This window comes from Nitrosomonas supralitoralis (assembly GCF_003011925.2).
GTDB classification, from domain to species: domain Bacteria; phylum Pseudomonadota; class Gammaproteobacteria; order Burkholderiales; family Nitrosomonadaceae; genus Nitrosomonas; species Nitrosomonas supralitoralis.
The window spans coordinates 1-57,671 of sequence record NZ_PXXU01000015.1 but is presented as its reverse complement, the minus strand read 5'-3'; the positions used below and the strand labels follow the sequence as shown (position 1 = coordinate 57,671).

Here is a 57,671-nt window from a genome sequence, read left to right as displayed (position 1 = left end):
AGGCGCGTCGGACCAAATCCTCATGTCCGCGAGTTATTGGATCAAACGTACCGGGATAAATTGCTTTATCCATAGCGCACTAACTCCAGCAACTGATAACGAACAGTCCCCGCTTTTGCGCTGCGATGTATATTCCATTGTTTATCCAGATTCCATATGCTCCTGTTTTCAGAATAAACCAATCCGCCTTCCGCAAGATGAGATGGCAGCAATGGCATTAATTCAGGTAACAATTCAAGTCGATAAGGAGGATCAAGAAAAATAATATCAAATTTACGTGCATCGGATTTCATAAAATTCACTGCATTCATCATGAGCAGTTCAACCTGAATAGCATGCAACTTTTCTTTATTTTCTTTAAGTGCCCTATATATTCGTGCATCATTATCAATCATAACCACTTGTGCCGCGCCACGTGATGCAGCCTCGAAACCAAATGCACCGCTACCAGCAAACAAATCGAGACAGCGCAAACCGCTTAAATCCTGCTCTAGCCAATTAAAGACAGTTTCACGTATTCTATCGGAAGTAGGTCTTAAGTCGGGATGATCCGGGAAACCCAGCAAGCGACTACGCCATTGACCACCGATGATGCGAACTTTTCCCCGAATTAATGTCATAAGGCAAATTCTTTCACTCAACCGATCCGACAATTACGGCTACCATACCATCGGGTTGGATTCGTCGTTGGAATGCTTGTCGAATTTGCTCAGTAGTTACTGCTTCAACGGCTTCCAGATAATCCGTCAAATAAGTAAGTGGTAGTTGATAAAAACCGATTACGGATAGAAAGCTTAATATTTTGCTATTACTGTCGATGCGCAGCGGAAAACTGCCAATAATATTTTGTTTAGATGCGACCAGTTCCTTCTCCGTTGGGCCGTTCAAAACAAAGTCTCGAAGTACTTGTTGGGTTAATGAGAATGCTTCTTCTGATTGCTCTTTTTTGGTCTGCAAGCCAATTTGGAAGGGCCCTTGTTCTTTATATGGTGAAAAGAAACTATAAACACTATAAGCCAAGCCACGGTGTTGGCGCACTTCTTCCATCAGGCGTGAAACAAACCCTCCACCTCCTAGGATATGATTTCCAACCAACAAGGGAAAATAGTCAGGATCACTTCGGCGCAATCCCGGATAAGCCAGTTGAATGTGACTTTGTGCGGCGGGATGGGGCAATCTTTTTATTTCTGCTGAGGGAATGGCAACTGGCGGAACATCCTTTGTTTTTCCAGTCAAGGGTAAGTTTTCAGTTAATTTTTCTGCTATTGTTGCTGCTTCAAGTCGAGTTACATCGCCAATGATCGCTATCACAGCACCTTCCGCTACATAATGAGAGCGGTAAAAGGTAAGCAAATCCTCTCGTTGTAATTTATTGAGTGTATCAATTTCACCCAGTTCATTGAATCCATAAGGGTGATTGCCATATAGCATTTTCATCAATTCATGCTCGGCAATATAATCCGGTTTAGTGCTTGATTCTTTTATACTTGAAATAATTCTTGCCTTTTCCCTCAACAAAATGGCTTGTGGGAATTCTGGAGATTGAATAATCCGCGCAAATATATCCAGTGCCTGCTTGCGTTCCCGGTCACTACTCAGGGTACGTAATGCAATGCCGGCGCGATCTCGATCAAAATGACTTCTAGTTTGCGCCCCTACATCGGCTAATGCAGTGGCGACTTGATCCTCAGATAAGCCACCTGCACCCAGGCCGAGCATATGTTGCACCAGATTTGCACAACCTGATTGACTGGGAATATCCATGCTACTGCCAGCTGCAAATTCGATACTAACATCCAGTATTGGGAGATCATGATTTTCCACGAAATATACTCGTGCTCCAGAAGAAGTCTGCCAGTACTGAATTGGTAACGAGGCCAATGCCCATTGCGAGAAAAATCCAAACAGCATGAAAAAAAACAATTGCTTCATGAGTACCAAGCCTCCTACAGCGCGCTCATTAAGAGCAACCATGTTATAAAAAATTATTGCAATTAGCCACTATTGCGTAATCCTGCTGTGACACCATTGATGGTGAGATGGATAGAACGTTTAACTTCTTCACTATCTTCGCCGGATCGGTAGCGGCGAAGCAACTCCACTTGCAAATGATTGAGTGGGTCGATATAGGGGGTTCTATTGCGAATACTACGTGATAATGTTGGGTTATCTTGTAGTAACTCGACATGACCAGTAATCGCAAATAGCCATTTTTCGCTTCTCACCCGTTCTTCCTGGATACGTCCAAAAATTTGCTCACGCAGTGCAACATCATCGACCAATCCAGCATAGCGTGAGGCAATGCCCATGTCTGTCTTAGCTAGCACCATATCCATATTGGACAACAGCGTTTGCATAAAGGGCCATTTCTGATACATTTCCTGCAGTAGTGCCAATCCCTGCTCATTTTGATTATCCTGATTCACAAAGGCTTCCACCGCATGGCCGAAGCCATACCAACCAGGCAACATCATGCGACTCTGACTCCAGCTGAATACCCATGGAATCGCACGTAAATCTTCTATAGCATCGGAATTTCTGCGTGCGGGTGGTCGACTGCCTATGTGTAATCCTGCCATTTCGCGAATTGGTGTGGATTCCAGGAAAAATTGTTTAAATCCAGGCGTCTCGAACACTAAATTTCGATAAGCTGCAAATGAAACCGCAGCAAGTTTATTCATCGCTGGATAATATCGATCCGAATTTGTGCCGATTGAATCATGGCCTAGCAAAGTTGCTTCAATCGTCGCAGCCACTAAAGTTTCAAGATTGCGACGCCCAATCTCTGGTTCAGCGTATTTACTACTGATGACTTCACCTTGTTCGGTCACTCGTATCTGACCATTTACACTGCCGGGAGGTTGTGCCAAGATACTCTGATAACTTGGCCCACCGCCACGTCCAACAGTGCCACCACGCCCATGGAATAGACGCAGTCCAATCTGATGTTTAGCAAAAACCTTAGTCAGTGTAATTTCTGCCTTATAAATCTCCCAATTCGAAGCGATAAACCCGCCATCTTTATTACTATCGGAATATCCCAGCATGACTTCTTGCACACTGCCTACTGAGCTCAAAAGTTTGCGGTAGTATGGTATTGAAAATAATTGATCCATAATCTCACCGCAACTTTGCAAATCTGAGATTGTTTCAAACAATGGGATGATATTAAGCTGCAATTGGGGGGGGTCTCCAATTTGGAGCAAATCCACTTGACGTAATAAGTATGCAACTTCCAGTATATTGATTACACCCGTCGTCATGGAAATAATATAATTCGGCATTGTTGCACGTCCGAAACGCCGATGAATTTCAGCCGCACACTGCAAAATGTGCAATTCAGATTGCGCCGTTTCAGAAAATTCCGAAGGGATAGTTAATAATGGATGTAATCGATTAATTTCTAACAACAGCCAATCAATGCGTTCTGCCTCACTCAATTGCAAGTAATCATTACGACCGGTGTAATATTCAAATAACTCTACTACGACTTGTTCATGTATTTTGCTGTGTTGACGCATATCCAGGGGAGCAAGATGAAAACCAAACACATCTGCAGCTCGCCTCAAATTGCGTAATGCGCCGCGCGCTATCCAAGAAGATTTATGCTGTTTTAGGGATTGAATGATTGCATCAAGATCGTGTATAAATTCAGTACTATCAGCGTAAGGTTCTTTGGCTTCCTCCGTGCTAAGTTGCAAAACTTGGTGTCCAAATTTTTTTGCAGTGGCAACCAATCGAGCCCCTATACTCAGAAAAATCCGCCGATAAGGCTCATCAGATCGATTGGGAATATCTGGTGCAGTTGCAAGCAATTCTCTGACTTCATCACTGACTTCCACCAAGCGTTCGGTCAGGCTCATAGAACGACCTATTTTTTGCACGACATCGATATAGTAATCCAGTGCCACCGCTGATTGACGTTCAACAGCCCGCAACATGACTTCATGTGTGACAAAAGGGTTGCCATCGCGATCTCCGCCAATCCAGCTTCCAATCCGCAGGAATGAGGTCACCAATGGAATATCGCTAGCCAACCGACGCTCAAGCAGATCTTCTATTTTTGCGTAAATGTAAGGGATTTCACTTAAAAACGTATAACTGTAATAAGCCAAACCATTTTCAATCTCATCATAAACGGACAAGCGAGTCGGGCGTAACATGCGCGTTTGCCACAAAATTTGAATTGTAGCGCGCTGATTTTCCTCATTATGTCGTAACTCATTCGGAGTCAACTCAGTCCATGCTCGTTCTTTTAGCAAACGCTCGATGGCTAATTGACAATCCAATATGCTTCTACGCTGCACCTCGGTTGGATGTGCGGTCAGAACCGGAGAAATAATCGCTTTCTTGAAAAAATCAGTAAGAACTGTGCGTGCATCGCTACAGCTTTCCAGTACACGGTCAAGCGCTAATGTCACACTACCTGCCTGTGGCGCTGATCCGGCACGTAGATGGGCCCGCCGTCGTCGGTTATGATGCACGTCCTCTGCAATATTGGAAAGCAATGAGAAATAACTAAAGGCCCGAACTACTGACAATGAATCTTTATCGCTCAATTGCTTGAGTATCGCTTCTAATTCAGGCCTTGCAGTGAGATCTTGTTCTCGACGAAAACGAATCGCTATTTGGCGTATATTTTCCACCAACTCATAGGCGTTATCTCCTTCTTGCTCACGTACCGTGTCGCCCAGCATACGTCCAAGAAAACGAATGTCTTCGCGCAATGGCAAATCTTTATCATTTACTAACTTAGTACTAACATCATAATTCTCTGAATCAACATCGTTCATTACGTTTCACATCCACTATAAAAAATGAAACCAGCGCTCACTCGCAACACGCCAAGTCAGAGCTGGCCATGCTAAAATAATCACCAGTAAGAATTTTTTGTAATTTTTTCATTTTATATTATTAATGCCCAATTCACTTTTATTTCCCAAGAAAATCGTCATTGCTTCACGAGAAAGCTTACTTGCCATGTGGCAAGCCAAATTCATTCAAAAATGTTTAAGTGAATTATACCCGCAAACTGAAATCAGCATACTTGGCATGACAACACGCGGTGATCAAATACTGGATCAATCATTATCTAAGATTGGCGGAAAAGGCTTATTCATTAAAGAACTTGAACAGGCTCTGGAAGAGGGTCGTGCTGATATTGCAGTGCATTCTATGAAAGACATGCCTATGAACGTTCCAGAAGGGTTCCAACTCGCTGTCATAACTGAGCGAGAAGATCCACGCGATGCTTTTGTATCTAATCACTACGACAGTTTGAGCGCATTACCTGCTGGCAGTGTCGTCGGCACATCGAGCTTACGACGCGAAAGCCAATTGCGTGCACGTTTTCCGCATCTTCAAGTGCAACCATTACGCGGCAATGTTCAGACCCGCTTGCGCAAGCTTGATGAAGAGCAGTATGCAGCGATCATTCTGGCTGCTGCCGGTTTAAAACGACTTGAACTTTCCAGTCGCATTGCAGCATTGCTGCATCCTGAACAAAGCTTGCCCGCAGTTGGGCAAGGCGCTCTGGGAATCGAATGTAGATCTGATCGTATGGATCTGATAAAACTTTTGCAACCACTGCACCATCAGGAAACTGCTTATTGCGTTGAAGCTGAACGTTCAATGAGTCGTGTATTAGGCGGCAGTTGTCAGGTGCCACTTGGAGCTTTTGCTGAAATTAACAACAATAGACTACAGCTTCGTGGATTCGTTGCTCAACCTGATGGTAAACGGATCGTTAGCGGAACATTAGATGGTGAGCCTGAAACAGGTATTGCAATGGGACAGCAATTGGCACAAACGTTAATTAAGCAAGGCGCAGATGAGATTCTGGCTGCTTTGGTACCAGCAGAAGGTTGGAAATAGTATTGCCAGCCAGTAAACAGTTAACCGGGATAAATATACTGGTTACTCGTCCCATACATCAATCTACTTTTCTTGCAGAAGGAATTCATGCCATCGGTGGGAATCCGATTTTACTTCCTGTATTGGAGATTTCTGATACTCCGGATATTGCTCCATTAGTAAATTTGATCAATCACTTGGATGAATTCGACTGGGCAATATTTGTCAGCCCTAATGCTGTCACCAAAAGCATGGATTTAATAATTAAACAACGCGAACTACCTTCCCACTTAAAAATAGCCGCTGTAGGAAAAGGCACTGCAGATACATTAGGGCGCTATGGAGTCAACGAAGTTCTTATTCCAACTGAGTATTTTGATAGTGAAGCGCTACTTAAGCTGGAAGAGTTGCGAGAAATGGCCGGCAAGCGTGTAGTAATTTTTCGTGGCAATGGTGGGCGGGCATTATTGGGTGAAACACTCGTGCAGCGCGGTGCACTTGTCGAATATATCGAATGTTATCTACGCAGAAAACCAGATATTGATACCGCACCCTTGCTTGCCGCATGGTCTCAAGGGAAAATACATGCTGTAATCATTACAAGCAGTGAGGGATTGCATAATTTATTTGACATAATAGGCAAGCTTGGCCAACAATTACTGAAAACAACCCCAGTTTTTACAGCTCATGAGCGCATTGTGCAAGTAGCTAAGGAATTAGGGTTGGAAAAAATCGTAAAAGTACCATACGCTGGCGATGAAGGTTTATTGAAAAGTTTGCAAACATACTTTCAGGCAATAGAAAGTTAGTGTCGTTTTGAATGAGATATAAGAAAAGGAGTTCAAAAAAAGCTATAAATCTTGCACATTAATTTTGCTCGCCGCAAGTGGTGAGTTTGTATATACGTTCTTGATTTAAATTAATAATGATCGACTCTACTGCAATGAGGGGAATATATGAAACTGATACTCTGGCTAATAGCACTATTCACTGCTGCTGTAGCTGTTACACTTGCTGCAAAACATATCACCGGGCATGCCTCATTAGTAATGCCGCCCTATCAATTAGAGTTGCCGCTCGACCAGTTTATTATTGGAGTGATTGTAGCTTTTGTAGTTTTTTATTTCCTGGTTCGGCTTATGCTGGGGATATTTGGATTCAGCAAAAGGCATCGTCACAGGAAAACAGACGAGATGCTGCTGTCCGGGTTAAGAGCCTATTTCGAAGGGGATTTTACTACAGCTCAAAAAAATGCCGCCATTGCATTTAAGTTAACAGATTCAACTACTGTCAAATCAATTAGTGCTGTTATCGCGGCTCGCTCAGCACACAAACTCGATCAATTTGCTGCGCGAGATCAGTACCTAAATAGCGCTCTTAATCAAGCGCCGAATGAAAAATCCTTATATCTTTCCGCTAGAACTGAGTTCCAGTTAGATGACGGACAATATCAAGAGGCGCTTAAAACCTTACAGTCATTGTACTCAGATGGGGGATTACAATCAACCGCGATTCTGCAGCTGGAGCTGGAGGCTCAGCAGCAGAGTGGCAATTGGGATGCGGTGATTGAGCTGACTGAAATGCTGGCAAAACGCCAATCAACTAATAAAGCACATATAAAAAAATTAAAGCACGATGCGCAAATAGAGAATATTAGAAGCAAAGCAATCGATTTGCAGTCTTTAAATCAGTATTGGTTGCGCATACCACCAATTGAAAAGATGGATAGTAAACTTTGCGCAGCTGCAGTGCGTGCCTACATCTCTCTTGGAAACTGCGAAACAGCAAATCGGATTATTGAACAAAATATTCCGATTACATGGGATAACAATTTAATTGAACTTTATGCGGAATGCTTGGGCCATCATGTCAATAGACAGATTGAATGCGCTGAAGTTTGGTTGAAATCACAGCCCAACAACGCGCAATTGTTGCTGACGCTTGGTAAACTCTGCACACATTGTGAACTTTGGGGTAAAGCGCAAAATTATTTAGAAGCTAGCTTATCGGTTGAGCCAGGATATAAAGCACATTTTGCATTAGCACAATTAAACGAGAAACTGGGTAAACATGAATTAGCCATGAACCATTATAATAAAGGGCTGGAGTTATCACTAAAACAGTTAATTTAATAAGCCGTTGAGAAATGGTTTTAAGGAAGTTGACAACAAAAAACACAAAAAAGAGAAGCGGGTGAAAAAATGCGTGTAGCTATTTAGCCGCCCCTTGAATTCACCAGGTAATTTATCTTTCTTCGGGGGTTTATACCGCAGGGGTGAAATATCAGTTCAATTTGGGGAGAGTATTCAGCAGACGCATAGTGCCTGGATTGATGCAGTCGATGTATCTAAAACTTTCCCTAAAATGATTGTTTAAAAAAGTAATTTTATTTCCACATCACATTGCATTCTGCATCTGCTGCTGCACTAAGCAATTCGATTAAAGGTAGAGCTCTATTAGCAATACTCACCTTAGGCTCGTCCTTGTTTTCCTCGTCCTCATTTTCTTCCTCAACGGGTGTTGATGCCTTTTCCGCATTTATGGCTGATTCTAATCGGTCAAGCGCCGCAGGTACATCAGTTGCCAGAATAGCACCGGGCACTGTCTTGCTGTGCCCCATCATTTCAATCATGGTAAGTGCAACGTCGCTGAACATTGTTATGTCAGCATGAGCATCGGTTGAAAAAGTTACGAGCATTTAATCCTCCTCGAGTAAATAAAAATATCAGGCACACTTTTTTGGCGCGACTCAGAAGTTCTCAGCTACAGGTATTAGCCAATGCACTCAGTGTTACTGATTCATCTCTAGTATAACGTAATCTGTACTTATCTTTGATATGCTTCCAGCGCTTTCCATATTCACACCAAAAAGATTTTAACGGCGGCAACCATTCATGCGGGGCTTTATCTGACTTCGATCGATTAGCTGAATTGGATACAGTAAGCAGATTTTCAAAATCGTTTGCAAAAGTTCTGCGCTGTGCTTTGGTCCAATTTTCCGCACCATTTTTATGCGCATGAGCTAATGGAACAATATGATCAATATCTACATCTGTAGCCTTAGTATACGTTTTCCCGGTATATGCTCCATACCATTCACCATAGATAACAGTGCACTCTTTCGAATCTTTAAATTGTACCGGTTTCTTGCTGGTCGCTATCAGTAATTCTTGCCGCGTATTTTGGCAGTCACCATCAGCATCTATCCAGTGCGGCCAGTCTTTTCTGTTGTATGGAGTGGAAGGCGCAGCATGATCAGGATAACTGGTGACTGGTTGGCGTGTGACTGGAAAATCACGTTTTTCTAAGGCGCAACTTGATAATGTTATCAGTGCTGCAATAAGGAAAATAATTGAAATGGTTTTTTTATTGGTTTGTTTCATAAAGCATTTGGAATAATTCTGCCTCAATTTGTTTAACGTTATGCAGATAGCATAGGCTTACCCATCATAAAGAGAAAAAATGAAGTTGCTACTAAGAATAGATAGTTAATATCTTTTTGAATTTTGAAACACCCGCAAGCGGTACATCTATGGAAGTATCTTGCTTATCTCTGATAATCTGAGTTGACGATAAAAGCTTCTCAAAGCTATATAAAATGGCTCCACATTCGCTTTGTCCATATGCAGCAGATGTGGACTGCTTTACAATAATCTTAAAGTTTCCAGATATATTTACGTTATTCGGATGGGGGCTGAATTTGTTCTTTAATAGTTGTTTAATCTTTATTTGGGAGAACTTATGAAAAAAAATATAGCATGGAAAATATGTGCAGCATTTCTGTTTATGGCAGGAGTGCATTCGGCACTGGCTGAAAGTGTAGCTGTGCAGAGCAATACTATTTTCGTCCTTGATAACAGTGTAGCCGGTTCTCAGATAGTTGTAAAAAATCTTCCCGATGGTGCTGCGAATTCATGTCTTATTGATGCAGAATCTAATCTTCTTGGGTTAAGTACAGACACAATTGCAACTGACATCATAGTCAAGAATAGCACTGCTGTTATTACAACTTATAATAATGTCAGCTTGATGACTGATGTTAAGTTAGTGGATGTTTCAAGTTGTCCACTCACTGATATCGTTGATCTCAGTGAGTGTTATGCTTCTTTTCAAGATGGACAATTAACCATACCTTGTCTCAAACATAAGAATGATATAATTTCAGTCATACTTGGACAACGTGGCAATTCCATGAATTTTGAATTTGAGTCCTACAAACCTGGCAAAAGACATGATCATGGCAATGATGATTAATATTGCTAACTAAATCTGTTTAATAGTTTCAAGCCAATACCAAATTACTAACTGGTTTGGGCATTATCGAACTTATAGCCTTCGCAAAAAATAAAGTGTTGTAGATTCAGGTCTTATTTAATCCAGAACGGGAGCTCAAGCTCCCGTTTTGTTTCATGGGCGCTAGTGCTTTATGTTTGTATTACTTGCATTTTTATAAATTATTCAGCGTATTATTCAGGTCAATAACGTCCAACGTTAACTAATCCGCAAAAAATTACTAAAGTTTGTGTAAATGATGTCGTATTGCAAATACGATCGGCTGTAAAGTACGAATTATTTTTGGTATTAGCTTTTACTCCACCTTGCCACAAGTACGTTAGGTAGCTAAAAGCTAAGATTCCTAAGTGTTTTTAAAGTTATTACTGAACATGCCGATAATACAATTGCGCTTTGTGAGAGCGTGCACAACATCACCTTTATCAAAAAGTATCAGGGGGATTCACTAGAATCCTTCTGGTACTCCAAGTAAGTTTCAGCAAAAGTTAAATCGCTTCAGGATTAAATTACTCAAGTGTTTTTTTAATTTGCATTCATCTAAACACCATAGCGTAAAAACATTTGTGCTTTCAGAAAGTAACATTTAATAACTTGTGCGTGTGATTTTTATCACAGAATAAAGCAATATTGAAATGTTAATCTTAACAGGCGCGTATGTTTGTTACTGTATAAAAAATATCTGTTTGATTATCAGGAAGATTTATAAACAGGCATACCCAAGTGAATGCATGTTTTTTGAACTATTTCATAAAAAATCACAGAGAAAATGTTGTGCATAAGAAAATTTTAATTGCATGTACTTTGTTTGCTGTATTAACCAGTACTCATGCCGTCGTGGCTGAAACATTCTCAACAACAGGCTCTCACTTGTATGCAATATTTCCATCCAATAATTTGTTAAACCTTCTTAACCTGAATCTAAGTCCAACTATTACTAATACATCCAGCATCAACAATTTGCAGGCTGACATTTTTAATGCGACTTTCTCATCTATATCAGATCATAACATCACTTTCGTTTTCAAAAAGGATGTCGCGATTGATGGTATGTTGCTTCCTGTGGATTTCACTTTCGATGCATTAATGACCACGGTTTTTGACCGTTTAAACCTACAGCACAATGAGGTAATATATTTGGGTGGCGAAAGTTTCAAGTTGCTGGATGATACTACGGGGAGGTTCGATATTTTCCATCATGCCGATAATAACTTCGCAGTGAAAGTCGAAGTGAAGGTAGTGCCAAAGCCAGAAATTCACGCCATACTACTTATTGGATTGGGATTGCTTAGTTTCACAGCACGCCGCAGGAAACACATCCCTTAACTAGATTTATCTGCTTTTTAAACAGCCTTGTTCAAGAGGCGGAGAGTTGAACTACTTCCTTCCGGCTACTTCAAGCAAGTCTCAGCCAATTGATTCAAAGTAATATGCTTTTGTGGCTGTACCACAATCTGTACTTTTCCTTGAAAACGCTTTCCTTCCAATATTCATAGTAAAAGTATCGGCAGTAGCAATGCAATTGCGCTGAAAAAAAACACTAATTTTGCATTGTTGAGAACAAAAAACATAGATAGTATGGACATTCAAGAAAAACTGAAAGTTGCTCGATCTGGAATAAATATTTTTGAGCAAGAAAGACGAAAGAATTGAATAAATTTCCAAGCCCACGTCAGTTTGTCATTTTCCATAAAATGAAATGCTTCCCTATTGAAGCATCGGTCCTGCAATAATCGAATTAACTCTGCACCCACGGCAATCCAGCTACTTTCCAGCCGGACAGCTTGCCTCGCTGACCGTTTTCGTCTCGGTCGCCCTCAAAACCTTCGAGGACATTATAACAATCAGTAAAACCAGTCTGGCTGGCCATTATGGCGGCCTGATTCGAGCGTGAACCGCTGCGGCAGATGAAGAACACCGGTGCCGTTTTATTGATTTGGCTCGCGAGTCGATCGAGAAAATCCATATTGGGCTGCATACTTGGATAAGCACGCAATTCAATTTCTGCCGCACCGGGAATGCGTCCTACCAAGTCGAGTTCAGCGCGAGAGCGCACATCTACTAATTGTGCTTGAGCAGATTCTTGTAAAATTCGATAAGCTTCCATCGGGAGTAATGCACCTTTGTAGGGAAGCTCCATGTCCTCGGCGCGTTGATGCGCTTTTTCCAGTATAGCTGCGGTAGTTTCCATAAAACGCTCCTGATAATGTGATTAAAAATGATTGCTTGATTGCCTTTATAATAAGGACAACGCTAACCTTCCATTCATTTTTTTTACTACCAACATTATAACCTCTTTATGGAAAAAATCCGCTTATCCAAACTGATGTCAGAACAAGGCTTATGCTCGCGCCGTGAAGCGGATCGCTATATTGATCTGGGTTGGGTGTTTGTTGATGGGGAACAGATTTCCGAGTTGGGCACCAAAATTTATCCCACGCAAAAAATCAAATTGAACAAGGCGGCTCAATCGCAGCAAAGCAATTTGGTAACCATCTTGCTTAATAAACCTATCGGTTATGTATCTGGACAGCCTGAACCGGGCTATCAGCCTGCTGTTGTTCTGATCAAACCAGAAAAACAATTTATTTCCCATCAGTCAGCTAAACGTTTTCAGCCAGCGCACTTGAGAAATCTGGCACCGGCAGGCCGGCTTGATATCGATTCGCAGGGCTTGCTGGTGCTGACGCAGGATGGCCGTATTGCGAAACAATTGATTGGCGAGAATTCTCGCATTGATAAAGAATATCTGGTGCGGGTTGAAGGTGCTTTGCCTCCGGCCAAGCTGGCGTTGCTTAATCACGGCTTGAATCTTGACGGCCAAGCACTAAAACCGGCGCAAGTGAGCTGGCAAAATCGGGATCAATTGCGATTTATCTTGCACGAAGGAAAAAAGCGTCAGATCCGCCGTATGTGCGAGTTGGTGAATTTAAAAGTCACCGGCTTAAAGCGTGTGCGTATCGGCAAAGTCCAACTAAGCAATTTGCCGGAAGGGCAATGGCGCTATCTGGAGGATGGCGAGAAGTTTTGGTGATGATTTTTTGGAGATTAACGATGATCCTGCGCCTCTGCTTTCAATGCTTAAGCACGTGCGTTACACTCTTTCATTATCGTTTTAAGTATTCATACTTTTTCTTCCATTCAAATAAGATTATTTAACCTATGGCCCAATATGTAATGTCTATGCTCCGTGTGAGCAAAATGGTTCCACCCAAGCGTCAGATTATCAAAGATATTTCACTCAGCTTCTTCCCTGGTGCAAAAATCGGTTTGCTCGGATTGAACGGCTCTGGAAAGTCAACTGTGCTGCGTATCATGGCCGATGTAGATAAGGAATTTGAAGGTGAGGTACAGCGTCTGCCGGATATCCGCATAGGATATCTGCCGCAAGAACCTCAACTGAATCCTGAATATACCGTACGTCAAGAAGTTGAAGAAGCAATGGGCGAAGTGATGCAGGCGCAGAAGAAACTGGACGAAGTGTACGCAGCTTACGCCGAGGAAGGCGCCGATTTTGATGCACTGGCCACTGAGCAAGCTCGTCTGGAAGCGATTATTGCTATGGCTGGCAGCGATACCGAGCACCAGATGGAGATTGCCGCCGATGCGTTGCGCTTGCCGCCATGGGATGCGGTGGTTAAAAATTTGTCCGGTGGAGAAAAGCGTCGCGTGGCGTTATGCAAGCTGTTGTTGGAAAAGCCGGATATGCTGTTATTGGACGAACCGACCAACCATTTGGATGCGGAATCGGTCGAATGGCTGGAGCAGTTTCTGGTGCGTTTTCCCGGCACGGTCGTAGCGGTGACACACGATCGTTACTTCCTCGATAACGCTGCTGAGTGGATTCTTGAGCTCGACCGTGGTCACGGCATTCCGTGGAAAGGTAATTATTCCAATTGGCTGGAGCAGAAAGAGGCGCGTCTCGAGCAAGAGCAGAAGCAGGTCGATGCGCACATGAAATCGATGAAGAAAGAGCTGGAATGGGTGCGCCAAAACCCGAAAGGACGGCAGGCGAAATCCAAGGCGCGTATCGCCCGTTTTGAAGAACTCAATTCGCAGGAATACCAGAAGCGCAATGAAACCCAGGAGATTTTCATTCCCGTGGGCGAGCGTCTGGGTAATGAAGTCATTGAGTTTGACGGCGTATCGAAATCCTATGGTGACCGCTTACTGATCGACAATCTGAGTTTCATAGTACCGCCAGGCGCGATTGTCGGCATTATCGGGCCGAACGGCGCGGGTAAATCTACTTTGTTCAAGTTGATTACCGGCAAGGAACAACCGGATTCCGGCGCAGTGAAAATCGGCCACACGGTCCAAATTGCGCATGTCGATCAAGCCCGCGATTCATTGGAAAACGACAAAACCGTATTCGACGCCATTTCCGGCGGCAACGATTTGCTGGTGGTGGGCAAATACACGACGCCGGCGCGGGCCTACCTGGGACGTTTTAACTTTAAGGGTGGTGATCAGCAGAAAATGATCGGTCAACTCTCCGGCGGCGAACGTGGCCGCCTTCATCTGGCTCAAACATTGATTTCAGGTGGCAACGTGCTGCTGCTGGACGAGCCTTCCAATGATCTCGATGTGGAAACGCTGCGCGCACTGGAAGATGCGTTATTGGAATTCGCCGGTTGCGTACTGGTCATCTCGCATGACCGCTGGTTCCTCGATCGCATAGCCACGCATATCCTCGCCGCCGAAGGTGAATCGCAGTGGACCTTCTTCAACGGCAACTATCAGGAATATGAAGCCGATAAGAGAAGCCGTTTGGGCGAAGAAGGCGCGAAACCAAAGCGGATACGGTATAAGCCGATTAGTCGGTAATGGGTCAAATTTTTAATTGAAGTAAAAAAGAAACTCATGCCAGAACTTAACACCATTAGCATAAAAGGTTTCAAGAGTATTTCTTCCATTGAGGTAAAACTGGGAGCTATCAACGTGGTTATTGGTCCGAATGGCTCAGGGAAATCCAATTTCATTGGTGTATTTTCTTTTTTACATTCTATCAGAGAAGGGCATTTGCAAGATTATGTGATCAAGGCTGGCGGGGCCGACAAGGTATTGCATTTTGGTACCAAGATAACCAATAATTTGCAAATACATATTAAGTTTGAGGATGAGAGGAACCAGTACAGAATTAATCTTCAGCCTACCGATGCTGACGAGCTAGTTCCAGAATCCGAGTGGGTTTATTTTTGGGACAAGAGAAATTATTCGGAACCATACAAAGAAGGTATTGCGCGTATTGGCAAAGAGGCCAGTATCAGCGCGCCAAGCTCTAAAAAAGTCGCTAACTATGTGCGCGAGCATCTTGATCGATGGCGGCTTTACCATTTTCACGACACAAGTTCTAGCTCACCGATGAAGAAGACGATGGATATCAATGACAATCGCTATCTACGTCCGGATGGTTCAAACTTGGCTGCATTTCTCTACTTTTTGCGCGAAAAGCACAACACTTCTTATAGTCTTATTCGTCGTACCGTACAGCGAGTAGCACCATTCTTCGATGATTTTCAATTGGAGCCGCAACAATTGAATTCGGAAAAAATTAGATTGGAGTGGAAACACAAAGGCTCAGAGGCTTATTTTGATGCATCTGCACTTTCTGATGGAACGTTGCGCTTTATTGCTTTGGCTACTTTATTTCTTCAACCTATACATTATCAACCATCGGTGATTTTGGTTGATGAACCTGAACTCGGACTGCATCCTTATGCCATTACTTTGCTGACATCACTCATTAGGCAGGCTTCAGTTAATATACAAGTGATTATATCCACACAATCTTCGATCTTGTTGGATCACTTTCAACCAGAAGATGTATTAGTGGCAGATCGGGTGGATGGGGGAACTCAGTTCACTCGACTTGATCCAGTTAAACTGGACGGGTGGTTGCAAGATTACAGTCTGGGTCAGCTCTGGGAAAAAAATGAACTGGGTGGTCGCCCTGGAGCTGAGTGAATCCATGTCTAGATTGCTGATTCATGTTGAGGGTGAAACAGAGGAGACCTTTGTGAATGAGATATTGGCACCACACCTTTATAAATATGGGTATACGAAAGTGAGTGCACGGCTGGTTGGCAATGCACGCCAGCGTGATCGCCGAGGCGGTGTTCGAGCATGGAGCTCGGTACGTAAGGATATTCTAAGACATTTGAAAGAGGATACAGAATGTCTTTCTTCGACGATGATGGATTTTTATGCACTTCCTCAAACTGGCGAAAAGGCTTGGCCGAGACGGGCTGAGGCGGCTCAGCTGGCTTTTCCTGAAAAGGCAATTTCAGTCGAGCGCGCATTGTTAGCAGATATTTGCAACGAGATGGGTAATGGATTCGAGAGAAATCGTTTTTTACCTTACGTTATGATGTATGAATTTGAGGGACTATTATTCAGTGATACCGATAAACTTGGATCAGGTATTGGTAAGCCAGAGTTGTCATCAAAATTTCAGGCTATCCGTGACCAGTTTACAACCCCAGAAGAAATCAATGATTCTCCGCAAACAGCGCCGTCTAAACGAATTATAAGTTTGGTTCCAAACTATGAGAAACCGCTAATGGGAACCTTAGCTATCCTTGAAATTGGACTTGATGCAGTCCGTCAAGAATGCCCACTTTTTCGTAAGTGGTTAGAACGATTAGAACGCCGGTCAGCATAGCCTCTATGGATCCAATTAATTACATATTTGCTTCGCTTACCTGCAAATGCACGTTGGGTATTGGAATCTATCGCCGAATTAGAATCTGGAAAAGGTGTTGTACGCGGCAATTGACCGAATGAATCTGTTTTTTCTCTCCATGCTTGAGAGGATATCTTTATTGGCAAAAAACTGAGAAGCCTTTGGTAAAAAGAATTAATAGTCTGATAAAGGCTATTCAAAAAGCCCTTTCGAGGGGATTGGCAAACCAGGGCCACTGAAGCACAGTTTATCGGGTTATTGGTCAAGACGTATTAATGATGAACATTGAATCGTCTATAAAGTGATCAACAATGATTTGTTCATTGCCCAGCCTCGAAATCACTGATTATGATTTTCGGCTTGTATTGCGCGGAGAAAGAGCGTGTAAGAAGGGGCAGTTTTTATCTTGCCCCGTCCGTAATCAATAAGAGTCACAAATATGGCGCCCTTTAAGATCCTTTTCGCTGGTTGGATAATCCATTTTCGGCAGCATACCCATTGCCATCTCGCCGCATTCTTTGGCTATTCTGATATTTTCATCCTGAGACATGGAAAGCCCGAATTGGATGGCGGTGCTTTGTGCCTGGCTGCGTTTATTTGCTTGGCACAGGGATTTTATTTCTGCTTCCATGGCTTGCGATTTTTTTCCTAATGCTTCCATGGCTTTTTCATCGATCCCAGACATACATTCCTCCATTTGTTGTGCCTGTTGCATTAATTGCTGCATTTGCTCCGGAGTGAAATTCGGTTGTTGGGCATATCCTGGCAGAGATGCCAGCATAAAAATAATGAAAGCTGCGATTTGTTTTTGCATAGGTGGCCTCTCGTTGAATGGTATTTGTTCTATTATTTTACAGGGTTTTATATTTTTGCTTTGTATCGATTGTCTCGAATAAGCTGTTCTACGAATTGTGAATATTTAGTTTTTTGAATGCTGTACTTATAAATACCGCTCAATCGACTTCTACGACCCTGTATTGACGCAAAACAGGACAATTCTCCTACCTAATCGGTGACAACTTTCTCTATCATATCCAAAAAATTTTATGCACTATGTACTGCAATTCACGATTTTTAGATTGCGCTGATCGAATTAACAAGATAAGCATACTCTGATCGTTTATTTGCTTGTGCTGGATGGATAATGATGAATTCAAGAGTGAAAAGGGACATGATGATGACAGTTAGGGGTTTGTCGGTTGCCCAGCGAGGTCGGTACTTTATATTTTTTTGTCTTTTCAGCGTGGTTTTGCTGGCGTTGAGCTTCAGAGGCGCATCCATTGCTATGGCGGCCGGACCTGAAGCGCATATAAAGGGCGAATTCGGCCCCTTACATAACTGGCCGATTATTCCTATAGCCATGATGCTTATGCCGGATGGAAGGGTATTTGCTTACGGTACGAATCCCAGTGGCGTACAGGGTGCCAAGATGTATTTTGCGATTTGGGATCCGTCAATGGGGACAGGGATTGATGCATTTGATGTGTTACCCAATACTACCGAGACTGATATTTTTTGTGCAGGTCAGGCACATATACCTGGAACAGGCGAAGCGTTAATTATCGGAGGTGATGGGCGGGTTAATAATATCCGAAACTATGCGGTTAATGACGTCAATATTTTTGATCCAAGCACTGACACGCTAGTGCGTCAAACCCAGAGTATGGCATTTAAGCGGTGGTATGCAACTGCAGTAACACTTCCTAATGGAGAGCACATTGTGCTGGGTGGACGCAACGACAGGCTCTTTAAAGGATCAAAAACGGCTCCTGCGACGGAAGCCACTTATTCATCTACACCGGAAGTACGGGCAACTGATGGTAACTGGCGTACACTCACCTCAGCAACCAGCGATTATGCTTATGGAGCGCTGGGCGCTTCCTCTTGGTTCTATCCGAGGGCCTGGGTAAATCCTCAGGGGGATTTGTTTATTCTTGCGCATAATGGAAACATGTATAACTTGAACACATCAGGCGATGGCGTGCTTTCGAAATACACTAATAAGATTCAAGCAAGTAAAGCAAGCCTGTCAAGTGTAATGTTTGCACCTGGAAAGATCCTTACAATCCGTAAGGATCGTAAAGCTATTGTTGTTGATCTCAATAATCCTGTAAAACCTATTGTTTCTGGCGCTGGTTTCTTAGCAAAAGACCGCTTGTATGGCACAGCAACCGTGCTGGCGAATGGTCACGTTTGGGTCAATGGCGGTTCATCGACAGGTAACGATTTGGCGGGCGCAGCGCTGGATACGGAATTATGGAATCCTGTTACAAACACATGGAAAGCGACAGCAAGCGCAGCCACGGCGCGTTTGTATCACTCAGCTTCTCTTCTGCTTCCAGATGGAACAGTAATTACAGGTGGTGGCGGTGCGGCAGGTCCTCTAACACAACTCAACGGCGAAATTTATTACCCACCATACTTATTCAAGACGGATGGAAGTGGTGAGCTTGCTCCTCGCCCGGATATTAATGATGCACCCGCGACACCGATAAGCTGGGATCAGCAATTTTCAATCGAAGCAAGCGAAAGTATTGCAAGAGTTACATTGGTGCGCGTTGGTGCTGCTACGCATGCATTTAACCAAGAAACACGTTTCTTTGATTTGCCGTTTTTGGCGGAGGGTAATATAGTAACAGTGCAGTCACCGGCATCACCCAATTTAGCGCCTCCGGGGCATTATTTACTATTTGTCTGGAATGCATCGGGCGTTCCTTCCACAGCCAGATTTATCCAAATCGGTTGAGCTGTCGATTGACTTGTCACACGGCGATTTGTTATTTCAAATAGAATTCTTTTCATGTGAACGATATTAAAGAAATTATCCAGGCGCTCATTAAATTCCGTGATGAACGGGATTGGGCGCAATTTCATACTGCCAAAGATCTTGCGCTGGCATTAAATATCGAAGCCGGAGAGCTGCTCGAAGCCTTTCTATGGAAATCCTCTGAACAAGCGGATATCAATAAGGTGAAGGAAGAGCTTGCCGACGTTATCGCGTTTGCTTTGCTGCTGGCTGAAAAATACGATCTGGATGTGAAACAAATCGTATTGGAAAAAATCAAGCAAAACGCACAGAAATATCCGGCAGATAAATCCAGAGGCAGCGCCAAGAAATATACGGAGTTGTAAGGATAGGTTGAAGCACTATTCCGATTACTGGACTGCCAAGCGCCACAGTGAAGTAAGCTCCGCGGCACGAGCTTTGTGCAGTGGGTCGCTAGTATCCGAAACACGAGGATGGTGCGGTTTGATATCCGTTCGATCCAATACTTTCAAATCTGCCGCATCAATGGCAGCGAGTAATTCGTCGCGCGTGCGCAATCCCAAATGTTCGGCAAAGTCAGAAAGGATCAGCCAGCCCTCGCCGCCGGGTAGCAAATGCGCGCTGAGTCCATGTAGAAAGCCATGAAGCATGCGGCTTCCCGGGTCGAAGATTGCATGCTCCAGTGGTGAGCTGGGGCGTGCTGGAATCCACGGTGGATTGCATACGATCAGTGCCGCGCCGCCTTGCGGAAAAAGATCTGTTTGCACTAATTCAACCTGGTTTAGCAAATTCAGGCGTTTCAAATTGTCACGTGCACAGTTCATTGCGCGTGGATCCTGATCAGTCGCGATGATATGCCGAACACCACGTAACGCCAGAGTTGCGGCCAATACACCCGTTCCGGTACCAATGTCGAATGCAGTTGATTCTGTTGCTAGTAGTTTGGGAAGCGGCGCTTGTACAATCAATTGTACATACTCGTTGCGGATCGGTGCAAAAACTCCGTAATGTGGATGAATCACGAGATCCAATACCGGAATCTCAATTCCTTTTTTGCGCCATTCGTGTGCCCCGATTAATCCTTGCAGTCCACGCAGAGAGGCGATGTAGGGCTCAGTGCACGGCCCATATGCTTCCAAACAAGCCGCTCGCGTGTCGGGTGCGCGGCGCAACGGAATGCTGTGGTCGGCGTTAAAAGGAAGCAATAGTTTTTCCAGAGTACGGGCGCGTTGAGATTGCGTCAGACGATGTTGGTGGAATGCTTCGGCAGATGATAAGTCCGGCTGTTTTGGTTTCTTCGGTTTTATTTTATCCGTTCGGCGTGCCATTGCTTGCAGCAGTTGGCGCGCATTCTGGAAATCGCCGCGCCAGAGCAACGCAATGCCTTCGCATGCCAGCCGGTAAGCGGTATCGGCTGGCATGCGATCATCGATGACCTGTACTCGTTTGGGCGCTGGCAATCCTTTCTCTGAATGCCATCGAGCGGTTTTTTCTTCACCCGTTTCTTGCCAATGAATGGCGGAATCATCGCTCATGGCGATAGCGATGGCAAGATAAGCCAAGTAGTAAAATAACAATATAAAACCATGGAAAAATTAGAATTTAGTTGATGATTGTTGAGATTCTGTGACCAATTCATATTATACTCGCTACAAGATTTGGATTTATGGCAGTATCCTTCATCCCTTTACCTTGATAGTCATACCCAATCCGGGATGACAAACCGTTAACCCTCCTTGGAGTTTTATGTCTTTCGCTACTTTCGGCTTGTCCGATGAAATTATTCGTGCTGTTACTGAACGCGGATATACCGCACCTACACCCATTCAAGCACAAGCAATACCAGCTGTCCTGACGGGCGGCGATTTGCTGGCTGGAGCGCAAACCGGCACTGGCAAAACGGCCGGTTTTACTTTGCCGATTCTGCATCGTCTTTCTGACAAAAGCGTCAAAGGGCCGTCCAGCGGACGCCCACCGATACGTGCACTTATTTTGGTGCCGACGCGAGAACTTGCGGCGCAGGTGGAAGAAAGTGTGCGTGATTATGGTAAATATTTAAAGTTAAGTTCAATGATGATGATTGGCGGTGTGAATATTAATCCGCAAATTACCCGCTTGAAAAGCCGCGTGGACATTCTGGTTGCTACACCGGGACGCTTGCTGGATCATGTGCAGCAAAATACATTGAGCCTGTCTCAGATTGAGATTCTTGTGCTGGATGAAGCTGATCGCATGCTCGATATGGGCTTTATCCGGGATATCAAAAAAATACTCGCATTGTTGCCCAAGCAGCGACAGAATTTATTATTCTCGGCGACTTTTTCCGATGAAATCCGCGCGCTGGCAGATAACTTGCTCAATCAGCCAGCATTGATCGAAGCAGCGCGCCGTAATGCGATTGCGGATAAGGTTACGCATGTGGTGCATCCGGTAGATCGTGAACGCAAACGAGATCTCTTGGCACACCTGATCAAGCAACATCGCTGGTCGCAGGTGCTGGTATTTACCCGTACCAAACACGGAGCCAATAAACTGGCAGAATTTCTGACCGCGAGCGGTATTCCATCACTGGCAATCCATGGCAACAAAAGCCAGACGGCGCGCACGCAGGCTTTGGCCAAATTTAAGTCGGGTAACCTGCAAGTCTTGGTTGCAACCGATATAGCGGCACGCGGCATTGATATCAGTGAATTGCCTCACGTCGTAAACTTTGAATTGCCTCAGGTTCCTGAAGACTATGTTCACCGCATTGGCCGGACAGGGCGCGCTGGTGCAGAAGGGGATGCCGTATCGCTGGTGTGTGTTGATGAAACAAAGCTGCTCACGGCAATCGAAAAATTAATCAAGAACGAATTGCGCAGCCAGATGATTACCGGATTTGAGCCGGATCCTAGTATTAAGGCTGAGCCAATTAAAAATGGCCGTGGCGGAGAGCCACGTGGTGCAAAGCCTGCACGCAATCCGCAAAAAAATTCCGCAAGCAGGAAACCTGCGACTAAAAAACCTGTGAGCGCTGGTTTTGCACCATCAACCCGGCATCGTTTCGATGAACCTCGCCGTGCAGCTGGAGGGCGAGGACGTTAGCACGCTCTATTCGGTAGGACAGTAATCAAGGAGTTGCAGATACACTTACGGTACAGTTGCCGGAGGGAGTGGAATTCCGCGCAACTTGAAGCCAGGTTTCAGTCCACGCGCTTTGAACCAGCTTTGGTTCATTTCCAGCGCATAACGTACCGGCTTACTCGAACAGTGCGTGCGTTCGCTGCGCGGTTGCATGTCGCGCAGATTGATGATGGTGCCATCATCGCCGATAAACGCAATGGTGAGTGGTATTAGCGTATTACGCATCCAATAGCAGCGTATTTGTGGTGCTTCGTAAACGAATAGCATTCCTTCGTTACTCCCCATCTTCTGACGGTGCATTAAGCCAATGCTCTGCTGGTCGTGCGTGTGCGCAACTTCAGCTTGAATTACATGCATGCCGGCTGTCAATTCGACTGTCGGCAAGCGTGGCTGTGCGCTGTCTTGTGCAATCGCATGGCTGGCGAATAATAATCCGCAGACAAGCGCGAAACCATGCCGCGCTAAATTTCTAATCACTGTTTACCTTCATCGATTCCAGCTTGATCATCTTGCGGTGGCGCTATAGCAATTGCTTCTTGCGGCTCGATTGCATTCATTGGCGGTTGGCCACGATGCGTAAACTTGCCGATCATGACAAAAAACAGCGGCACGAAAAAGATCGCCAGGAACGTGGCTGCCAGCATACCACCGAATACGCCGGTGCCAATTGAATGACGGCTGGCTGCACCTGCGCCGGATGCGATAACCAGTGGCAGCACACCTAGAATGAATGCCATCGACGTCATGATGATAGGGCGAAAGCGAAGCCGTGCCGCTTCAAGTGCTGCTTCGGTCAATGACATCCCGCCTGCATGGCGTTGGTTAGCGAATTCAACAATTAAAATGGCATTTTTGGCAGCTAATCCGATCAATGTAACTAATCCGATCTGGAAATAAATGTCATTGGTCAGATCCCGTGTCCAGATTGCCAGAAGCGCACCCAGGATTCCAAAAGGGATGGCTAAAATAACAGCAAACGGAATAGACCAGCTTTCGTACAATGCGGCAAGCACCAGAAATACCATCAGCAAGGCAAAAGCGAACACGTAAGTCGATTGTCCGCTCGCCTTACGTTCTTGTAACGATATTCCACTCCAATCAATCGAATAGCCTTTGGGAGTCAAAATTTCATCGGCAACTTGTTGCAATGCTTCAAGCGCTTCCCCCGAGCTATAACCGGGTGCCGCACCGCCCAGTATGAGCGCAGAATTGAATCCATTGAAATGCGTCACGGGATCTGGGCCACTATTAAATTCAGTGGTTACCACCGAATCCAACGGAATCATCGTATGTGTATCTCCCGTCCGGGCGCGTACATAAATCTTGCTGATATCATCCGGGTTCGAGCGATATTCGGGCAATGCTTCAGTTTGTACCCGGTAGATGCGGCCAAATTTTACAAAATCATTGACATACAAATTACCAAAATAAGCCTGCATGGTATCGAATACTTCCGAAATCGGAACGCCCAATGCTTTAGCACGTTCCCGGTCTACCGTGGCAAACAGTCGTGGCGCACTGATGCGAAAATTGGTGCTGGCCACCGCAATAGCCGGGTGTTCGGTGGCCTTGGCGGTAAATTCCTGCGCCACTGCGGCAAATTCAGCGAAATCGCCTCCAGCAGGATCTTGGAGTTGCGCTGAAAAACCGCCGGTGGAACCCAATCCGCTAATCGAAGGGGCATTAAAAGCCAGCACCAAAGCTTCCGGAATTTTGGCAAATTCCTGATAAGCTGCGGCAATCAGGCCGGGTACCTGTTGGTCGGCACGCTTGCGCTCGTCCCAGTGATGTAACGGAATAAACATCGTCGCCTGGTTCGTTCCGCGAGTACCGAAAACAAAATTCTGACCAGCCAAAGTGTCGGTTGAATGAACGGCAGGAATCTCTTGAAAATAGCCTTCGATTTTCTCTAACACCTCAATGGTGCGTGTCATCGAGGCGCCTTCCGGCAATTGCACCACCGTAATAAAATATCCCTGATCTTCTTCCGGCAGAAAACTCCCGGGGATCGTTTTGAACAAGCCCACAATAGTTACTATTAGTATCGCAAAAATGGCAAGCGCAATCACCGATCGTTTAATCACCACGTTGACTGTCCCGACGTAACCTGTCTGTGCCCAATCGAAAAAGCGGTTGAATGTTTGCCAGAATCGTCCGGGGGTGCCATGACTTGGCTTGAGCACTAAGGCGCATAACGCAGGACTGAGAGTCAGCGCCACAAACCCGGATATAGCCACAGAGAGCGCAATGGTGATGGCAAACTGCTTATACAATTCGCCAGTAATTCCACCCAGGAACGCCACGGGTACAAACACGGCAGCCAGCACCAGCACAATTGCGATTACCGGCCCTGTTACCTCGCTCATGGCTTTTTTTGCTGCGTCACGAGGTGAGAGACCACCTTGCGCCATATGTCGTTCAACATTCTCCACCACCACAATGGCATCGTCGACAACGATACCAATGGTCAGAACCATACCGAAAAGCGTCAGCGTATTGATCGAGAATCCCAAGGCATCCATGCCGGCAAGCGTTCCGATCAGCGAAATTGGAACTGCGATCGCTGGAATCAACGTTGCACGCCAACTCTGCAAAAAGAAAAAAACAACCAGAATCACTAATATCATGGCTTCGGCAAGCGTCTTGACCACTTCTCTGATAGAAACCTCTATGAATCTCGTCGTGTCGTAAGGGATATCATAAGACACCCCGGCTGGGAAGCCGTCGGCGAGTTTGTCCATTTCTTCACGAACCCGCCGAACGGTGTCGAGCGCATTTGCACCGGGTGCCAGAAAGGTCAGTAAAAAGGTGTTGGGTTTTCCATTCCATCGCCCTTGCAGATCATAGGATTGTGCGCCCAGCTCTACGCGCGCAACATCGCGCATCCGCACCATTGCGCCGTCCGGGTAGGCGCGAATAATCATGTCTTCAAATTCGCTGACTTCACTCATGCGGCCACGGGTAATAACCGGAATAGTTAATTCCGTACCTTTGGGCGTTGGCTCGCGCCCTATCCTGCCGGCCGGAAAATCGCGATTCTGCTCCCGCACAACCGCCGCAATTTCGGTTGGTGTAATATTAAGTTGCGCCATACGGACGGGGTCGAGAATTAGCCGCATGGAATAATTCTGTCCGCCAAAAATAATTGCATCGCCGACACCCGGGAGCCGTTTGACGCTATCCAGAATACGTAGCAACGCATAGTTCGATAGAAAAACGGTGTCATGCTTGGGATCCGTTGAACTCAAAGCAATCACTGCCAATAAATCAGGTGATGTTTTTTTGACGGTGATACCTTGTCGAACAACCTCATCGGGCAGTTGCGGTTCGGCCAGACGCTGTCGATTCTGCGTCTGTACCTGTGCAATGTCGATGTCGGTTCCGATCTCGAACGTGAGCTTCATAGTCATATGCCCGTCGTTCGTACTGGTTGATTCATAATATAAAAGATTATCAATCCCAGGAAGCTGCACTTCAATCGGGCGCGCCACCGCTTCCGCCACGACTTCCGCGCTGGCGCCCGGATAATCCGCATCGATCTGCACCATAGGTGGAGTGATCTGTGGAAACTGCGCAATAGGCAATTTCTGCAGGGCAACTAGGCCGATGACAACAATGATAATGGACAAAACCGATGCAAAAATAGGTCGGTCAATGAAGAAATGAGAGTTCATGGCGTACTCAGTAGATTGAGTTTCTCGGAGCTGTGTTTTGAGGTAGTAGTTTCTTTTTTATGAGGCACAGGATCGACTTTCGCGCCTGGGAGAATCCGAAAAAAACCTTCCACCACCACCCGCTCTCCTGGACGTAAACCCTCCTCGATCAGCCATTCTTTTCCGCGCCACATGCTGGCTTTAATCGCTCTAAGCTCCGCTTTATCTTCAATGTCAACGACATAGACAAACGAACCGCTGGGTCCCTGCTGAACAGCGCGTTGCGGGATCAGGATGGCATCGGTGCGGATATAGCCTTTAATGCGAACTTTGACGAACTGGCCGGGATAAAAATAGGATTGCCCCGGGGCAAACGCGCCTTCGGGATTTGGGAATACAAATCGTCCTTGCAACGTGCCCGTTTCAGGCCGCAAAGCAACATCTGCAAAATCAAGCACGCCCTCCTGCGGATACACGCTGCCATCCATAAAAGTCATCACGCCGCGTAACTGAAAAATATCCGGTCGCTCCACCTTATGCTCAGCGAGTTCACGGCGGCGGCGCAGAAGATAACTTTCAGGAACACTAACATTGACATACATCGGATCAAGTTGATCGATTGTCGCAAGCAGCGCTTCCTGAGCGGAAATCAATCTTCCTTCATAAAAATGGCTGCGACCAATGCGACCGTTTACCGGCGCTGTAATGAGTGTATTATCCAGATCAAATTTGGCCTTGATCAGATCACTTTGTGCCGATTCCAATGCCGCTTTAGCTGCCCGTACTTCTACTTGCGCATCATCTACATTTTTTTTACTGACCGCTTGTTGCTCAAGCAACGGAAGCACGCGCGCCAAATCCTGCTTAGCCAGATCGAGCCGGGCTTGAGCCTGAGCCACCTTGGCTTTGCTGCTGAGATAAATGGCTCTAAATGGCACTGGATCAATGAGGTATAGCTGGTCCCCTTTTTTGATATTGCGACCTTCGGTAAAAAAGACCTTTTTGATAATTCCGCTGACTTGCGAACGAATCTCGACAGGACGAAAAGCTTCTGTTTGTCCGATGAACTCAGGTTCATCCTGAATCGTTTTCGTTGTTACGGTGATTATTTCAACTTGCGGAGCCGGTGCGGAAGAATCCTCAGGCAGGTTTTCAGCGCAGCCGGTCAGAAAAATCACGCACAAGCCGATGCTCAAAAAAATTTTATTCATGTTTTTCCTCTGTGCTGATGCAAGCGAACTCAGTGTAGCTTTACTTTATTTATATCATGATCGCTATCGCTTTCCGGTGACCATCCGCCACCCAATGCATTATATAGCTGAATAATGGATACCAGATGAAGGCGTTGCGTCGCACTCAGGGAAAACTCGGCATCGAACAGCGTGCGTTTGGCGAGCAACACATCGACGTAACTTGTAATGCCGCCCTGATAGCGCAGGTCTGCCACATGCAAAGCAGAGTGCAATGCTTCGACTTGCTGTTGCTGTGCTTTGATTTGCTCGTTGACGGTGCGAATGGCCACCAGTGCATCTTCAACTTCTTTGAACGCAATCAGGATCGTTTGCTCGTATTGCGCTAACGCTTGCTTTGCCTGCGCTTCGGCGGCGCGCTGCTCAAAACCCAAGCTTTGCGCATTGAGCAATGGACCTGCTAAGCCAAGTCCACCCACGCCAAACTCGCTACCGGAAAGCAGCAGGTTGGACAAAGCCGGACTGGCTACGCCAAGAAAACCTGTAATGGAAAGTTTGGGAAAACGCGCTGCTTTAGCCACGCCGATTCTGGCAGTGGCTGCTGCCAAAGATTGCTCGGCTTGAAGAATATCCGGGCGCCGTTGCAATAATTCGGAAGGTAATCCCGCGGGTACCTCAGGCGGAATCACCTGCTCTGTCAGAAGTCGGCCTCGCGCTATCGATATAGGGTTTTTTCCCAGCAGAACGCTGAGCTCATTTTCTTTTTGAACCATTCTTCGCTCAAGTTCAGCTACCCTTGAGGCTGCATTTGCACGTTCCGCCTCGAACTGATCCAGATCCAGACGTGAAATAATGCCACCTTGCAGCTGCGCGCGGGAAATAGCGACCGACTCTTCCCATGAAGACAAGGCACGATGCGCAATCTCCATCTGGATGTCAAATTGCAACAGATCGAAATAGGATTGTGCCACTGCACTGATGAGCGTTAGAATAATTGCACGGCGATTTTCCTCACGCGCCATCAATTCAGCGCGGGCAGCCTCATTGGAACGGCGAATCCTGCCCCAGATATCCAATTCCCAGTTTAAAGTGGTCTGTCCGAAATAATTGAATGGAGTCGCAAAACCTGGACGCAGGAACCCACCGAGTGTGCCAAACGCTGGCGCATTACCAGTGATATCCATATTAGGCACAAAATCCATAAACGCAATACGTGAGCGCGCTTCAAACTCTTCGACACTAGCAATGGCACGCTTGAGATCCTTGTTCTCCTGCAAAGCTTGCCGAATCAATTGCTGCAGCGTTTCATCCTGCAGCAATTCCCACCATTGTAAATTGGCGATCGATTCGGCCTCCATCTCTGACAACCGAAACTTCTCGGCGGTATCCACTTGTGGGCGAATAAAGTCTGGCCCCATCGCGCAAGCGGTGAGAAATAGGATGGGTAGGATTGATAATTTGCAAATCCAGTGTTTCATTTCCACATTGAAGACAGAAACTTTTATAGTATATATAATAATGATCAGAATCACATGGATTTTGTGTTGATGTCAAACTCACGGATTAAGAATTTAAGAATTAATTTATATAAGCAATGCTAACATGTTATTATTTTAGATGTTTTTCATATGGTGGTTGTATAAACCTGACAGCCATCTCCACCGTATTGAGTAGCGTGAAAACAGCTACTGAAATTTCAAAGCTCACAGAGAAAGTGATGTTACCTTAAAAAGCTGAGTCAAAGCTTAAATTGGCTGAACTTATATCAGCTCTTGCTGATGCAAAAATTGAAGTAGCAGAAATTCAGCAAATTATGCTGGATAAAGATGCATAATTACAAAGACTTAATGATAAACTCAAAGTGAAGGCTAAATTGCTTCAGGGAGCGCGCAATAAGGGACGCCGGTTTTGAAAAATTTGCAAATGCGACTATACAAATAGCACATATATTCCGCCCAAGCAGGCTACAACGTTTGACACATAAAATTCTTGGGTTGAGTCTAAATTAAGAGAGCTTATTTTTTATCTTAAATATTAGCTTGCTTTGATAATTCCACTCTACCTATAATCACGTCTTTTAGCTTACAATGCAAGAAAGGTTTCACGTGAAACCTTTCTATTAAAAACCTTCTTGTTTCATCAGGACTATCGATAGCTTAACATCATGAACAATCACGCGGAATTTGACATTATCGTTGTGGGTGGCGGGCATGCCGGAACGGAAGCTGCATTGGCAGCGGCGCGGATGGGCTGCCAAACGTTGTTGCTGACGCATAATATTGAGACGATCGGTCAGATGTCGTGCAATCCTTCGATTGGGGGCATCGGTAAAAGTCATTTGGTCAAGGAAATTGATGCCTTGGGTGGTGTGATGGGCGTGGCGGCGGACGAAGCGGGAATTCAGTTTCGTATACTCAATTCGAGTAAAGGCCCTGCGGTCAGGGCAACGCGCGCGCAAGCGGATCGAGTGCTATATCGTCAGGCGATCCGCAGTCGGGTTGAGAATCAACCGAATTTACGGGTGATGCAACAGGCGGTGGATGATTTGATCCTCGAACAGGATCGTGTGATCGGCGTGGTTACGCAGCTTCAGATTAAAATCCATGCGCGTGCGGTGATCCTGACGGTGGGTACATTCCTCGCCGGGCTGGCGCATATCGGCAAAACTCATTTCAAGGCAGGCCGCGCAGGCGATCCACCGTCGATCACATTGGCACAGCGATTGCGCGAAATGGAGTTTCCGGCAGGACGGCTAAAGACCGGAACTCCACCGCGCATCGACGGTCGCACAATGGATTATGTCAAGCTGCTGGAGCAGCCGGGCGATCAGCCGACACCTTCGTTCTCGTTGATTGACACCGACATTCAGCATCCGCGACAGATTTCCTGTTGGATCACTCATACCAATGAAGTGACGCACGATATTATCCGCGGTGGTCTGGTCGATTCGCCACTGTTTTCCGGGAAAATTGAGGGTGTCGGGCCGCGTTACTGTCCGTCGATCGAGGATAAAGTCGTGCGTTTTTCCGCGCGCGAATCACATCAGATTTTCCTTGAGCCGGAAGGTCTGGGTACGCATGAAGTCTACCCTAACGGAATTTCAACCAGCTTGTCGTTTGATGTGCAAGTTAAATTGATTCATTCGATTGCTGGTTTAGAAAATGCACATATCACACGACCGGGGTATGCGATTGAATACGATTATTTCGATCCACGTAATTTGAAGCGTTCGCTCGAAACCAAAACGATCGAGAATCTGTTTTTTGCCGGGCAGATCAACGGCACGACGGGATATGAGGAAGCGGCAGCGCAAGGGTTACTGGCCGGGGTTAATGCTGCGCTGAAAATTCAGGAGCGTGATGCCTGGCTACCGCAGCGTAATGATGCGTATCTAGGTGTGCTGGTCGACGATCTGGTGACTTCCGGCGTGACCGAGCCATATCGGATGTTTACCAGTCGTGCCGAATATCGTCTGCAATTACGCGAAGACAATGCCGACCTGCGTCTGACTGAAACCGGCAGAAAGCTTGGCTTGATCGACGATCAACGCTGGAAGGCATTTAGCGCGAAAAAGGAAGCGATTGAAAAAGAACAACAACGACTCAATTCGATTCGTGTGTTGCCGGGTACATTGCCGGAGCAAGATGCCATTCGTGTGCTTGGCAAAAGCATCGAGCGCGAATATACCTTCACTGAATTACTCAAACGCCCGGATGTTACCTATACCTCATTGATGACCTTGCCTGGTGCGGGTGAACCAGTGGTAAAAGCGCAAGTGGCTGAGCAAGTCGAGATTCAAGCCAAGTACCAAGGTTATATCCAGCGTCAACAGGAAGAAATCTCTCGTCAGGCGCAATATGAAAATACTTTGCTGCCGAAGAGTATTGATTATTGCACTGTGAAAGGATTATCAAACGAAGTGCAGCAAAAACTGAATCAACACAAACCGGAGACCATGGGTCAAGCGTCGCGGATATCCGGAGTGACACCGGCTGCAATCTCGTTGCTCCTGGTACATTTGAAGCGCGGATTTGCGGTCAATGAATGAGCCTGTTGCCGCAGATTACTCAAAGTTTGCACGCACTGAATACGACGGTAATCGCACCGGGTGAGTTGCTTGTCAGAAGCATTGAGCGTTATTTATTGCTGATCGAAAAATGGAACAAAGTTCATAACTTGACTGCGATCCGCAAACCACAAGACATGTTGATCCAACATGTAATGGATAGCTTGGTGGTGCTGCCGCATATACACGGTCCGAATATCATTGATGTTGGCACAGGGGCAGGACTGCCGGGCATACCGATCGCGCTGGCAAAACCGGACTGGCACGTGACTCTGGTTGAAAGCAATCAAAAGAAAATCGCTTTTTTACAACAGGTAAAAATAGAGCTGGGATTGCAGAACGTTGAAATCGTGGCGCAACGGATTGAAAGTGTCCCTGTAAGTAGGTGCGTGAATACCATTATCTCGCGTGCCTTCTCTGAATTGAGTGAATTTATTGCGTTAACCCGGCAGTGGGCAAATACACCGAATACCGATTGCCGATGGGTCGCGATGAAAGGGCTTTGTTCAGAGCAAGAACGCAAACAAATCCGAGTGCCTTTTTTAATTGAAAACATTGTGACTTTGAACGTGCCTGAACTGAAAGCAACTCGACAGTTGATTATTATTAAACATGATTTTAATTCAGTCTCAAGCGATTAGAAGATCGTTGAAATCGTCATGAGCACGGCAAATTCAAAGCAATAATTGGCGCAGGAGCGGTGCAATTTGCAGATGAGTATGGTGAGCCAATTTATAACAGCGGGATTGCATCAGTGTAATAGAATTTTAACGGCTTGCTAAGGAGTAAATACCGTGACTAAAATACTCGCTATTACCAATCAAAAAGGCGGTGTCGGGAAAACTACCACTAGCGTGAACCTGGCAGCAAGTCTGGCAGTTTCTGGGAAACGTGTTTTATTGGTTGATCTCGACCCGCAAGCCAACGCGACAATGGGCAGCGGTATCAATAAACAAACGGTAAAAACCACGATTTATCATGTACTGATGGGTAATGCGGAAATCCAACATGTACGGGTGAACAGTCCGCAGGGGAAATATGATTTGATTCCCGCCAACCGCGATCTGGCTGGAGCGGAAGTGGAAATGGTTGAATTTTCCCATCGTGAGGCGCGATTGAAAATTGCTCTGGAAAACATTGCAAGTGACTATACTTATATTTTAATTGATTGCCCACCAGCGTTGAACCTGCTTACCTTAAACGGCTTATGCGCCGCGCACGCAGTAATGATCCCTATGCAATGCGAATATTACGCGCTGGAGGGCTTAAGCGATCTGGTTAATACGATCAAGCGCGTACGCAACAGTTTTAACTCGGGTTTGCGCATTGAAGGCTTGCTGCGGACTATGTTTGATCCGCGCAATATTCTGGCGCAGCAGGTTTCTGATCAATTGCAAAAACACTTTGGTGACAAAGTATATCGCACCGTAATTCCGCGCAATGTACGCCTGGCTGAGGCGCCCGGCTTTGGCTTGCCGGTTTTGTATCACGATGGGCAATCCAAAGGGGCGCAGGCTTATCTCGAACTTGCCCAGGAAATACTTGCCGGGCATCTCTAACAATCCAAATATCGTTACAATGCTTCGCTATTCGCAGAATTTATTCTCACGGACTGATCATACGTTATGCCACCATTTTCTGCTCTCGCATCACCTTGATCAGCATGTGGAATTATTTAGAGACGCCATGCTAATAAAAAATAAAGGAATCCATGAAATGATAAAACAGAAAGGATTGGGACGCGGGCTGGATGCTTTATTATCAGGCAGTGCAGACGACGCTCTTGCTGAAGAGTCATTGCAAAGCATTGAAACATCCAGATTGCAGCCTGGTAAATATCAGCCCAGAACCAATATGGATCAGGTGGCGTTGATGGAACTGGCCGAATCCATCAAGGTGCAAGGCATCATGCAACCGATTCTGGTGCGTCCAATTGAGGCGGGTCGTTTTGAAATAATCGCCGGTGAGCGCCGCTGGCGCGCAGCGCAGTTGGCAGGGCTCAAGGAAGTGCCTGCATTGATTCGCAAAGTTGCCGATGAATCCGCGCTGGCAATGTCGTTGATTGAAAACATACAGCGTGAAAACTTGAATCCGCTCGAAGAAGCGATGGGAATTCAACGCCTGATCAATGAATTTGGCATGACACACCAAACGGCTGGAGAAGCCCTAGGCAATTCGCGCAGCGCCATTTCCAATTTGCTGCGTCTGCTCAATCTGTCAGCGCCAGTACAGGAATTAATGATGCAAGGAAAAATCGATATGGGCCATGGGCGTGCGTTGTTGCCACTGGTGCCGGCGGAGCAAATTAAACTTGCCAATATCATCGCACATAAACAGCTATCGGTGCGCGAAACAGAAAGGCTTGTGAACCAAATCGAACACCCGGCGCCCAAAAAGAATAAAAAGCCCGACCGGGACCTTTTGCGGTTGCAAGAAGATGTATCCGAACGTCTTGGCACGCAAGTGGCAATTAATCCTAAGAAAAATGGACAGGGAAATATTGTAATCCACTATACCAGCCTGGATCAATTGGATGATATTCTCAGTAAATTCTAGAAAAATAAACTAAGGAAAATTTATGGATGCAAGATTGCTCGATATTCTGGTATGTCCACTCTGCAAGGGGCCGCTTATTTATAAAAAGGATGAAAAGGAATTAATTTGTAAGCCTGATCGACTTGCGTTTGCGATTAAAGACGGTATTCCGGTTATGTTGGCGGACGAGGCGCGTAGAATATCCGATGAAGTTGAAATCAAATAACATGAGATAGTGCTATGAATTTGAATATTAAGTTTGAGCCTCGTGCGGCGGCCATTCTGGGCGCATTGATTGCTGATTCCGCTGCGTTGGGTTTGCATTGGATATACGATTCGGAACGCATTGCCCAGATCGAGAAAACCAAAGGATTGGTTTTCGTGCAACCTGATGCCAGTGATTATGCGGGTGTAAGTGGTTACTTTGCGCATGGAAACAAAGTGGCGGGAGATTCATCCGCATACGGTGAGTTGTGCCTTCTGATGCTGCAGCATTTAGCGCAGCATGGCCAATTTGATCGGGTGGCATATCAGACCGAATATCGGAGTTATCTAGGACCCGGTGGTGCTTATGTCGGTTATGTTGATTCCCCTACACGCCAAACACTGCAGACGCTGTTAGTGCTCAAACCGGAAGAATTCCCTGAACACTCCGGCGCCGATGACGATCAGTTTGTTGCATTGGCAACGATACCGGTTGTAGTAGCTACCCATGTCGGATCGCAGGCAGCGCTGATGACCCAAATCGATCATGTGGTGCGCTTGACCAATGATAATGACACGGCGGTTACGGCGGCGCAGTATGCAGGTTGTGTTCTGCTGAACGTATTGCATGGAAAGTCGATTGCTCAAGCGCTTGTCGACGCATTGCCGAATGCAGATGAGGAAATGGCTTCGTTAGTAAAAGAGGCACTTCAAACGAAGACACTGGATAGCGCCGCGATCGCCAAACGATTTGGTACAGCCTGTCACGTTCTGGAGGGCATACCCGTGATTGCACATATCATCCGATACGCGCCTGATTACCGCACCGCAATTGAAGAAAATATTCGTATTGGTGGTGATAGTTGTGGTCGCGCCATTATGCTTGGTGCCATCATGGCGGCATACACTGCGCAGCAAAATGAACAATCCGCATCAATTCCACTCGAATGGGCGGCTCGTTACAGGAAGTTGGTCGTTGCAGCGGATGCATGTGAGCGTCAGAGGGCTGTAACGAAAACCTGAGCTATGCTAAAGTGCCACTATTACAACAACAAAGTAAGAGGTTAATCATGGATTATAACTACGAATCTGATCACACCAAATTCATGCGTGAATATCTGGAAAAGAATCCAGAGGTCAAAGAAAAGCGTGTGGAAGCGCGTAATATGTGGTGGGACAAAAAGCAAAATCTACCGGAACGCAAGCGCTTCAAAGAATCTGAGGTTCCGATGAAGGGCTATGTTTATTTTAACGAGTAGCGTTTTGTTAACGAACAATTATTCGCATCAATGAATAGCCCGGGTTTGTGCAGATGCATTTAAGATGAAGATATTGATTGCTGGCTTAGTCATATTCTTTATTTCTGCTTGTGCCAATTTAATCGATTCAAATACCAAGTCTCTGCTGTTTGAAGAACAATTGTTCGGTGAGCATGCAGCGCTTGCAAGTTGTGTCACAAACAAACTGCAATCCGACGGCAGGACATTATTGCGCCCACTACAATTCAGAAACCGGCGATATTCGGATATCGAGGCATCGGAAATTCATGCGTACGATACCCGATACCGGCATAACGCCACTGCGACTTACGCGCCTTCGAATCCTGATGCCATTCTCATCTATGGCCATATCGATCCTGAAATTCAATCATCAGAACAACGCAGTAATAATGACAAAGCAGTTTATTCCTTTGCCCTGCTGTTGCAAAAAATCGATAGTCACTCTGTGCAAGCTTCTTTAAGAGGGGATTCCTTTATTGGTAATATTGCCTGGGAAACCCTACAGTCATGCCTGGCGACAGGTTACGAACCTTAATTCCGGTTCTTCGAATTGATCAGTTATTGTTTCCTGATTTGGCCAGCAACATATCGAGTGCGCGTGTGCTTAGCACACGTTTGAGAAAGCCAAACAGATAAGTTGGGAAAGTAACATAATAGCGTGGCTGCGGCTTGGTAGCTTCAAGAGCATGGATTACACGTTTCAGCACGGCTTCAGGTGGCAGCGTAAAAGGAACCGCAGGTCCCGGTTTATTCAGGCGTCCCAATACACCCTGATATTTTTCCCGATGGAAGCTGCTCTCGATGTCGATATACTTTTCCAGAGCTTTGGCAGCATTTATCCGAAACTTGCTGGCGATCGGCCCAGGTTCGATCAGGCTCACATATATATTGCTGCCTTTCAATTCCAGTCGCAAGGTATCACTGAGTCCTTCGATGGCGTATTTGGAAGCGTTGTAAGCTCCGCGAAAAGGTAGTGCAACAAAGCCCAGCACTGAACTATTCTGGATAATCCGTCCATAACCCTGTCGACGCATAACCGGTATCGTCAGATTGGTCAATTCCTGCCAGCCAAACACATTGGTTTCAAATTGCGCGCGTAAAGCATCACGATTCAGATCTTCCACCGCACCGGGTAATCCGTAAGCGCCATTGTTGAATAGTGCATAGAGCTCGCCATCAGTGCGGCGCAAAACCTCCTCAAAGGCAAAATGAATCGAGTTTGAATCGTTTAAATCCAGACGAAAGCTCTCCAGACCTTGCTCGAGCAGCGCCGTAACGCTGTCTCGTCGGCAAGCCGTTGCAAACACTCGATAACCTCGTTGCTGCAATGCCTTTGCAACACAGTAGCCAATTCCGCTGGAACAGCCTGTAATTAATATGGTTTTTTTCATTGATGCAAATTAACCTGTAGAATTGTAATTTTTATAATGATGATTATTCATAACTTGACAATGAATTCGCAGCAAAGATAGCATCAATCTCCGGCGCAAAGCTTTATTCAGACAAAAAGATAACATAACCACATAACTAGCATGGCAAAAATTTTATTCAGGCTTAATGGCGTCCCCGACGATGAGGCTTATGAAGTACGGGAATTGCTTGCCAGCAATGCAATTGATTTCTACGAAACAACGCCGGGAAACTGGGGTGTATCGATGCCTGCGATCTGGCTCAATGATGACAGTCAGTTCGAACAAGCGCGTGCACTACTGGATGCGTATCAGAAAGAGCGTACCAGCAGAATGCGAGCAGAATACGCCCGGCTGAAACGAGAAGGAAAGAATCTAACCTTTTTTGATGCAATTAAACAAAAACCAGTCAGTTTTGCGATCCACCTTGCACTGGCGCTATTGGTCATTTATTTATCGGCTAGACTGGTTCTCGACCTGGCACCCTAACAGAACATTTACCAAGTTATCTATATTCAGCGCTGAATGCGGTATCATAACAAACTCAAATCTGTTTTGTCCCGCAACATCTACCAAGGAGAAGAAACATGAAAAATACATTCAAAGCAATTGCTGCAATTTTGGCTATTACCCCGCTGCTTGTTCATGCGGGTGGAGATCCTGAACACGTTAAATTTCCTGAAGACTATGCGAAAGCATTCACCCAATACGCCACGATAAACCGCGCGAATCAGACGCAAGTGGCCAAGCTATATGCCAACGAAACAGCAATTTCCAACTATAAACAGGGGAAACCAGGCGGATCGGGCGCTGTCGTGATAATGGAAATATATAAACCAAAAACAGATGCGGCAGGCAAGCCAATTCCTGGTAGCGACGGTATCTTCGAAATTGACTCACTGGCTGCGATTGGTGTAATGGAAAACAAAGACGACTGGGATGCGGCTTTCCCCAAAGAAAATCGTTCCGGCAATTGGGGATTTGCACTTTATAACCCCGATGGCAGCGCGAAAAGCAACGACCTGACCTGTGCCCAATGCCACAACCCTCTTCAATCCCAGGATTTTCTGTTTACTTATCAGAAACTGGTGGACTTCGTGAAGAAATAATCAGTTTTAACCCATTGATCGGATGATTGTGATTCTGACAATCATCCGATTGCTCGTTATTAATCTCCACTTATCCAGTTTTGCTGTTCCTGTAACTCCGACAGATGTGGCTTGTAAGCAGTTTCTCCTAAATCAGCTGCACAGCCTGCCTGCACTAAATATTTCTGGAAAGAATCCCCTGCCCTCCTTTTCTAAATATCAATTTGTGCATTATCGCGTTAACCAATAAAACTGTTAGAAAACGCCTCGTATACCTGCAACAATAGCTCTTCCCGCCATGGGAGCTGTATCTTTCAGGAAGGAGGTATGTATGCGGATATCGCTATCCAGCAGATTTCTGCCTTGCAGAAACAGCATGTAATTGACGGATTGAGTCAATTTCATGTGGTGGCTGATTTCGGCATTCATTAGCGTGTAGCCAGGCGTTTCAGTTTCCAGCACGGCGACTCGGTCCTGCTGGACGACGCGGGTCAGATTGAAATTGGCCTGCCACTTATGCTGGCTAAAGTTCAGATCAAAACCGAATCGTTGAGGCGTGATGCGCGGAATGTTGCCATTGTCTTTTAGCTTGCCATAAACGGTATCGGTAAATAGTCGCAAATTCATGGTATCCGGCAGCAGCACAATGCTGGCTTCAGCTTCCAGGCCATAGAATCTTGCCCGGGTTTGAGAAAAATCCTGCACTAAAAATGGACCGTTGATTTCCAGTATGCCATCGTCATTGATTCGATCAGCAACTCCATCGTTATTACTGTCACGGCTTTGCTGGAAAATATAATCATTGATATGGTTATAAAATAAATTAACCCTTCCAGTAATCCTTCCTGTGGTTTTTTGTAAAGACAGATCGAAGTTATTGGACGTTTCTTTGCTTAAGGTTGAGTTACCCTGCTCGAATGTATTGGTAGCGACATGAATGCCATCAGCATAGAGTGCCACGGTATTAGGTGCACGTTGTCCACGTGTGGCTGTCAGGTCTAGCTGATAGCCGTCGACAAATTTCCAGGCACCGCCTCCGGATACGCTGTACAAATTAAAGTTACGTGACTGCAGCATTTCTGTACGTGGATTATGTATCGAATGCTCAAACCGTCCGCCGATTTCAAATTGCCATTGCTGCCAGTTATGTTTTTCAACCACGAAAAAACCGGCAGACTGTGATAGGCTAGTTGGCACAAAGGCCTCTTCACCTTTTGCAGTGAAGTTGCGGTGTTGTAGTTGCACACCCATAATGCCATGCCATTGCGCAACAGGCGCATGCGTCAATTCGACACGACCTTCCAGTTCATTATTTGTAAAACGACTGCCCACTGCACCGCTCTGTTCGAGCTCTTTGTGCTGATAATCATTATAGTTAAAACGCATTCTCAGTTGCTGAAAGCCGTTGAGCGGGTTATCCAGATCTCCAGCCAAACCGTAGCGCGTTTGGCCCATATCAATTTTTGCGCCTTCGGGTCCGGGGATGCCGTAGAAATTTTCCAGCCTTGAAACAGACATACCAACAAACCCTCGTTCGCCAATATAAGAGCTGCCTGCCGACAAGTTGCTGGAATCGATCGCACTGTTTCTGACAAACCCGATTTCGCTTTCTGGATCGTTCGGATTAGCCCGGCCTGGTATATGAATATCATTGGTTTTTCGTTTCATGCCTTCAATATTCCATGAAACCTGGCCTTTGCTGCCGGACGCTGTAAGTACCCCATTGCGTTCTTCCAGGGCGGAGTTGAATCGCCCTTCAAAGTTGGCTTGCGGTGTTTTAAACAAACGATCAGGAATGCGATCATTAAGCACATTGACAACACCTCCTGATACACCACTGCCATAGAGCAATGTCGAGGGTCCCCGCAGTATTTCAATACGTGTGGCATTTAAAGTTTCTGTTGCTACAGCATGATCCGGGCTGATGACAGAAATATCTCCCGTGCCCATGCTATTCTCAATTACACGAACACGCTCGCCATCTTGACCGCGAATGATGGGACGGCCAGCACCCGGACCAAAACTGCTCGAAGTAACCCCAAGTTCGTGTGAAAGCGTATCCCCAAGATTGGTTTCACGTTTCTGACGCAAGCGCTCACTTTGAATAATCACATCAGCCTTAAACCCGGTTGATTCAGCCGAACTTGTAGTCGGTGCAGTTATCATGACGCCGGGCAATTCGATATTCTTTTGAGCACTTTGTGCGCAAAGCTTCGGTATCTCCAGCGAGAATGCAATCAATAGGATGACTGCTGGTTTAAATAGCATTGGTTTGCAAAGCCATTTTCCATGATTTAATTTTTTGTGATTAGAGTTATCCATACAGTCTTCCTAATTAAATAGGGTGCATGTCATGCAACTAAGTTGCAACAATGATGCTGATCAATCACAAGTAATTAGCCCGTACCAAGACAGTCAATAGACAACTTGACGGTTGGGTCAGGATAGGGCTAGCTAGCTAATTTAAAAATCAGAAAAACCGGAGAGGCGGTGCGCGTGAAAAATAGCAGGCTGTTTTGCTGTCAGAATGCCATCTCATCGCCGATAATGGCAATCGGTGACGAACAACTGAAATGCGCAGGAACAATCCTATAGCAATCAGAAGGAGATTAAGTGCGGTAAGTGCGAGACAATCCAGACAGATCTCATCAAGATCGATACCCGTGTCATTTTCACTTATGCTGACTTCGAGCCCATCGGTTTGCGTGTAGTGTGTGAACGCATGTGCCATCAAAAACACCGGTACAGACAATATTGCAAGTGCAAGAATCAGAAATAAGCTTTTACGTATCATCGCTAACAGCAATTGGCGCAAAGGCCTTTGACCGTCAATTCAATTTCCTGGAAGCGATAGCCAGCCGGTAATGACCAGTTTCGTTCAATAGATAAATTATCCAGACAAATCACTTGTGCGCAGCCCGTACATTTAAAATGTGCATGTTGATGTAAATGCGGCTCGAGGTTGGCATGATAACGCCACACCCGGTCGTCGCTGGTTATCTTGTGAATCAGGCTTTTTGCGACAAGCCACTCCAGCGTGCGATATAGAGTCACCCGATCCAATTGCAATGATTGTGGCAGGCGCTGTTCGATTTCACGATGAGTTACGGCTTGCTGCTCAGCCATCAGAGTGGCCAATATTCCAATTCTACCCGCTGTCGCTCGGCCACCGAGGTGTCGGATCATGTCTTCAGCGGCAATGCAAAATTTATTAAACATACTGATGTAAATGCAACAATGTTGCACGCATTGTAATGAAATTATTCTCCAGTTACAACAAGCAATTAATTCTAACCAGAATGCGCCACAATAAACTTTCTGATTTACAGCTTATAACTAGCAGTGCCAGGAACAAAACAAAATATTCGGTCGGATTATTGCAATATACTAAAATTGGCACTTGACTTTCCAACGATGGGAAGGTTCAGCATGAATACTCCTTATACAAATTTACAGGAGTTGAACATGAAAGATTACTTGCATCACAATCATGATCCAGTTAAAGAACAATCGTTGAACAGTGTTGCATTGATGGCCACTGTGCATTGCTTATCGGGTTGCGCGATCGGTGAAATTGCCGGAATGGTGATTGGAACAGCGCTGGGATGGAGCAATGCGGCTACTATTACGCTTGCGATTGCGCTCGCATTCATGTCCGGTTATTTACTGATCATGCTGCCTATTCTGCGTGCGGGGTACAATTATAAAACAGCTATGCGCATCGCTATCGCAGCCGATACAGCTTCGCTTACCATCAAGGAAATCGTTGATAATATGGTGATGTTGATAATTCCGGGAGCGATGAAGGCAGCAATCGATTCGTTGTTGTTTTGGGGCAGTCTTGCAACTGCATTGATTATTGCAGGCATTGCTACTTTTCCAGTTAACCGCTGGCTTATTGCGCGAGGTCGCGGTCATGCATTAGCCCACGTGCATCATTGAGGTGTTGAAATGAATATTGGACAGGCAGCGCAAGCTTCCGGTGTTTCTGCAAAAATGATTCGTCATTACGAGGCAATGGGTCTTATTCCGAAGGCGGCACGCGCTTATTCAGGTTACCGCCATTTTCTTGAACGCGATATACACACATTGCGTTTCATTCGCCAGGCTCGTGCGGCCGGGTTTAACACGGCGCAGATTAAAAAGCTGCTCTCATTATGGCAGGATCGGCAACGGCCCGCGCGCGAAGTGAAACAACTGGCAATCGAGCATTTAAACGAATTGAAAGCGCGTATATCCGAGTTGGAACTGATTGCTCAAGCCTTATCCCAATTGATTGTACAGTGTCATGGTGATGAGCGTCAGGATTGTCCGATTCTGGATACTTTAGCTGGGGAGGATGGCGCTAAAGAATTTATCGAATCACATGATGCAAGTCGCTCGCGTGCTCGCTCAAACCGTCCATTGACGAAATAACATTGATTTAAGCTCATAGAGCTATCACAAAAAACTGAGGTGTTACATGAAAACATACATAGCCACGATTACCATCCTGGGCATTTTGCTTGCTGGTTCGTTACAAGCGGATGGGAATCATCATACGGGCGCTTTCGACCAGGAGAAATTGGGTGAGGTAAACTTCCTGGTTTCCTGCGCACCGATGGCGCAGGCGCAATTTAATCAGGCAGTGGCGATGCTGCATTCGTTCTGGTATGAGGAGGCGGAAAAGACATTTCGTCAAGTGACTGTAATCGACCCAAATTGCGTCATGGGTAACTGGGGTATCGCGATGAGCCTTTATCACCAATTATGGGCGACACCCCCGAATGCATTGGAATTGCAGAAAGGACGCGAGGCGTTACAACAAGTCAGCAAGCGAGTGATCAAAACGGAAAGAGAAAAAGCCTATCTTGAAGCCGTTGGATTCTTGTATCAATTCAATGAAAAAGCGGATTACAGTGCGAGAAAGCTGGCATACCAGAGTGCGATGGAGCGGATCATGATGCAATATCCTGATGATCGCGAAGCTGCCGTGTTTTATGCACTGGCGTTGATTTCTACGGCTTCTCCAAGTGACAAGACTTTTTCCAACCAGAAAAAAGCAATGGGTTTGCTACAAAAAGTTTTGGAACATGAACCGGATCATCCCGGTGTGACGCATTACATCATCCACAGTAGCGATTATCCTGAACTGGCCGAGCTTGGATTGAAAGCAGCGCGCGCATATACACGCATTGCACCGGTAGTGCCGCATGCGTTGCACATGCCATCACACATCTTCATTAGATTAGGACACTGGCAGGACGCGATACAATCCAATTTGGCCGCTTATGATGCGGTAAAGGTGCATGCACGGGAAAATGCCCTAACCGAAACCTGGGATCAGCAATTGCACTATATGGATTATGCGATTTACGCTTACTTGCAAACCGGAGAGACAGAGAAAGCCAGTGAAATCTTGCGGGAGCTGCAATCAATTAAAAAAGTGCAGCCTGAAAATGTCACCACCGCTTATGCATATGCAGCAATTCCAGCACGCTATGCGATAGAACGCGGCAAATGGCACGAGGCTGCCGATCTTAACGTCAATCCGGGCGATTTTCCATGGCAACAATTCGGTTGGTGTGAAGCCATCACACACTTTGCCCGTGGCCTGGGAGCGGCAAGAGCTGGACAAATGGCTGTAGCTCAAAACAGTCTGCAGCGGTTGGAAACGTTGCGTAATGCCGACCGAGCTGCCAATAAAGACTATACCGCCGATCAAATTGAAATTCAGCGTTTGGCGGTTGCAGCCTGGGTAGCGCACGGAAAAGGAAACACAGCAAATGCTGTAAATCTTATGCGTACCTCGGCTGAATTGGAAGACTCAACCGAAAAAGACAATGTCACGCCAGGTGCAATCATTCCCGCCAGGGAATTGCTGGGAGAATTGCTGCTTGAACTGAAACGGCCCAGTGAAGCCCTTAAGGAACTCGAAGCTTCATTAAAACGCACACCCAACCGCCACAATGCCATTTTTCGTGCAGCACAGGCAGCCAGGCTTGCCGGGGATCAATTGAAGGCCGACCACTATGAGCAACAGCATCAGCAATTGATGACATCCAATCAACTGCGTTGATCAGGAGCTGGAATTATTTGAAGATTTTCTTTGTCAAATCTAGAAACTGTTTATAATAAAAAAACATGAAAGCATACAATTACAAATTGCTATTGGTTTTTTTTATGCTGTGGCTACCCCTGCAAGGTGCTGCAGGGGCTGTTTTGTCAGTATGTGTGCAGGAGAAAAATTTTCACATTCAAGCTGACGCGTCAGCGATAACCATCGACAGTCATCATCATGAAGACTGTCATAAGCAAGCGGCCGATGACACAATCAATCATGTGTTGACCAGCCTGCCATGCGACGATACTTCTTGTAATGCTTATAGCAGCACGCCGATTTTGTCTGATTATGCAGTGCCGATGCTGATCGAAATCACTTCTACTGTTATTTCTTTGAATTCCGGATTCACGTCGTTTGATCCGGAACAACCGCAACGCCCACCACTAACCGATCTCCTGTAACTTCGCCGGTTGCCCGGCAAATGAGCGTTTTTTGCAAGAATCTGTGCATCAATTTGTGTTGTGCAGACAGTGCAATGTCGCTCACTATCCGCAGTGTCTGTTTATTTTCAATAGAGCAGTCGAAATTATCTGTCAGGAGGTCAAATGTTCATTTTATTCATTATTAAAACGTACCAAAAGCAACAAACCTTTGTCCGGAGGCTGCGATGAATCGCGTCGGTATGGTTGTCATTGCGCTGGCCGCGATTACGATGACAACCCATGTGCATGCAGAGGGCGGGATCGGATCAATCATGTTTACCCACGCGGTCGCACAAGAATCTGCGACCGCGCCGCATTTGGGCAACACTACATCATTACCCAGGCTGATCAGGGAAGCACTGGAAAATAATCCGGAAATCCAGGCAGCACATCAGGAGCGCGTAGCGGCGCAGCAAAGAATAGCGCCGGCTGGGGCGCTGGATGATCCCATGCTCGAAGCGGGTGTGATTAATGCGCCGTTGGCGTCATCACCGTTTAACCGTGAAGATATGACGATGAAAATGATCGGCCTGTCCCAACGCCTCCCTTTTCCGGGGAAACGTGGTTTGCGCAAGGAAGTTGCCAGCAAGGATGCCCAAGCTATTGAATATGGCTATCAGGAAACAGCTAATCGCGTGGTGCATGACCTGAAGACGGCTTATTTTGACCTGGGCCTTGCGCGCGAGATGATTCAGTTGGTTGAAAAGAACCGGCAGACGCTGGAATATTTCTTGCGCATTGCTGAAGAGCGTTATCAGGTAGGACAAGGCAGTCAGGCGGATGTACTGAAGGCACAGACACAAGTTTCAAGAATGCTGGACAGGCTGCTGGGACTGGCCCGTGAGCAACCCGTATTTGAGGCGGAATTGATTCGTGCACTGGGGCGCAGCACCAGGATTGAGACTCTGGTTCCAGCGCTGCTGCACATTCAGGAAACACCCTTGATTCTGGAGGCGCTGCAACAAGAGGCTATGGCACAACGTCCGCAACTATTGGCATTGCAAAGTTTGATTGCGCGCAACGAAAAATCCGTTGATTTGGCGCGCCGGGCTTATTACCCCGATCTCGATGTGCGTTTATCTTATGGTCAGCGCGACAGCATGCTCGATGGCAGTCGACGCGACGATATGGTCAGCATGACGGTGGCTGTCAATCTGCCGGTATGGCGTGGCAATAAAATCGAGCCGCGCATCATGGAATCGCAAGCGCTGCGTGACCAGGCAGCCAGTCTGTATCAGGCTCAAAGTAACGAGTTGACAGCAAGATTGCGGCAGCAGATTGCCATGGCTGAACAAAGCCTGAAATCGGTCAAGTTGTATCAAACCACCATTTTGCCGCAGGCCCGACTGACGGTTGAATCCGCTTTGGCTGCGTATCAGGTAGGCCGGGTTGATTTTCTGACACTGCTGGATAATCAGATGACGGTATTTGATTATGAAACCAGTCGGATTACCGCGTTGGCTAATTACAACAAGGCGCTGGCTGAAATTGATTGGCTGGTGGGTAAAAATCATGCGCACTGATATCAATCAAGGAGTTCCTCATGTCATCCATGATTAAGCCGCTGTTAGTCGCGATTTCTCTGTTAGCTGTACTGGCCGCAGGTTACTGGTGGGGTTATACACAATCACAAACAACCGTAGCAACGTCAGCAACGATAACGACCAACGGGGAACGCAAGATTCTGTTTTACCGTAATCCAATGGGTTTGCCAGATACTTCTCCAGTGCCCAAAAAAGATCCGATGGGGATGGATTATCTGCCAGTCTACGAAGATGAAGAAGCGCCATCGGAACAAACCATTGTGGCCATCAGCACCGAAAAAGTACAAAAGCTTGGTGTGCGCACCGAAACGGCGGAATTGCGTGAACTGATTCGTACTGTCCGCGCAGTGGCGACGGTGCAAACCGATGAGCGCAAGCTATTTACCGTAGTGACCAAGTTTGAAGGATGGATTCAACGGCTGTACGTTAATGCTACCGGGCAAACGGTCAAAAAAGGTGATGCGCTGATGGATGTCTACAGTCCTGATCTGATTGCCGCGCAGCAGGAATATTTGATCGCCGCGCGCGGCCTGGAATCTGTCGCCGATGGCGATCCGGACGTACGCGCCGCGATGCAACGACTGGTTGCCAGCGCACTGCAGAAACTGCGCAACTGGGATGTTGCCGACATTGAATTGCGACGTTTGCAGCAAACCGGCGAAGTTCGTCAGTACTTGACAGTGCGTGCACTAACCGATGGCGTGGTGCTGGAAAAGAAAGTCATTGAGGGTCAACGTTTCATGCCGGGGGAAGCCCTGTATCAAATCGCTGATTTGTCCAGCGTTTGGATGCTGGCCGATGTGTTCGAACAGGACCTGGGCATGATTCATCCCGGTCAACTGGTGAGCATCCGCGTGGAAGCGTATCCTGACAAAGTTTTCAACGGTGAGGTGGCATTTATTTATCCAGTAGTGACGCCGGAGACGCGCACCGCCATCGTGCGCATCGTACTGTCCAATCCCGATGGCTTATTGAAGCCTGCCATGTATGCGCGTGCAGAATTTGCATCGTTTCACAGCAAAAATAAAGTCTTGACCGTACCTGATTCTGCCGTGCTGGATACCGGAACCCGTCGCGTGGTGCTGGTGGATTTGGGGGCTGGCCGCTTTGAACCACGCACGGTAAAACTGGGCATGCATGCCGATGGCTATGCCGAAGTACTGGGCGGGCTTCGGGTCGGCGAGGCGGTGGTGGTCAAGGCGAATTTTCTGATCGACGCGGAAAGCAACTTCAAAAGTGCGCTCAACAGTTTTGGCCACACTACGTATTATCCAGTATCCGACGAGCAGGAAATTGCATCCAGTTCGGCAGTACTATCTGCAGCGCATGTGCAATATCGCGGTGAAGGCAGCATTGAGGCGATCGATTTCGCACATGCGACGGTCACGCTTGCGCACGGCCCGATTGAAAGCCTGCAATGGCCGGCAATGGTGATGGATTTTCGCGTTCAGGAACCGGCGTTATTGCAATCGTTCAAGCCGGGTCAAAAAGTCATTTTTGAAATCGCCGAAGAATCGGCCGGCGAATTTGTGATTGTGCGCATTCAGCCCGCAGATACTTTTCACGACCACTAGGAGATATCGACATGCTCAAGCACGTGATTGAATGGTCGATTCGCAATGTTTTTCTGGTATTGCTGGGTACCGGGTTGATCGTCGGTTGGGGTATTTATGCGTTATGGAAAATGCCGATCGACGCGATTCCCGATTTGTCCGATGTGCAAGTCATCATTTATACCGAATACCCCGGCCAGGCGCCACAGGTGGTTGAGGATCAGGTCACTTATCCGCTTACCACCGCCATGCTGGCGGTGCCGCGCGCAAAGGTCGTGCGCGGACAGTCGGCGTTCGGGGTTTCGTTCATTTATGTTATTTTTGAAGATGGCACCGATATTTACTGGGCGCGGTCGCGCGTGCTGGAGTATTTGAGTTTTGCGGCGAACCAGTTGCCACAGGATGTGCGACCTGCGCTTGGCCCGGATGCAACCGGCGTCGGCTGGATTTATCAGTATGTTGTCACCGCCAAAAACCGTACACTGGACGAATTGCGCACCATTCAGGACTGGTTTCTGCGTTATCAATTAACCACCACCCACGGTATATCCGAAATTGCCAGTGTCGGAGGTTTTGTCAAAACTTATCAGATCACGGTCGATCCGCGCCGCCTGCAAGCCTATGACATTCCTTTGAAACGTATCACGGAGGTGATTGCCGCCAGCAATCGCGATGTCGGTGGGCGCGTGATCGAACTGGCGGAAACCGAATACATGGTGCGGGGTCGGGGTTATCTACGTGGCATCAGCGATCTGGAGAATCTGGTGGTGCGGGCGCATATCGGCATGCCTGTGCTGCTGCGTGATATCGCCCGCGTGGAATTGGTACCCGGTGAACGCCGCGGCATCACGGAGCTGAACGGCGAAGGGGAAGCAGTTTCCGGCATCGCAGTGGCGCGCTATGGCGAGAATGCACTGGATGTCATTCACGATCTTGAAGCAAAAATTGACCAGATCAAATCCGGATTGCCGCAGGATGTTTCAGTCAAATCGGTATACAACCGTTCGGAACTGATCCACCGCGCCATTGCGACACTGAAGGAAATATTCATCGAGCAGATCATCATCATCGCATTGGTGTGCGCAGTATTTCTGATGCACGTGCGCAGCGCGCTGGTGGCGATCATCATGCTGCCCATCGGCGTGTTGATCGCATTTATTGCCATGGGGCAACTCGGCATTAACTCCAACATTATGAGCCTGGCCGGAATTGCCTTGGCGATTGCGGAAATGACGGATGCTGCCATAGTCATGGTGGAAAATGCGCATAAGCATCTGGCGCGGCTTAAACCGGGAGAATCGCGCACCGACGCGATAATCACCGCTTGTAAGGAAGTCGGGCCGTCATTGTTTTTCAGCTTATTAATCATTACGGTATCGTTTCTTCCGGTGTTCGCGCTGGAAGCCCAGGAAGGTCGCATGTTCCAGCCGCTCGCGTATACCAAAACCTTTGCCATGGCCGGTGCGGCTATTTTATCGATTACGCTGGTTCCGGTGCTGATACTGCTGCTGATCCGTGGCCGCATTCCGCGCGAGCAAGACAATCCGCTGGGCCGCCTGATGATTCGCTGCTATCAACCGATAGTCGCGGGCGTGATGCACTGGAAAAAAACCATACTGGTGATTGCATTGGGCGTGCTGGCTGTGACGCTTTATCCGGCCATGCGGCTGGGCACCGAATTCATGCCGACATTAAACGAGGGCACGTTGCTGTACATGCCCGTCACGTTGCCGGGCATTTCGGTGACCAAGGCGGCGGAAACGATGCAGACGCAAAACAAAATCATCATGAGTTTTCCGGAAGTGGCCTCGGTGTTCGGCAAGGCGGGACGTGCCGATACCGCGACCGATCCGGCACCTCTGGAAATGACTGAAACCATCATCAACCTGAAACCGGAGCATGAATGGCGTCCCGGTTTGACCATCGATCAACTGATTGCCGAACTCGATCAGGCACTGCAAATTCCCGGTGTCGCGAATGCCTGGACCATGCCGATCAAAAACCGCATCGATATGCTCGCCACCGGCATTCGCACGCCGGTCGGCATCAAGGTATTCGGTAACAATCTGACGGAAATCGAAACCATCGCCCGGCAAATCGAAGCCGTGGTGAAAACCGTGCCCGGCACTGCCAGTGCGTATGCCGAGCGCATCACCGGCGGCTATTACCTGGATATCGAACCGGATCGGCTGGCATTGGCGCGTTACGGCCTGGCGGTGGGGGATCTGCTTGATGTCATTTCCGTGGCATTGGGCGGGGAAGTCATTACCACCACGGTGGAAGGCCGCGAGCGCTTTGATGTCGCGATCCGCTATCCGCGCGAACTGCGCAGCGACCCGCAGGCTATCGCCACGCAAGTGCTGGTACCCGCGATGGGCGGCACCATGGTGCCGCTGGGTCAATTGGCACAAGTCAAGCTGGTGCAAGGGCCGCCCAGTATCCGCACCGAAAACGCTCTGCTGTCGGCTTACATCTTCATCGATATCCGCGACCGCGACATCGGCGGTTACATCGCTGATGCGCAACAAGCCGTGCAAAAGCAGGTACAGTTTCCGCCAGGATACTACGCAACCTGGAGCGGTCAATTTGAATACATGCAGCGTGCCACTGAAAAATTGAAACTGGTGATTCCGCTGACAATACTGATGGTGTTCTTGCTGGTTTACTTGAATTTCGGCCGCCTGACTGAAACGCTGATCGTCATGCTGTCGATACCGTTTTCTGTGGTCGGCGGCATCTGGCTGATGTACTGGCTTGATTACAACCTGAGCATTGCCGCGGTGGTCGGATTCATCGGCCTGATCGGCATCGCCGCAGAATCCGGCATGGTGATGCTGACCTTCATCGATCAATCGCTCACCACCATCGCCCGGCAACGCAAAGCAATGGACGAGCAGGTATCCCTTAAGGATTTGTATGACGCCGTGGTGCAAGGCGCCGTTTACCGCATCCGCCCGGTAATGATGACGATCGCAGGCAGCGTGATCGGCTTGCTGCCGGTCATGCTCAGCACCGGCACCGGCTCTGAAGTGATGCGCCGCATCGCCGCTCCCATGGTCGGCGGCATGGTTTCCGCAACGATCCTGACATTGATCATTTTCCCGGCGGTGTATGCTTTAGTGAAGGAGATACCGCTGCGGCGTGGATAAAGACGGATATATCCAACACATTCATGCTCGGCTGCCTTCGATCATGAGCTGGTTCACTTCGGTGAACCAGCTGCAATCACGATAAGGCTTATTTTGCAGCAGCTTTTTATAACGCTCGGGTAAATGGCGCGCAATCGCCTGGAATTCCTGTTTATCCTGTTGCGTGACGAGGGTCGGGTCGATAAACGGAGTTTGGTTGCGGCGCAGATCCATCTTAAAGACCGGCTGATGCGGCAAATCAAAAAATCTGACCATGTTCTTCAGCACCGCTTCCTGTTTCAGATCCACGCCAACATCGATAAAAAACACGCGTGCTTGCCAGCGATGGTCGTGAATTAACTGCATCGCGCGGTACTCAATTTCCAGCCACTGCAACAGATAAAACTGAAAGCGGCTGAGTGATGACGGATAGTGTCGGAATACATCTTCCTGCCCGGTCAATGCCCAGCGGAAATAGCGCTCGCCGGTATCGCTGGTGTAATCGGCAAATGGAAAATGCCACTTGCGTATCATCTGCTCGCGCACATATTCGCTTTTTGCCACCCGTAACGGATGGCGCACCAAATGAATAAAACCAGGGTTGTTTAACAGTGCTCCGGCATGACGATTGAAGGCCTTGAGGAAAGCATGATTGGATTCAAAATAAACTGGTTCCTTGCGGCTGACGATAAAACGGCACTTGCGCTCCAGCACCGGCAATAAGGCGCGGTCGTTATGCCGCGTATTCCAGGCGATCGGCTTGCCAAACAGCGTGGGGTTTCCAAACGTAAAATAGGGCTCGTGCGTGCTGTAACACTGCGTAATGTTCTTGGCGAAGAAATCGGCAAGATAACTCGTGCCCGAGCGGCCGCTGGCAAGGGTGAACAGGACAAGCTGAGTGCGATTCATACATTCGTTCAGAAAGCTATTGCCTGCTCAACCACAACATCCGCCAGTTTTTTCTGTAACTGACTGGCTTGCGTGATAGTGGATTTGAGTTGGTCGCAGAGAGACATGAGTTCGTCGACTTTGGCGACGATGCGGTGTTGCTCGGGGAGGGGTGGAAGTGGGAAAACAAATTGTTCAATTTCCGATAAATAAAGACAAGGTTGCGCGCCTCCACGTTTTCTTGCGTGAATTGATTCTTGAAGCAGGTTTGAATCCATTGCCTGCTTTAAATAGTAACTGTTGAATAGCAATGGTTTTATAAGCGCTACACTTCTCACTAACGCAAAATTTGAATCAACAGGGACGAGAGATGTTCGTCCGATAGTTCCTCCAACAGAAACAATGAGTAGGTCACCAGTGTCCGGGCAGCAACGTTCCCTGGAGTTCAGATAATCTTGTTCAGAAATGAAGTCACAATTATCGAAATCCAGATAGCCATCACGAACATTTTTGGCAGAAAATAGCCTGAAGCCTTCTAAAATTCTTAGTGGTGTTTTGTGATCGCCATCAGTTATCTTTGATGTAATCTCGTCAAGCCTCACCCACATCCATCCCTGCGGCAATACAAACGATTTTTCCTCCTCTGAAATTCCTCGTTGAATCCCCCCCGGCCCCCCTTTTTCAAAGGGGGGGGTGGAGTTAGGGTTAGGGGTGGAATTAGAAAGAGGGGGAGTAGAAAAAGTGGTTGTAGTGGGATTGATTGAGGTTGCTGCAGCTGAACCTGTTTCCCCCCTTGGTAAAAGGGGGGTTAGGGGGGATTTGCCTTTCTTGATCTTCCCCTCAGCCATCAACCTGGCTTTTTCCGCCTGGATGCGCTCGAGCAATTCATTGGCCGGTTCATCGGTTGGGTCTTGCGGCACGAGTTTGCCCATCACCGCGAGTTGTAGCAGGGTTTGCTTGAGTGCGTCGATGCTGGCTTCGGTGGTGAATAAAGTATCAAAATGCGCAGCAATGCGCTGCCAATTGGCGCTGAAGTCATCCGCGCTTTGCGATTGAGTCAATGTGCCGAGCAGATGATTTACCAGTTTTTCGTGCGCTTCAGCGGCGTTGCTGTGCTGCGTTTCCAGTTGATCGCACAGCGCCATCAGTTCATCGACTTTGGTTACGATGCGATGTTGTTCGGGGAGGGGTGGGAGTGAAGTTAGTGTAGTTTTGAGATTATTTTGTGTTATTTGATTAATAGTTGTAGTTGAAACACCATCTAAGAGGCTTCTAAAAATAGGTGAATTCAAAAAAACTTGAACATAAAAATTAAGTGGGCTCTTGTATATCGCCATAAATGCACCAAAAACCATAGGTTCATTTAGATTCTCGATCATCGCAGTTTTGCCAACTAATGATTTACTACCATTTCGAGCGCAAATTAATAGATCGCCTTCATCAACAAATAAGTTACTTTTGATATTTCCACTAACCCTTATCAAATCCAATAGATCAATTTTTCCATTTTGGATATTAGAAGAGCGTAAAACGGGAATTCCATTATCAGAAATATCTTTGGGTGAATATGTCAATCCTATAAAAGTGCTTCCAATATCGTCTAATCTCACCCACTCCCACCCTTGCGGCAGTTCAAACGGTTTTTCCTCATCCAAAATTGGCGGTATCGGTTTATCTTTCTTGATTTTGCCTTTCGCTATCAGCTTTGCTTTTTCTATCTGTATCCGCTTGATTAACTCACCAGCTGGTTCATCGTTCGGATCTTGTGGCACCAATTTTCCGCGCACCGCCAGTTCCAGAATCAGTTCGCGCAGTTTCTGGACGCCGTATACGCTGGCGCCATTTCTGCCAGTGCGGCCACGGCCTGATTTCTTTTCTGTTTCGGCGCTGGTCCAGATGTCGAGGTGGTGAATCCATCCTAGCTCTCTTGGAATCCCCCCTAGCCCCCCTTTTTCAAAGGGGGGGATGGTGGTTGTGGGTGTTGCGGGGGGTGTTTTTGATGTGGATGTTTTAGTGTCCCGATTTTTGTCAGAATCAATTCCCGGAGTTTCAGCGCTCATACTCCACCCCCCTTTTCCAAAGGGGGGGTGGTGGTTGTGGGTGTTGCGGGGGGTGTTTTTGATGTGGATGTTTTAGTGTCCCGATTTTTGTCAGAATCAATTCCCGGAGTTTCAGCGCTCATACTCCACCCCCCTTTGAAAAAGGGGGGCTAGGGGGGATTAAAAGGACTCCCTTCTCAACCGCTTCAAAAACCACCCTCATCACCGCATCCAGTTCTTGCATAACCTGCCGGTTGTCAAAGCGCAACACTCGTAAACCCAATGATTCCAATATCCGGTCTCGTTCCGCGTCGCTGGCCTGGTGATTCGGTTCAAAATGTTGCGAGCCGTCCAGTTCGATGACGAGATTGGCTGCTGCGCAATAGAAATCGACGATGTAGTTGGCCAAGGGCTTCTGGCGGTAAAACTGCACGCCTAAAATTTGCTTGCGGCGCAATTTTGACCAGAGCAATTGTTCAGCATCGGTCATGTTGCTGCGCAGGTTGCGGGCGAAGGGTTTCAGAATTGGTTTGTAGGGTTGCATAATAATCCCCCTAGCCCCCCTTTTTCAACGGGGAGGACTTTTGTGCCGTACCTTGGTCGATTGAAGATGTTAATGCTGTGCCTAGTGTGTTTTTTAGCTGACTGCGTAGAGTAGCAATGTCATTTTGCATCGCGTGATATTGCGCCAGCAGCACGTCCGGGTCGTGAATTTCAAGTTCCCCAATATGCGGGTTTTTGCAGTCGAGGTTGTAGTTGCGCGCCTGAATGTCTGCCAGATCGATTCTCCAGGCGTATTCATTTTCCACGCGTTGTTTGAAACCGTCTTCCTCCCTGCCCCACCATGCAGCCTCGACATCAAATTCTTCAATCTTCATTGGCTTAGTCTTGTTGTAGCTTTTCACCCCGGGCGGATACGGGTGTTGGTAAAACCAAATTTGCTCAGTGGGTGTGCCTTTGCTGAAAAACAGCAGATTGGTCTTGATCCCGGTGTACGGGCTGAATACGCCGTTGGGCAGGCGCACGATGGTGTGCAGGTTGCATTCCTGCAGCAGTTTTTCCTTGATGCGCGTTTTGATGCCTTCACCGAACAGGAAGCCATCGGGGAGAACCAGTGCGGCGCGGCCACCGGGCTTGAGCAGTTGCATGATCAGCACCAAAAACAGATCGGCAGTTTCGCGCGTGCGGAACGCCGTCGGGAAATTGGTTTCAATGCCGTCTTCTTCCATACCGCCAAACGGCGGATTGGTGATGACCACATCGACGCGTTCTTTGGGTGACCAGCTGATGAGCGGTCGCGCCAGCGAATTATCGTGACGGATATTGCTCGGCACTTCGATGCCGTGCAGGATCATGTTGGTGGTGCACAGCAGATGCGGCAACGGTTTTTTTTCGATGCCGAAAATGCTGGCCTGCAGTTGCGCTTCGTTTTCCACCGTTTTTACATCCTGCTTGCGCATGTGTTCGATGGCGCAGGAAAGAAAACCGCCGGTACCGCAGGCCGGGTCCATGATTTTCTCACCCAGACGCGGGTTGACCCTGCGCACGATGAATTCGGTGACCGCACGCGGGGTGTAAAACTCGCCTGCGTTTCCGGCTGCCTGTAAATCGCGCAGCAGTTGTTCGTACATATCGCCGAACAGGTGGCGTTCCTGGGCCTTGTTGAAATCCACGCCTTCCTGAATCTTGTTGATTACCTGCCGGATCAACTGGCCGGATTTCATATAGTTGTAGGCGTCTTCGAATACCGAGCGGATCACATAGGCGCGCTGATCGCCGCCTTTGGCTTCGAGTTGCTGCAAAGCGGGGAACAGATCGTTATCGAGAAATTGCTTGAGCGCATCGCCGGTCATGCCTTCGGCATCGGCGGCCCAGTTGCGCCAGCGGAATTTCTCCGGCAACGGCGACTGGTAGTCGTCCTGCAGTAGCTCCCACTCATTTTCGCGGTCGTCAAAAATTTTCAGAAACAACATCCATACCAGTTGGCTCAGGCGCTGGGCGTCACCGTCGACGCCCACATCCTTGCGCATGATGTCCTGGATTGATTTGATAGTGGAGGAAATGCTCATCAGTTAAATGGTTTTGGGTTCATGTTCAATCAGGCGTAAAGATTTTGTTCCAGCTCATGCAGCGCTTCCAAGTAGGCGGCCTTGCCGCCAAAGATGGACACCAATTCATTGGCCGTGCCCATGTCTTTGAAGGGGTCGAGCGTGAGGATTTTGATGTCTTCGATGTTTTCTATGCCGGTATCGGCATATTTATCCAGCAAACTTTCCAATACCTGGCGTGCTTGTTCGCTGTATTTGGCAAAGTAGTTGCGTTTCTTCACATTTTCAGCGCGTTCGCGACGGGTCAGCGGTGGCTGGTCAAAGGCGACATGGCAGATCAGGTCGAATGCATCAAAATCCTTGCCCACCTCGTCAGCCAGGGGTACCAGCAATACGCCATGTTGTTCCAGTTCCTGCAAAAGGGTGGCCTTGCGTTCGGACTGGCTCCAGCGCTGCAGAAATTCATCGAGTGAGGCATAATCCTTGCGTACCGTGTGGCGCGTGTAGTCCTTGAGGGATTCGGTAATCAGCTTGCCCTCCGGTCCGTAGTATTGCACCCGTTCGGCAATAATATGCACGGTGACATCGCCCATGACGTATTTTACTCGGCGGGTGTCGAATGGTTCTAATCCCCCCTCGATCCCCCCCTTTTTCTAAGGGGGGAAGCGGTGTGCCGTTTTCATCGAGGTTAATTTCGAGCTCTTCATCGGGTGGCACGGGACACTCATTGCTTTTGGGTTCGTAGATCATCACGGGGTCGCCGTCGAAATCCTTGTCGGCGAATAATTCTGTGGCTTTTTTGAAGTCCATGATGGTGAACCAGAACTTACCATATTCCTCGTTAATGCGGGTGCCGCGTCCGATAATTTGTTTGAATTCGGTCATTGATCTGATGTGCTGATCCAGCACCACCAATTTGCAGGTTTGGGCGTCGACGCCGGTTGTCATCAGCTTGGATGTGGTGGCGATTACCGGGTAGCGTTCTTCCGGATTGATAAAATTATCCAGTTCAGCCTTGCCTTCGATGTCATCGCCGGTGATGCGCATCACGTATTTGCGGTTTTTTTTCACTTCTTCCGGATTGAGATTTACTAACGCCTGGCGCATGCGCTCGGCGTGGTCGATGTCGTCACAAAACACGATGGTTTTGGCATAGGGGTCTGTTGCCGTGAGGAATTCGGTAATTTTCCGGGCCACCAGTTCGGTGCGCTGTTCCAGTACCAGCGTACGGTCCATGTCGTTCAGATTGTAGATGCGGTCTTCAATCAACTCACCATGCTTGTCGGTCTGGCCTTTGCTGGGCCGCCAGCCTTGCAAATCCTTGTCGATGTCGATACGCACGACTTTGTAAGGTGCCAGAAAGCCGTCTTCAATGCCCTGTTTTAACGTATAGCTGTAAACGGGTTCACCAAAGTAATGAATGCTGGAAACATCCCTGGTTTCTTTCGGCGTAGCGGTTAAGCCGATGTGCGTGGCAGCGGAAAAATATGCCAGGATTTCGCGCCAGGCGGAATCTTCCGCTGCGCTGCCGCGATGGCATTCATCAATCACGATCAGGTCAAAAAAATCCGTCGAGAATTGCTTGTAGATGTTTTGTTCTTCTTCGCTGCCGGTCACGGCCTGATACAACGATAGGTAAATCTCGTAACTTTTGTCGATCTGGCGCTTGCTGATTTTGGTCATGGCTGCGCCAAACGGTTTGAAATCGTTATTCTTGGTCTGGTCGACCAGAATATTGCGATCGGCCAGAAACAGGATACGTTTTTTTGCGCCGGATTTCCACAGCCGCCAGATGATCTGAAA

At 47.2% G+C, this 57,671-nt stretch carries 52 protein-coding genes and 1 pseudogene (1 of these 53 running past the window's edge); 30 read left to right on the top strand and 23 right to left on the bottom strand.

Translation table 11 applies throughout. From position 1 onward, the window contains the following. From coaD to ppc, 4 genes are all read right to left on the bottom strand, one after another. Positions 1-73: the beginning of a pantetheine-phosphate adenylyltransferase gene (gene coaD / locus C7H79_RS06825; RefSeq protein ID WP_106706542.1), read on the bottom strand. 407 nt of this gene lie to the left of the window's left edge; the window shows 73 of its 480 coding nt (coding positions 1-73); it begins with the start codon at positions 71-73; the stop codon falls past the left edge of the window. Next, a complete protein-coding gene (rsmD, locus tag C7H79_RS06820) occupies positions 66-620 on the bottom strand; it encodes a 16S rRNA (guanine(966)-N(2))-methyltransferase RsmD (protein WP_106706541.1) in 555 nt (184 codons plus the stop codon). Before rsmD ends, coaD begins: the two co-directional genes overlap by 8 nt. Before the next feature lie 13 nt (positions 621-633). Beyond that, entirely contained in the window at positions 634-1,932 is a 1,299-nt protein-coding gene (locus C7H79_RS06815; RefSeq protein WP_106706540.1) for a M16 family metallopeptidase, read from the bottom strand. A gap of 62 nt (positions 1,933-1,994) precedes the next feature. Next, the gene (gene ppc, locus C7H79_RS06810) at positions 1,995-4,793 is read right to left on the bottom strand and encodes a phosphoenolpyruvate carboxylase (RefSeq protein ID WP_106706539.1); all 2,799 of its coding nucleotides are present in this window, start codon (positions 4,791-4,793) and stop codon (positions 1,995-1,997) included. A gap of 124 nt (positions 4,794-4,917) precedes the next feature. Between ppc and hemC the strand changes: the two genes are divergently transcribed. The 3 genes from hemC (at position 4,918) to C7H79_RS06795 (ending at position 7,985) form a co-directional block, all read left to right on the top strand. Next, the gene (gene hemC, locus C7H79_RS06805) at positions 4,918-5,874 is read left to right on the top strand and encodes a hydroxymethylbilane synthase (RefSeq protein ID WP_106706538.1); all 957 of its coding nucleotides are present in this window, start codon (positions 4,918-4,920) and stop codon (positions 5,872-5,874) included. Between the two features lie 2 nt (positions 5,875-5,876). Beyond that, positions 5,877-6,662 carry a uroporphyrinogen-III synthase gene (locus C7H79_RS06800; RefSeq protein ID WP_106706537.1) on the top strand — a complete coding sequence of 262 codons (786 nt, stop codon included), beginning with the start codon at positions 5,877-5,879 and terminating at the stop codon, positions 6,660-6,662. Positions 6,663-6,809: 147 nt separating this feature from the next. Then, the gene (locus C7H79_RS06795) at positions 6,810-7,985 is read left to right on the top strand and encodes a heme biosynthesis HemY N-terminal domain-containing protein (protein ID WP_106706536.1); all 1,176 of its coding nucleotides are present in this window, start codon (positions 6,810-6,812) and stop codon (positions 7,983-7,985) included. Positions 7,986-8,239: 254 nt separating this feature from the next. Here C7H79_RS06795 and C7H79_RS06790 read toward each other — a convergent pair whose 3' ends face one another. Together C7H79_RS06790 and C7H79_RS06785 are read right to left on the bottom strand one after the other, a co-directional pair. After that, positions 8,240-8,551, bottom strand: coding sequence for a DUF1840 domain-containing protein (locus C7H79_RS06790; RefSeq protein ID WP_106706535.1), 312 nt, complete (start codon positions 8,549-8,551; stop codon positions 8,240-8,242). Between the two features lie 61 nt (positions 8,552-8,612). Further along, complete coding sequence (locus tag C7H79_RS06785) at positions 8,613-9,236, bottom strand: HNH endonuclease family protein (protein ID WP_106706534.1); 624 nt, start codon at positions 9,234-9,236, stop codon at positions 8,613-8,615. A gap of 358 nt (positions 9,237-9,594) precedes the next feature. On the opposite strand from C7H79_RS06785, the gene C7H79_RS06780 reads away from it, so the two are divergent. Beyond that, positions 9,595-10,107 (top strand): hypothetical protein, encoded by a 513-nt coding sequence (locus C7H79_RS06780; protein WP_106706533.1) that lies wholly within the window; start codon positions 9,595-9,597, stop codon positions 10,105-10,107. Between the two features lie 810 nt (positions 10,108-10,917). Continuing rightward, on the top strand, positions 10,918-11,469 hold the full coding sequence (locus C7H79_RS06775; protein WP_147383566.1) for a hypothetical protein: 552 nt from the start codon (positions 10,918-10,920) through the stop codon (positions 11,467-11,469). 412 nt (positions 11,470-11,881) lie between these two features. On the opposite strand, the gene C7H79_RS06770 is transcribed toward C7H79_RS06775, so the two are convergent. Beyond that, a complete protein-coding gene (locus C7H79_RS06770) occupies positions 11,882-12,334 on the bottom strand; it encodes a rhodanese-like domain-containing protein (protein WP_106706531.1) in 453 nt (150 codons plus the stop codon). 108 nt (positions 12,335-12,442) lie between these two features. Between C7H79_RS06770 and C7H79_RS06765 the strand changes: the two genes are divergently transcribed. The 5 genes from C7H79_RS06765 (at position 12,443) to C7H79_RS19670 (ending at position 17,117) form a co-directional block, all read left to right on the top strand. Beyond that, positions 12,443-13,177: a pseudouridine synthase gene (locus C7H79_RS06765; protein ID WP_106706530.1), complete on the top strand. Its 735-nt coding sequence runs from the start codon at positions 12,443-12,445 to the stop codon at positions 13,175-13,177. Between the two features lie 128 nt (positions 13,178-13,305). Continuing rightward, positions 13,306-14,970 carry an energy-dependent translational throttle protein EttA gene (gene ettA / locus C7H79_RS06760; RefSeq protein WP_106706529.1) on the top strand — a complete coding sequence of 555 codons (1,665 nt, stop codon included), beginning with the start codon at positions 13,306-13,308 and terminating at the stop codon, positions 14,968-14,970. Positions 14,971-15,006: 36 nt separating this feature from the next. Beyond that, the gene (locus C7H79_RS06755) at positions 15,007-16,110 is read left to right on the top strand and encodes an AAA family ATPase (RefSeq protein WP_106706528.1); all 1,104 of its coding nucleotides are present in this window, start codon (positions 15,007-15,009) and stop codon (positions 16,108-16,110) included. Then, positions 16,079-16,807 (top strand): DUF4276 family protein, encoded by a 729-nt coding sequence (locus C7H79_RS06750; RefSeq protein WP_106706527.1) that lies wholly within the window; start codon positions 16,079-16,081, stop codon positions 16,805-16,807. The genes C7H79_RS06755 and C7H79_RS06750 overlap by 32 nt, the downstream gene beginning before the upstream one ends. 238 nt (positions 16,808-17,045) lie before the next feature. Continuing rightward, positions 17,046-17,117: a type II toxin-antitoxin system YoeB family toxin gene (locus C7H79_RS19670; protein ID WP_309477321.1), complete on the top strand. Its 72-nt coding sequence runs from the start codon at positions 17,046-17,048 to the stop codon at positions 17,115-17,117. 132 nt (positions 17,118-17,249) lie between these two features. On the opposite strand, the gene C7H79_RS06735 is transcribed toward C7H79_RS19670, so the two are convergent. After that, positions 17,250-17,642 (bottom strand): hypothetical protein, encoded by a 393-nt coding sequence (locus tag C7H79_RS06735; RefSeq protein ID WP_106706526.1) that lies wholly within the window; start codon positions 17,640-17,642, stop codon positions 17,250-17,252. A gap of 330 nt (positions 17,643-17,972) precedes the next feature. Here C7H79_RS06735 and C7H79_RS06730 point away from each other — a divergent pair, with 330 nt between their 5' ends. Together C7H79_RS06730 and C7H79_RS06725 are read left to right on the top strand one after the other, a co-directional pair. Beyond that, a complete protein-coding gene (locus C7H79_RS06730) occupies positions 17,973-19,574 on the top strand; it encodes a galactose oxidase-like domain-containing protein (protein WP_242447179.1) in 1,602 nt (533 codons plus the stop codon). Between the two features lie 56 nt (positions 19,575-19,630). Then, positions 19,631-19,960: a nucleotide pyrophosphohydrolase gene (locus tag C7H79_RS06725; protein ID WP_106706525.1), complete on the top strand. Its 330-nt coding sequence runs from the start codon at positions 19,631-19,633 to the stop codon at positions 19,958-19,960. A 24-nt stretch (positions 19,961-19,984) separates the two neighbouring features. Here the strand turns inward: C7H79_RS06725 and C7H79_RS06720 are convergent, their stop codons facing one another. Continuing rightward, on the bottom strand, positions 19,985-21,130 hold the full coding sequence (locus tag C7H79_RS06720) for a methyltransferase (protein WP_106706553.1): 1,146 nt from the start codon (positions 21,128-21,130) through the stop codon (positions 19,985-19,987). Between the two features lie 211 nt (positions 21,131-21,341). Between C7H79_RS06720 and C7H79_RS06715 the strand changes: the two genes are divergently transcribed. Further along, entirely contained in the window at positions 21,342-22,679 is a 1,338-nt protein-coding gene (locus tag C7H79_RS06715) for a DEAD/DEAH box helicase (protein ID WP_106706524.1), read from the top strand. A 45-nt stretch (positions 22,680-22,724) separates the two neighbouring features. Here the strand turns inward: C7H79_RS06715 and C7H79_RS06710 are convergent, their stop codons facing one another. The 4 genes from C7H79_RS06710 to C7H79_RS06695 are packed head-to-tail and all read right to left on the bottom strand — an operon-like array spanning position 22,725 to position 29,039. Then, positions 22,725-23,195 carry a DUF192 domain-containing protein gene (locus tag C7H79_RS06710; RefSeq protein WP_197714602.1) on the bottom strand — a complete coding sequence of 157 codons (471 nt, stop codon included), beginning with the start codon at positions 23,193-23,195 and terminating at the stop codon, positions 22,725-22,727. After that, positions 23,192-26,392 carry an efflux RND transporter permease subunit gene (locus tag C7H79_RS06705; protein WP_106706523.1) on the bottom strand — a complete coding sequence of 1,067 codons (3,201 nt, stop codon included), beginning with the start codon at positions 26,390-26,392 and terminating at the stop codon, positions 23,192-23,194. The genes C7H79_RS06710 and C7H79_RS06705 overlap by 4 nt, the downstream gene beginning before the upstream one ends. Beyond that, positions 26,389-27,582, bottom strand: a complete 1,194-nt coding sequence (locus C7H79_RS06700) for an efflux RND transporter periplasmic adaptor subunit (protein ID WP_106706522.1) — start codon at positions 27,580-27,582, stop codon at positions 26,389-26,391. The genes C7H79_RS06705 and C7H79_RS06700 overlap by 4 nt, the downstream gene beginning before the upstream one ends. Before the next feature lie 29 nt (positions 27,583-27,611). Beyond that, positions 27,612-29,039: an efflux transporter outer membrane subunit gene (locus tag C7H79_RS06695; protein WP_106706521.1), complete on the bottom strand. Its 1,428-nt coding sequence runs from the start codon at positions 29,037-29,039 to the stop codon at positions 27,612-27,614. 686 nt (positions 29,040-29,725) lie between these two features. Here C7H79_RS06695 and mnmG point away from each other — a divergent pair. The 8 genes from mnmG (at position 29,726) to C7H79_RS06655 (ending at position 36,181) form a co-directional block, all read left to right on the top strand. Further along, positions 29,726-31,609 carry a tRNA uridine-5-carboxymethylaminomethyl(34) synthesis enzyme MnmG gene (gene mnmG / locus C7H79_RS06690; RefSeq protein WP_106706520.1) on the top strand — a complete coding sequence of 628 codons (1,884 nt, stop codon included), beginning with the start codon at positions 29,726-29,728 and terminating at the stop codon, positions 31,607-31,609. Continuing rightward, entirely contained in the window at positions 31,606-32,268 is a 663-nt protein-coding gene (rsmG, locus tag C7H79_RS06685; RefSeq protein WP_106706519.1) for a 16S rRNA (guanine(527)-N(7))-methyltransferase RsmG, read from the top strand. The genes mnmG and rsmG overlap by 4 nt, the downstream gene beginning before the upstream one ends. Positions 32,269-32,421: 153 nt before the next feature. After that, positions 32,422-33,186, top strand: a complete 765-nt coding sequence (locus C7H79_RS06680; RefSeq protein ID WP_106706518.1) for a ParA family protein — start codon at positions 32,422-32,424, stop codon at positions 33,184-33,186. A 157-nt stretch (positions 33,187-33,343) separates the two neighbouring features. Further along, positions 33,344-34,183, top strand: coding sequence for a ParB/RepB/Spo0J family partition protein (locus C7H79_RS06675; RefSeq protein ID WP_106706517.1), 840 nt, complete (start codon positions 33,344-33,346; stop codon positions 34,181-34,183). 22 nt (positions 34,184-34,205) lie between these two features. Further along, positions 34,206-34,388 (top strand): Trm112 family protein, encoded by a 183-nt coding sequence (locus tag C7H79_RS06670; RefSeq protein ID WP_106706516.1) that lies wholly within the window; start codon positions 34,206-34,208, stop codon positions 34,386-34,388. 14 nt (positions 34,389-34,402) lie between these two features. Beyond that, complete coding sequence (locus C7H79_RS06665; RefSeq protein ID WP_106706515.1) at positions 34,403-35,389, top strand: ADP-ribosylglycohydrolase family protein; 987 nt, start codon at positions 34,403-34,405, stop codon at positions 35,387-35,389. Between the two features lie 47 nt (positions 35,390-35,436). Continuing rightward, positions 35,437-35,625 (top strand): DUF3460 family protein, encoded by a 189-nt coding sequence (locus tag C7H79_RS06660; RefSeq protein WP_106706514.1) that lies wholly within the window; start codon positions 35,437-35,439, stop codon positions 35,623-35,625. A 64-nt stretch (positions 35,626-35,689) separates the two neighbouring features. Beyond that, the gene (locus C7H79_RS06655; protein WP_106706513.1) at positions 35,690-36,181 is read left to right on the top strand and encodes a hypothetical protein; all 492 of its coding nucleotides are present in this window, start codon (positions 35,690-35,692) and stop codon (positions 36,179-36,181) included. 19 nt (positions 36,182-36,200) lie between these two features. Here the strand turns inward: C7H79_RS06655 and C7H79_RS06650 are convergent, their stop codons facing one another. Continuing rightward, on the bottom strand, positions 36,201-37,037 hold the full coding sequence (locus tag C7H79_RS06650; RefSeq protein WP_106706512.1) for an SDR family oxidoreductase: 837 nt from the start codon (positions 37,035-37,037) through the stop codon (positions 36,201-36,203). Between the two features lie 141 nt (positions 37,038-37,178). Here C7H79_RS06650 and C7H79_RS06645 point away from each other — a divergent pair, with 141 nt between their 5' ends. Next, the gene (locus C7H79_RS06645) at positions 37,179-37,544 is read left to right on the top strand and encodes a DUF6164 family protein (RefSeq protein WP_106706511.1); all 366 of its coding nucleotides are present in this window, start codon (positions 37,179-37,181) and stop codon (positions 37,542-37,544) included. Positions 37,545-37,642: 98 nt separating this feature from the next. Continuing rightward, positions 37,643-38,164, top strand: coding sequence for a cytochrome P460 family protein (locus C7H79_RS06640; protein ID WP_106706510.1), 522 nt, complete (start codon positions 37,643-37,645; stop codon positions 38,162-38,164). 234 nt (positions 38,165-38,398) lie between these two features. Here C7H79_RS06640 and C7H79_RS06635 read toward each other — a convergent pair whose 3' ends face one another. From C7H79_RS06635 to C7H79_RS06625, 3 genes are all read right to left on the bottom strand, one after another. Next, positions 38,399-40,465: a TonB-dependent receptor gene (locus tag C7H79_RS06635; RefSeq protein WP_242447178.1), complete on the bottom strand. Its 2,067-nt coding sequence runs from the start codon at positions 40,463-40,465 to the stop codon at positions 38,399-38,401. 148 nt (positions 40,466-40,613) lie between these two features. Beyond that, on the bottom strand, positions 40,614-40,937 hold the full coding sequence (locus C7H79_RS06630; protein WP_106706550.1) for a hypothetical protein: 324 nt from the start codon (positions 40,935-40,937) through the stop codon (positions 40,614-40,616). Between the two features lie 2 nt (positions 40,938-40,939). Continuing rightward, positions 40,940-41,362: a Fur family transcriptional regulator gene (locus tag C7H79_RS06625; RefSeq protein WP_106706509.1), complete on the bottom strand. Its 423-nt coding sequence runs from the start codon at positions 41,360-41,362 to the stop codon at positions 40,940-40,942. A gap of 246 nt (positions 41,363-41,608) precedes the next feature. Between C7H79_RS06625 and C7H79_RS06620 the strand changes: the two genes are divergently transcribed. The 7 genes from C7H79_RS06620 (at position 41,609) to C7H79_RS06590 (ending at position 50,914) form a co-directional block, all read left to right on the top strand. Beyond that, entirely contained in the window at positions 41,609-42,085 is a 477-nt protein-coding gene (locus C7H79_RS06620; protein ID WP_106706508.1) for a DUF4396 domain-containing protein, read from the top strand. 9 nt (positions 42,086-42,094) lie between these two features. After that, positions 42,095-42,559, top strand: coding sequence for a Cu(I)-responsive transcriptional regulator (gene cueR, locus C7H79_RS06615; protein WP_106706507.1), 465 nt, complete (start codon positions 42,095-42,097; stop codon positions 42,557-42,559). Between the two features lie 46 nt (positions 42,560-42,605). Then, positions 42,606-44,201 (top strand): tetratricopeptide repeat protein, encoded by a 1,596-nt coding sequence (locus C7H79_RS06610; protein ID WP_106706506.1) that lies wholly within the window; start codon positions 42,606-42,608, stop codon positions 44,199-44,201. Positions 44,202-44,266: 65 nt separating this feature from the next. Then, a complete protein-coding gene (locus C7H79_RS06605) occupies positions 44,267-44,647 on the top strand; it encodes a hypothetical protein (RefSeq protein WP_242447177.1) in 381 nt (126 codons plus the stop codon). 206 nt (positions 44,648-44,853) lie between these two features. Then, a complete protein-coding gene (locus tag C7H79_RS06600) occupies positions 44,854-46,191 on the top strand; it encodes a TolC family protein (RefSeq protein WP_172592372.1) in 1,338 nt (445 codons plus the stop codon). 20 nt (positions 46,192-46,211) lie between these two features. Continuing rightward, positions 46,212-47,786 (top strand): efflux RND transporter periplasmic adaptor subunit, encoded by a 1,575-nt coding sequence (locus tag C7H79_RS06595; RefSeq protein ID WP_106706505.1) that lies wholly within the window; start codon positions 46,212-46,214, stop codon positions 47,784-47,786. Positions 47,787-47,797: 11 nt separating this feature from the next. Next, positions 47,798-50,914: an efflux RND transporter permease subunit gene (locus C7H79_RS06590; protein WP_106706504.1), complete on the top strand. Its 3,117-nt coding sequence runs from the start codon at positions 47,798-47,800 to the stop codon at positions 50,912-50,914. Between the two features lie 21 nt (positions 50,915-50,935). Here the strand turns inward: C7H79_RS06590 and C7H79_RS06585 are convergent, their stop codons facing one another. The 6 genes and pseudogenes from C7H79_RS06585 to hsdR all read right to left on the bottom strand — a co-directional run. Next, positions 50,936-51,802, bottom strand: coding sequence for a hypothetical protein (locus tag C7H79_RS06585; RefSeq protein WP_106706503.1), 867 nt, complete (start codon positions 51,800-51,802; stop codon positions 50,936-50,938). 8 nt (positions 51,803-51,810) lie between these two features. After that, on the bottom strand, positions 51,811-53,841 hold the full coding sequence (locus tag C7H79_RS18400) for a restriction endonuclease subunit S (RefSeq protein ID WP_197714601.1): 2,031 nt from the start codon (positions 53,839-53,841) through the stop codon (positions 51,811-51,813). After that, positions 53,838-53,963 (bottom strand): hypothetical protein, encoded by a 126-nt coding sequence (locus tag C7H79_RS19205; protein ID WP_258577624.1) that lies wholly within the window; start codon positions 53,961-53,963, stop codon positions 53,838-53,840. Before C7H79_RS19205 ends, C7H79_RS18400 begins: the two co-directional genes overlap by 4 nt. Continuing rightward, entirely contained in the window at positions 53,960-54,364 is a 405-nt protein-coding gene (locus C7H79_RS06575) for an endonuclease domain-containing protein (protein WP_106706502.1), read from the bottom strand. The genes C7H79_RS19205 and C7H79_RS06575 overlap by 4 nt, the downstream gene beginning before the upstream one ends. A gap of 10 nt (positions 54,365-54,374) precedes the next feature. Further along, complete coding sequence (locus C7H79_RS06570; RefSeq protein ID WP_106706501.1) at positions 54,375-55,889, bottom strand: type I restriction-modification system subunit M; 1,515 nt, start codon at positions 55,887-55,889, stop codon at positions 54,375-54,377. A gap of 29 nt (positions 55,890-55,918) precedes the next feature. Beyond that, positions 55,919-57,671, bottom strand: a pseudogene (gene hsdR, locus C7H79_RS06565) (EcoAI/FtnUII family type I restriction enzme subunit R); the annotation flags it as partial.

Bases quoted from the DNA above. Each gene is read 5' to 3' on its own strand.
- rsmD (WP_106706541.1), bottom strand. From the start codon at position 620: ATGACATTAATTCGGGGAAAAGTTCGCATCATCGGTGGTCAATGGCGT.
- C7H79_RS06815 (WP_106706540.1), bottom strand. From the start codon at position 1,932: ATGAAGCAATTGTTTTTTTTCATGCTGTTTGGATTTTTCTCGCAATGG.
- ppc (WP_106706539.1), bottom strand. From the start codon at position 4,793: ATGAACGATGTTGATTCAGAGAATTATGATGTTAGTACTAAGTTAGTA.
- hemC (WP_106706538.1), top strand. From the start codon at position 4,918: ATGCCCAATTCACTTTTATTTCCCAAGAAAATCGTCATTGCTTCACGA.
- C7H79_RS06795 (WP_106706536.1), top strand. From the start codon at position 6,810: ATGAAACTGATACTCTGGCTAATAGCACTATTCACTGCTGCTGTAGCT.
- C7H79_RS06790 (WP_106706535.1), bottom strand. From the start codon at position 8,551: ATGCTCGTAACTTTTTCAACCGATGCTCATGCTGACATAACAATGTTC.
- C7H79_RS06785 (WP_106706534.1), bottom strand. From the start codon at position 9,236: ATGAAACAAACCAATAAAAAAACCATTTCAATTATTTTCCTTATTGCA.
- C7H79_RS06780 (WP_106706533.1), top strand. From the start codon at position 9,595: ATGAAAAAAAATATAGCATGGAAAATATGTGCAGCATTTCTGTTTATG.
- C7H79_RS06770 (WP_106706531.1), bottom strand. From the start codon at position 12,334: ATGGAAACTACCGCAGCTATACTGGAAAAAGCGCATCAACGCGCCGAG.
- C7H79_RS06765 (WP_106706530.1), top strand. From the start codon at position 12,443: ATGGAAAAAATCCGCTTATCCAAACTGATGTCAGAACAAGGCTTATGC.
- ettA (WP_106706529.1), top strand. From the start codon at position 13,306: ATGGCCCAATATGTAATGTCTATGCTCCGTGTGAGCAAAATGGTTCCA.
- C7H79_RS06755 (WP_106706528.1), top strand. From the start codon at position 15,007: ATGCCAGAACTTAACACCATTAGCATAAAAGGTTTCAAGAGTATTTCT.
- C7H79_RS06750 (WP_106706527.1), top strand. From the start codon at position 16,079: ATGAACTGGGTGGTCGCCCTGGAGCTGAGTGAATCCATGTCTAGATTG.
- C7H79_RS06735 (WP_106706526.1), bottom strand. From the start codon at position 17,642: ATGCAAAAACAAATCGCAGCTTTCATTATTTTTATGCTGGCATCTCTG.
- C7H79_RS06730 (WP_242447179.1), top strand. From the start codon at position 17,973: ATGATGAATTCAAGAGTGAAAAGGGACATGATGATGACAGTTAGGGGT.
- C7H79_RS06720 (WP_106706553.1), bottom strand. From the start codon at position 21,130: ATGAGCGATGATTCCGCCATTCATTGGCAAGAAACGGGTGAAGAAAAA.
- C7H79_RS06715 (WP_106706524.1), top strand. From the start codon at position 21,342: ATGTCTTTCGCTACTTTCGGCTTGTCCGATGAAATTATTCGTGCTGTT.
- C7H79_RS06705 (WP_106706523.1), bottom strand. From the start codon at position 26,392: ATGAACTCTCATTTCTTCATTGACCGACCTATTTTTGCATCGGTTTTG.
- C7H79_RS06700 (WP_106706522.1), bottom strand. From the start codon at position 27,582: ATGAATAAAATTTTTTTGAGCATCGGCTTGTGCGTGATTTTTCTGACC.
- C7H79_RS06695 (WP_106706521.1), bottom strand. From the start codon at position 29,039: ATGAAACACTGGATTTGCAAATTATCAATCCTACCCATCCTATTTCTC.
- mnmG (WP_106706520.1), top strand. From the start codon at position 29,726: ATGAACAATCACGCGGAATTTGACATTATCGTTGTGGGTGGCGGGCAT.
- rsmG (WP_106706519.1), top strand. From the start codon at position 31,606: ATGAGCCTGTTGCCGCAGATTACTCAAAGTTTGCACGCACTGAATACG.
- C7H79_RS06675 (WP_106706517.1), top strand. From the start codon at position 33,344: ATGATAAAACAGAAAGGATTGGGACGCGGGCTGGATGCTTTATTATCA.
- C7H79_RS06670 (WP_106706516.1), top strand. From the start codon at position 34,206: ATGGATGCAAGATTGCTCGATATTCTGGTATGTCCACTCTGCAAGGGG.
- C7H79_RS06665 (WP_106706515.1), top strand. From the start codon at position 34,403: ATGAATTTGAATATTAAGTTTGAGCCTCGTGCGGCGGCCATTCTGGGC.
- C7H79_RS06660 (WP_106706514.1), top strand. From the start codon at position 35,437: ATGGATTATAACTACGAATCTGATCACACCAAATTCATGCGTGAATAT.
- C7H79_RS06655 (WP_106706513.1), top strand. From the start codon at position 35,690: ATGAAGATATTGATTGCTGGCTTAGTCATATTCTTTATTTCTGCTTGT.
- C7H79_RS06650 (WP_106706512.1), bottom strand. From the start codon at position 37,037: ATGAAAAAAACCATATTAATTACAGGCTGTTCCAGCGGAATTGGCTAC.
- C7H79_RS06645 (WP_106706511.1), top strand. From the start codon at position 37,179: ATGGCAAAAATTTTATTCAGGCTTAATGGCGTCCCCGACGATGAGGCT.
- C7H79_RS06640 (WP_106706510.1), top strand. From the start codon at position 37,643: ATGAAAAATACATTCAAAGCAATTGCTGCAATTTTGGCTATTACCCCG.
- C7H79_RS06635 (WP_242447178.1), bottom strand. From the start codon at position 40,465: ATGGATAACTCTAATCACAAAAAATTAAATCATGGAAAATGGCTTTGC.
- C7H79_RS06630 (WP_106706550.1), bottom strand. From the start codon at position 40,937: ATGATACGTAAAAGCTTATTTCTGATTCTTGCACTTGCAATATTGTCT.
- C7H79_RS06625 (WP_106706509.1), bottom strand. From the start codon at position 41,362: ATGTTTAATAAATTTTGCATTGCCGCTGAAGACATGATCCGACACCTC.
- C7H79_RS06620 (WP_106706508.1), top strand. From the start codon at position 41,609: ATGAAAGATTACTTGCATCACAATCATGATCCAGTTAAAGAACAATCG.
- cueR (WP_106706507.1), top strand. From the start codon at position 42,095: ATGAATATTGGACAGGCAGCGCAAGCTTCCGGTGTTTCTGCAAAAATG.
- C7H79_RS06610 (WP_106706506.1), top strand. From the start codon at position 42,606: ATGAAAACATACATAGCCACGATTACCATCCTGGGCATTTTGCTTGCT.
- C7H79_RS06605 (WP_242447177.1), top strand. From the start codon at position 44,267: ATGAAAGCATACAATTACAAATTGCTATTGGTTTTTTTTATGCTGTGG.
- C7H79_RS06600 (WP_172592372.1), top strand. From the start codon at position 44,854: ATGAATCGCGTCGGTATGGTTGTCATTGCGCTGGCCGCGATTACGATG.
- C7H79_RS06595 (WP_106706505.1), top strand. From the start codon at position 46,212: ATGTCATCCATGATTAAGCCGCTGTTAGTCGCGATTTCTCTGTTAGCT.
- C7H79_RS06590 (WP_106706504.1), top strand. From the start codon at position 47,798: ATGCTCAAGCACGTGATTGAATGGTCGATTCGCAATGTTTTTCTGGTA.
- C7H79_RS06585 (WP_106706503.1), bottom strand. From the start codon at position 51,802: ATGAATCGCACTCAGCTTGTCCTGTTCACCCTTGCCAGCGGCCGCTCG.
- C7H79_RS18400 (WP_197714601.1), bottom strand. From the start codon at position 53,841: ATGAGCGCTGAAACTCCGGGAATTGATTCTGACAAAAATCGGGACACT.
- C7H79_RS19205 (WP_258577624.1), bottom strand. From the start codon at position 53,963: ATGAGCGCTGAAACTCCGGGAATTGATTCTGACAAAAATCGGGACACT.
- C7H79_RS06575 (WP_106706502.1), bottom strand. From the start codon at position 54,364: ATGCAACCCTACAAACCAATTCTGAAACCCTTCGCCCGCAACCTGCGC.
- C7H79_RS06570 (WP_106706501.1), bottom strand. From the start codon at position 55,889: ATGAGCATTTCCTCCACTATCAAATCAATCCAGGACATCATGCGCAAG.